Source organism: Kibdelosporangium banguiense (assembly GCF_017876405.1).
In the GTDB taxonomy this organism is placed as follows: domain Bacteria; phylum Actinomycetota; class Actinomycetes; order Mycobacteriales; family Pseudonocardiaceae; genus Kibdelosporangium; species Kibdelosporangium banguiense.
This window is the reverse complement of record NZ_JAGINW010000001.1, coordinates 12113905-12171575: the sequence shown is the minus strand read 5'-3', so window position 1 is coordinate 12171575 and position 57671 is coordinate 12113905. Positions and strand designations below refer to the sequence as shown.

At 66.2% G+C, this 57671-nt stretch carries 42 protein-coding genes, 4 tRNA genes and 1 pseudogene (2 of these 47 only partly in view); 13 read left to right on the top strand and 34 right to left on the bottom strand.

All coding sequences use genetic code 11. From position 1 onward, the window contains the following. Positions 1-2408: the 3' portion of a family 78 glycoside hydrolase catalytic domain gene (locus JOF56_RS54430; RefSeq protein WP_209647318.1), read on the top strand. Its footprint begins 2158 nt before the window's first position; the window shows 2408 of its 4566 coding nt (coding positions 2159-4566); the start codon falls outside the window, past its left edge; its stop codon occupies positions 2406-2408. 56 nt (positions 2409-2464) lie between these two features. Further along, on the top strand, positions 2465-3352 hold the full coding sequence (locus JOF56_RS54425; RefSeq protein ID WP_307855704.1) for a glycosyltransferase family 9 protein: 888 nt from the start codon (positions 2465-2467) through the stop codon (positions 3350-3352). Between the two features lie 5 nt (positions 3353-3357). Here JOF56_RS54425 and JOF56_RS54420 read toward each other — a convergent pair whose 3' ends face one another. Next, positions 3358-3786, bottom strand: a complete 429-nt coding sequence (locus JOF56_RS54420) for a DUF4383 domain-containing protein (protein WP_209647310.1) — start codon at positions 3784-3786, stop codon at positions 3358-3360. Between the two features lie 125 nt (positions 3787-3911). On the opposite strand from JOF56_RS54420, the gene JOF56_RS54415 reads away from it, so the two are divergent. Next, complete coding sequence (locus tag JOF56_RS54415; protein ID WP_209647309.1) at positions 3912-4469, top strand: hemerythrin domain-containing protein; 558 nt, start codon at positions 3912-3914, stop codon at positions 4467-4469. A 7-nt stretch (positions 4470-4476) separates the two neighbouring features. On the opposite strand, the gene JOF56_RS54410 is transcribed toward JOF56_RS54415, so the two are convergent. Beyond that, positions 4477-5172, bottom strand: coding sequence for a methyltransferase domain-containing protein (locus tag JOF56_RS54410; protein WP_209647308.1), 696 nt, complete (start codon positions 5170-5172; stop codon positions 4477-4479). 22 nt (positions 5173-5194) lie between these two features. Then, the gene (locus JOF56_RS54405; RefSeq protein ID WP_209647306.1) at positions 5195-6025 is read right to left on the bottom strand and encodes a glycosyltransferase family A protein; all 831 of its coding nucleotides are present in this window, start codon (positions 6023-6025) and stop codon (positions 5195-5197) included. A 54-nt stretch (positions 6026-6079) separates the two neighbouring features. Between JOF56_RS54405 and JOF56_RS54400 the strand changes: the two genes are divergently transcribed. Continuing rightward, positions 6080-7159, top strand: a complete 1080-nt coding sequence (locus JOF56_RS54400; protein WP_209647304.1) for a glycosyltransferase family 9 protein — start codon at positions 6080-6082, stop codon at positions 7157-7159. On the opposite strand, the gene rfaE2 is transcribed toward JOF56_RS54400, so the two are convergent. The 9 genes from rfaE2 to JOF56_RS61075 all read right to left on the bottom strand — a co-directional run bounded on the left by rfaE2 (position 7151) and on the right by JOF56_RS61075 (position 14084). After that, the gene (rfaE2, locus tag JOF56_RS54395; protein WP_209647302.1) at positions 7151-8599 is read right to left on the bottom strand and encodes a D-glycero-beta-D-manno-heptose 1-phosphate adenylyltransferase; all 1449 of its coding nucleotides are present in this window, start codon (positions 8597-8599) and stop codon (positions 7151-7153) included. The genes JOF56_RS54400 and rfaE2 overlap by 9 nt on opposite strands. Further along, positions 8590-9270, bottom strand: coding sequence for an SDR family oxidoreductase (locus JOF56_RS54390; RefSeq protein ID WP_209647300.1), 681 nt, complete (start codon positions 9268-9270; stop codon positions 8590-8592). Before JOF56_RS54390 ends, rfaE2 begins: the two co-directional genes overlap by 10 nt. Continuing rightward, the gene (locus JOF56_RS54385) at positions 9267-10151 is read right to left on the bottom strand and encodes a bifunctional heptose 7-phosphate kinase/heptose 1-phosphate adenyltransferase (protein ID WP_209647298.1); all 885 of its coding nucleotides are present in this window, start codon (positions 10149-10151) and stop codon (positions 9267-9269) included. The genes JOF56_RS54390 and JOF56_RS54385 overlap by 4 nt, the downstream gene beginning before the upstream one ends. Then, on the bottom strand, positions 10148-10741 hold the full coding sequence (locus tag JOF56_RS54380; RefSeq protein ID WP_209647296.1) for a D-sedoheptulose-7-phosphate isomerase: 594 nt from the start codon (positions 10739-10741) through the stop codon (positions 10148-10150). The genes JOF56_RS54385 and JOF56_RS54380 overlap by 4 nt, the downstream gene beginning before the upstream one ends. Beyond that, positions 10738-11955, bottom strand: a complete 1218-nt coding sequence (locus JOF56_RS54375; protein WP_209647295.1) for a glycosyltransferase — start codon at positions 11953-11955, stop codon at positions 10738-10740. The genes JOF56_RS54380 and JOF56_RS54375 overlap by 4 nt, the downstream gene beginning before the upstream one ends. A 62-nt stretch (positions 11956-12017) precedes the next feature. Continuing rightward, complete coding sequence (locus tag JOF56_RS59915) at positions 12018-12632, bottom strand: HAD-IIIA family hydrolase (protein WP_209647293.1); 615 nt, start codon at positions 12630-12632, stop codon at positions 12018-12020. 173 nt (positions 12633-12805) lie between these two features. Then, a complete protein-coding gene (locus JOF56_RS54365; protein ID WP_209647291.1) occupies positions 12806-13186 on the bottom strand; it encodes a hypothetical protein in 381 nt (126 codons plus the stop codon). A 49-nt stretch (positions 13187-13235) separates the two neighbouring features. Continuing rightward, positions 13236-13880 carry a PAS domain S-box protein gene (locus JOF56_RS54360; RefSeq protein ID WP_372448344.1) on the bottom strand — a complete coding sequence of 215 codons (645 nt, stop codon included), beginning with the start codon at positions 13878-13880 and terminating at the stop codon, positions 13236-13238. 15 nt (positions 13881-13895) lie between these two features. Continuing rightward, a complete protein-coding gene (locus JOF56_RS61075) occupies positions 13896-14084 on the bottom strand; it encodes a hypothetical protein (protein ID WP_372448343.1) in 189 nt (62 codons plus the stop codon). Positions 14085-14249: 165 nt separating this feature from the next. Here JOF56_RS61075 and JOF56_RS54355 point away from each other — a divergent pair, with 165 nt between their 5' ends. From JOF56_RS54355 to JOF56_RS54345, 3 genes are all read left to right on the top strand, one after another. Next, on the top strand, positions 14250-16175 hold the full coding sequence (locus tag JOF56_RS54355; RefSeq protein ID WP_307855703.1) for a SpoIIE family protein phosphatase: 1926 nt from the start codon (positions 14250-14252) through the stop codon (positions 16173-16175). A 429-nt stretch (positions 16176-16604) separates the two neighbouring features. Continuing rightward, positions 16605-21323 (top strand): LamG domain-containing protein, encoded by a 4719-nt coding sequence (locus tag JOF56_RS60600; protein ID WP_209647288.1) that lies wholly within the window; start codon positions 16605-16607, stop codon positions 21321-21323. After that, positions 21320-27136, top strand: a complete 5817-nt coding sequence (locus JOF56_RS54345; RefSeq protein WP_209647286.1) for an RHS repeat-associated core domain-containing protein — start codon at positions 21320-21322, stop codon at positions 27134-27136. The genes JOF56_RS60600 and JOF56_RS54345 overlap by 4 nt, the downstream gene beginning before the upstream one ends. Before the next feature lie 79 nt (positions 27137-27215). On the opposite strand, the gene JOF56_RS54340 is transcribed toward JOF56_RS54345, so the two are convergent. Continuing rightward, complete coding sequence (locus tag JOF56_RS54340; protein WP_209647284.1) at positions 27216-30002, bottom strand: AfsR/SARP family transcriptional regulator; 2787 nt, start codon at positions 30000-30002, stop codon at positions 27216-27218. Positions 30003-30230: 228 nt separating this feature from the next. On the opposite strand from JOF56_RS54340, the gene JOF56_RS60595 reads away from it, so the two are divergent. Further along, complete coding sequence (locus JOF56_RS60595) at positions 30231-30830, top strand: response regulator transcription factor (protein ID WP_209647283.1); 600 nt, start codon at positions 30231-30233, stop codon at positions 30828-30830. A gap of 25 nt (positions 30831-30855) precedes the next feature. Here JOF56_RS60595 and JOF56_RS54330 read toward each other — a convergent pair whose 3' ends face one another. The 8 genes from JOF56_RS54330 to JOF56_RS54295 form a co-directional block, all read right to left on the bottom strand. Further along, a complete protein-coding gene (locus JOF56_RS54330) occupies positions 30856-31617 on the bottom strand; it encodes an SDR family NAD(P)-dependent oxidoreductase (protein WP_209647281.1) in 762 nt (253 codons plus the stop codon). Between the two features lie 49 nt (positions 31618-31666). Further along, positions 31667-31912 (bottom strand): acyl carrier protein, encoded by a 246-nt coding sequence (locus JOF56_RS54325; protein WP_209647280.1) that lies wholly within the window; start codon positions 31910-31912, stop codon positions 31667-31669. A gap of 22 nt (positions 31913-31934) precedes the next feature. After that, on the bottom strand, positions 31935-33182 hold the full coding sequence (locus JOF56_RS54320) for an aminotransferase class I/II-fold pyridoxal phosphate-dependent enzyme (protein ID WP_209647279.1): 1248 nt from the start codon (positions 33180-33182) through the stop codon (positions 31935-31937). Next, positions 33179-35098 carry a condensation domain-containing protein gene (locus JOF56_RS54315; RefSeq protein ID WP_209647277.1) on the bottom strand — a complete coding sequence of 640 codons (1920 nt, stop codon included), beginning with the start codon at positions 35096-35098 and terminating at the stop codon, positions 33179-33181. Before JOF56_RS54315 ends, JOF56_RS54320 begins: the two co-directional genes overlap by 4 nt. Before the next feature lie 60 nt (positions 35099-35158). Next, entirely contained in the window at positions 35159-36253 is a 1095-nt protein-coding gene (locus tag JOF56_RS54310) for a beta-ketoacyl synthase N-terminal-like domain-containing protein (protein ID WP_209647276.1), read from the bottom strand. Further along, positions 36250-38469: a thiamine pyrophosphate-binding protein gene (locus JOF56_RS60590; RefSeq protein WP_307855702.1), complete on the bottom strand. Its 2220-nt coding sequence runs from the start codon at positions 38467-38469 to the stop codon at positions 36250-36252. The genes JOF56_RS54310 and JOF56_RS60590 overlap by 4 nt, the downstream gene beginning before the upstream one ends. Next, a complete protein-coding gene (locus tag JOF56_RS54300) occupies positions 38466-41093 on the bottom strand; it encodes an aldehyde dehydrogenase family protein (protein WP_209647274.1) in 2628 nt (875 codons plus the stop codon). The genes JOF56_RS60590 and JOF56_RS54300 overlap by 4 nt, the downstream gene beginning before the upstream one ends. A gap of 88 nt (positions 41094-41181) precedes the next feature. Next, a complete protein-coding gene (locus tag JOF56_RS54295) occupies positions 41182-42945 on the bottom strand; it encodes an ABC transporter ATP-binding protein (RefSeq protein WP_209647273.1) in 1764 nt (587 codons plus the stop codon). Positions 42946-43305: 360 nt separating this feature from the next. On the opposite strand from JOF56_RS54295, the gene JOF56_RS54290 reads away from it, so the two are divergent. After that, positions 43306-43584, top strand: coding sequence for a hypothetical protein (locus tag JOF56_RS54290; protein ID WP_209647271.1), 279 nt, complete (start codon positions 43306-43308; stop codon positions 43582-43584). Between the two features lie 324 nt (positions 43585-43908). Here the strand turns inward: JOF56_RS54290 and JOF56_RS54285 are convergent, their stop codons facing one another. The 4 genes from JOF56_RS54285 to JOF56_RS54270 form a co-directional block, all read right to left on the bottom strand. Further along, positions 43909-44361, bottom strand: coding sequence for an NUDIX hydrolase (locus JOF56_RS54285; protein WP_209647269.1), 453 nt, complete (start codon positions 44359-44361; stop codon positions 43909-43911). Positions 44362-44504: 143 nt separating this feature from the next. Further along, positions 44505-45656: an acyl-CoA dehydrogenase family protein gene (locus JOF56_RS54280; protein WP_209647267.1), complete on the bottom strand. Its 1152-nt coding sequence runs from the start codon at positions 45654-45656 to the stop codon at positions 44505-44507. 92 nt (positions 45657-45748) lie between these two features. Then, positions 45749-46282, bottom strand: a complete 534-nt coding sequence (gene folE / locus JOF56_RS54275) for a GTP cyclohydrolase I (RefSeq protein ID WP_209647265.1) — start codon at positions 46280-46282, stop codon at positions 45749-45751. A 615-nt stretch (positions 46283-46897) separates the two neighbouring features. Continuing rightward, entirely contained in the window at positions 46898-48130 is a 1233-nt protein-coding gene (locus tag JOF56_RS54270; protein ID WP_209647264.1) for an MFS transporter, read from the bottom strand. 339 nt (positions 48131-48469) lie between these two features. Between JOF56_RS54270 and JOF56_RS54265 the strand changes: the two genes are divergently transcribed. Then, positions 48470-49249 (top strand): MTAP family purine nucleoside phosphorylase, encoded by a 780-nt coding sequence (locus tag JOF56_RS54265; protein ID WP_209647262.1) that lies wholly within the window; start codon positions 48470-48472, stop codon positions 49247-49249. Between the two features lie 36 nt (positions 49250-49285). Here JOF56_RS54265 and JOF56_RS59900 read toward each other — a convergent pair whose 3' ends face one another. After that, on the bottom strand, positions 49286-49420 hold the full coding sequence (locus JOF56_RS59900) for a hypothetical protein (RefSeq protein ID WP_281065612.1): 135 nt from the start codon (positions 49418-49420) through the stop codon (positions 49286-49288). A gap of 592 nt (positions 49421-50012) precedes the next feature. On the opposite strand from JOF56_RS59900, the pseudogene JOF56_RS54260 reads away from it, so the two are divergent. Further along, positions 50013-51517 (top strand): annotated as a pseudogene (locus JOF56_RS54260) (IS1634 family transposase). A 187-nt stretch (positions 51518-51704) separates the two neighbouring features. Here JOF56_RS54260 and JOF56_RS54255 read toward each other — a convergent pair. The 4 genes from JOF56_RS54255 to JOF56_RS54240 form a co-directional block, all read right to left on the bottom strand. Next, positions 51705-51779: transfer RNA gene (locus JOF56_RS54255), tRNA-Val, on the bottom strand. 1 nt (position 51780) lies between these two features. Further along, positions 51781-51852 (bottom strand) — tRNA-Cys (locus JOF56_RS54250). Between the two features lie 45 nt (positions 51853-51897). Further along, a tRNA-Gly gene (locus JOF56_RS54245) sits at positions 51898-51970 on the bottom strand. A 107-nt stretch (positions 51971-52077) separates the two neighbouring features. Then, positions 52078-52503, bottom strand: a complete 426-nt coding sequence (locus JOF56_RS54240; RefSeq protein WP_209647260.1) for an SsgA family sporulation/cell division regulator — start codon at positions 52501-52503, stop codon at positions 52078-52080. Positions 52504-52848: 345 nt separating this feature from the next. On the opposite strand from JOF56_RS54240, the gene JOF56_RS54235 reads away from it, so the two are divergent. Continuing rightward, positions 52849-52920, top strand: a tRNA-Val gene (locus tag JOF56_RS54235). Between the two features lie 117 nt (positions 52921-53037). Here JOF56_RS54235 and JOF56_RS54230 read toward each other — a convergent pair. The 3 genes from JOF56_RS54230 to JOF56_RS54220 all read right to left on the bottom strand — a co-directional run bounded on the left by JOF56_RS54230 (position 53038) and on the right by JOF56_RS54220 (position 55977). Beyond that, the gene (locus JOF56_RS54230) at positions 53038-54378 is read right to left on the bottom strand and encodes a site-specific integrase (protein ID WP_209647258.1); all 1341 of its coding nucleotides are present in this window, start codon (positions 54376-54378) and stop codon (positions 53038-53040) included. Next, a complete protein-coding gene (locus tag JOF56_RS54225) occupies positions 54375-54578 on the bottom strand; it encodes a helix-turn-helix domain-containing protein (RefSeq protein ID WP_209647257.1) in 204 nt (67 codons plus the stop codon). The genes JOF56_RS54230 and JOF56_RS54225 overlap by 4 nt, the downstream gene beginning before the upstream one ends. A gap of 322 nt (positions 54579-54900) precedes the next feature. Further along, positions 54901-55977, bottom strand: a complete 1077-nt coding sequence (locus JOF56_RS54220) for a bifunctional DNA primase/polymerase (RefSeq protein WP_209647255.1) — start codon at positions 55975-55977, stop codon at positions 54901-54903. Between the two features lie 213 nt (positions 55978-56190). On the opposite strand from JOF56_RS54220, the gene JOF56_RS54215 reads away from it, so the two are divergent. Continuing rightward, on the top strand, positions 56191-56628 hold the full coding sequence (locus JOF56_RS54215) for a hypothetical protein (RefSeq protein WP_209647253.1): 438 nt from the start codon (positions 56191-56193) through the stop codon (positions 56626-56628). On the opposite strand, the gene JOF56_RS54210 is transcribed toward JOF56_RS54215, so the two are convergent. Next, positions 56629-57671, bottom strand: the 3' portion of a protein-coding gene (locus JOF56_RS54210) for a hypothetical protein (RefSeq protein ID WP_209647251.1). 559 nt of this gene lie beyond the right edge of the window; the window shows 1043 of its 1602 coding nt (coding positions 560-1602); the start codon falls outside the window, past its right edge; its stop codon occupies positions 56629-56631. It abuts the gene before it with no gap.

Genomic DNA, 57671 nt, shown 5'->3' with positions numbered 1-57671 from the left:
GGCGCGCCTACGGTGACGTCAGCATCCTGCGCGAGAACTACGACGCGATGAAGAAGTTCTTCGCGTTCACCCGCAACAGCGCGGGACCTGATCTGCTCGAACCAGGTCGTACGACGTTCTTCACCAACGACTGGTTGAACCTCAACGACCCCACTGTGCAAGGTGTGATCGGCACGGCCTACTACGCCGAAAACGCCCGCATGATGGCGGAATCGGCGCAAGTCCTCGGGGACGCCGCGGCCGCGAACGACTACAAGGCCCTGTCGGCGGACATTCGCCGGGCCTTCACCCAGGCCTACGTGGCCGCGGACGGCACCGTCGCCGGCAACTCGCAAACCGGTTACGCCATGGCCCTGGCGATGCATCTGGTGTCCGATCAGAGCCTGATCGGCAAGGTGGGGGAGAAGTTCGTGGCCAAGCTGGCCCGGACCGACTTCCACCTCACCACCGGCTTCATCGGCACACCGCTGCTGCTGCCCTCCCTGAGCATCATCGGACGCGACGACCTGGCCTACAAAATGCTGCTGCACAAGGACTATCCGTCCTGGGGCTACGAGGTTGCCAACGGCGCCACGACAATGTGGGAACGCTGGAACTCGATCATGCCCGACGGCAGCTTCGGGCCGGTGGACATGAACTCCTTCAACCACTACGCGTACGGCGCCGTGGGGGACTGGATGTTCCAGAACATCGGCGGTCTGTCGGCGCTCGAACCCGGCTACAAGCGATCCCGGATCGCACCGGCGATCAGCGGCGGCCTGACTGAAGGTTCCGGGCAGTTCGATTCCGTCTACGGCCGCCTGTCCTCGTCGTGGAAGGCGCACGACGGCACCATTGACCTCAACGTGACGGTGCCGGTCAACACCACCGCCGAGGTCCACGTGCCAACCAAGACACGTTGGGCCGTAACCGAAGGCGGTCGACCGGCCGCCACCGCGAGCGGCGTGCGCTTCCTACGCATGGAAGACGGAGCAGCCGTGTTCGAGGTCGGATCAGGCTCCTACAGCTTCGGCATCGCCACCGTCCTCGGCGGCATCGGTGAGGCCACCGACGCGACCAAGCAGCTGTGCAGCCAGCTCGGTCGTCCAGACGCTCTCATAGCACAGTGGTGGACGCTGCAGATGCAGTGGTCTCTCGAAAGTGCCTGGAACGCCTACACAATCGGGAAGAACCAGGCGGCAGCCGCCGAAGTGCACCAGGCGCTGGCACGCGTGGGCGACCTCCGTCGCTGGACAGCCTTTCAGCTGAGCAGGGGAAGGATCACAGCGGCCGAGGCAGCGACCATACAGTCGCTGCTCGACCGCATCGACAAAGAACTGTCACAGGCATCCGGGCTTCTCCTGGGAGCCGTAGCCAAGATCGAGCTACCCACAGCCGAGTGGTTCCCAGGCTCGACGATCCCAGTCACGATCGCGGTGACCAATGGTGGAACCGACAACCTGGCCTCGCTGGCCACCACCCTCGCCGCCCCAGCCGGCTGGGACGTACGCCCTCCTTCGGGCAAGCCGACCCTCGTACGCCCCGGCCAGACTGCCCGGCTCCAGTACGCCGTGCGCGTTCCGACCGACGCCGTCCCCGGAACCGTGCAACTACAAGGCACAGTCCGCTACGACTACCGGGGAAGCACCGCGAGTCTGCCTGTCGCAGCCTCCCCGACAGTCCAGGCGCCAGTGACGGTCGCATCCGTCGCCTTGTCGCCCACGAAGGTCCAGCCCGGTGACGCACTGACTGCGTCGGTCAAGCTCACCAACCGCACAACGGTGCCCTTCAAACAAAAACTCACCATCGAGACTCCGACGGGATGGACCACACCGCCTGCAGTGTCCTACGACATCGCAGCAGGCGCCACTGTGACAGTGCCCGTCAAGATCGACGTGCCACTCACTGTCACCCAGGGCGCCGCCACAATCGCCGCGACCATCGGTGCAATGCCTGAGGAACGCGGCAGTGCAACAGCCACCGTCGAACTGGTCAACCCGCCACCGAACATCGTCGACCACGTGGACCTCGGAGACACGGCATCAGAGACCGCCCACGGGCTCACCGCTTCCCCAAGCTCAGGCGTGAACACCGAGGCCGGCCTCACCCGTCGCTACACCAACAACAGCGCATCCGACGGATGGTTCGAGATCGACCTGAACGTCCCCGCAGGCAAGCCCTTCGTGATCCGGGCGATCGAGACCTACGACTCGGCACAGTTCAAGACCTACGACGTCACGCTCGACGGAAAACCCGCACTGCAACGCCGATTCCAACGAACAGAATCCGGAAACGGAACCGTGACATACCAATTCCTGGTGCAGCCGTCCGCGGACACCGCCGACGGCAAGGTCCGGCTTCGTTTCCAGGACGCGCCAGGCGACTACGACCCATCCATCGCAGACGTCTGGTCAGTCCAGCTGAACTGAGGCCTGTCCATTCATGGTCCAGGGTTATCCCGGGGATTCCCGGGTAGGTCCTGGAGATGAACATCCTGGTGCTCAGAGCGTTGGGACTGGGCGATCTCCTCACCGCCGTTCCGGCATTGCGCGGGTTACGGCGCGCGTACCCCTCGGCGGTGGTGACCTTGGCGGCCCCGGCGTGGTTGTCCGATGTGGTGGATCGGATAGACGCGGTGGACCGGCTGTTGCCGACCGAAGGGCTGGTGCCAGTCGACTGGTCAGGACCCGCGCCCGACCTCGCGGTGAACCTTCACGGCCGCGGGCCGCAAAGCACCGGGCTGCTCCATCAGTTGCGGCCGAAACGCCTTGTCACACATGACACATGGGTCGACGATCAGCATGAAGTGGACCGTTGGTGCCGACTGCTGGAGCTCAACGGCATCCCGGCGGATCCGGCCGATTTTCACCTCGGTACAACCGACCACAGTGGACCTGCCATCGTGCACCCCGGTGCCGGCTACGGCGTGCGGCGTTGGCCACCCGAGCGATTCGCGAAGGTGGTCCGTACACTCGGGCCGGATGTCGTGGTGACCGGGAGCTCGGCCGAGGGCGAGCTGGTCGAGTCTGTGGCCCAAGGCGCGCCAAGCCGAATCGGCGGCGACTTGAGCGGCCTGGTGGAACTCGTCGCCAACGCACGATTGCTGGTTTGCGGCGATACTGGCGTCGCTCACGTCGCGACGGCGTACGGCACGCCCTCGGTGGTGCTTTTCGGCCCGGTCCCACCCGCGTGGTGGGGCCCACGAACCGGGCCGCACACAACGTTGTGGCATGGCCACCACGGCAACGCGTTCACTGACCAGCCCGACCCCGGTTTGGCGCAAATCTCGGTACCTGAAGTGCTCGCAGCCGTCGCGGACCTGCTGACGCCGAACGGCGGTCGCACGAGTGATGTTCCGGCACAAGAGATGTGACAAGCTCAACGCCTGCGGCCCAGTGCGGCTCCCAGGCCGATCATGCCGATCGCCAGGACCAGGTGCAGCCAGTTGTCGGCGTCGTTGACCGGGACGAAGTTGGCGTCACTGGTCATGTCGATCAGCAGTCCGTACAGCCAGAGGATGAGGTAGACGACTCCGCCGCCGATGAGGAACGCGCGGGCGCCGCCGGCTGTGCGTGCCATCGCCACGCCCGCGACCCCGAATGCCAGGTGCACGAGATTGTGCAGGATGGACACATTGAACACGCCGAGCAGCAGTGCGCCGGAGTGATGTCCCGCGAAGGTGAGTGTGTCGTAGTTCGTTGTCAGGCCGGGGATGAAACCGGCGATACCGACCAGCAGGAACACCGCACCCACGATGAGGGCGGCTTTCTGGATGGGCGAGCGTACCGATTGCTGTACCTGGGCCATGACTGCCTCCCTTTGGTGGGTTTGTCCTTGCTGCCCGGCTACCCCTTGGCCGGGAGGAAACTCGGTGCGTACTCATGCGAACGGCGGGTAGCCCACATCGAAGGGAGCCGAGCAGGAGGAGGCCCATGACTGACAGGCGGCAAGACGAGAACGTCATCGCATTGCTGGAGCGCCAGCATGCCGAGATCCGGACGTTGTTCGGGGTCGTGGAAGGCGCGACTGGGGACGAGCGCCGGGACGCCTTTCACGATCTCGTCCGGCTGCTCGCGGTCCACGAGACCGCGGAGGAGGAAATCGTGCACCCCGAGGTCCGGGGGATCGCCGGCGGGGACGTGGTGGTGGAGGCCCGCGTCGGTGAGGAGCATCGCGCGAAGCAGTTGCTCTCGACGTTGTACGACATGGGGCCGGACGCCGAAGGTTTCGACATTCTGTTCATGGAGCTGAAGGCGGATGTGCTGGCACACGCGAATCATGAGGAACAGGACGAGTTCCCATTGCTGCTGGCGGCTCATGATGAGGACAGGTTGCGCTCGATGGCAGGCGCTGTGCGTGCCGCCGAGATGATCGCGCCGACCCGGCCGCACCCTGGCGTGGAGAGTCCTGCGGCGAATCTGCTTCTCGGGCCGCCGCTGGCGATCATGGACCGGGCCAGGGACGCGATCCGGTCGGCCTTCAGAGGGTAGTGCCCGATCAGTCGAAGAACCGGGCGAGGTGCATGTCGCACGGTTCTTCGACGTGCCCGCCGACCGGTTGCAGGTCGGCGAAAACGCTGGCGCCGTCGCACCCGGCGTGCGACGGGTACCAGCGCAGGTCCGAACCGCCGTGGCAGATCCCCTTGATCGTCTGGACATCGATCAGGCGCAGGTGGGTGGGGTCGGCCACGGCGTTGACATGGCGCCACCACGGGGACATCAGGTGGGCGAACCCCTCAGGCCGCAGTACCCGGTGCACGTCGTCCATCAGCGGCAGGAAATCCATCAGGTGTTCCAGCACGTGCACCAGGAACACACGGTCGACGCAGCTGTCGGCGAAGGGCAGCCCACCAGCGGCGTCAGCCACCACGCTCACCCCGTTCGCCGCCCGGATGTCGACGCCGACATTCGACGGGTACTGCTTCTGCTCGCCACAACCGACGTCCAGCACCACTGGTGGCCGGCCACCGACGGTCACCTGGTCCCACACGGCGAACACGCCCGCCAGGCGTCCGATGAGCGATCTCGCGAGCAGAAGGTCCGCGGACTGGTCGACGGCACCGGTCATGTGTGCGACCCCACCATCGAAGCGCACTTCGAGATCCAGCGGGCGTATCCGTTCGTCGTACTGGAACATCTCGCGGACGGACTGTGTCAGGAATTCGTCATGCAGGGCCACCCGGCGTTCGGGCATGGCGCGCCTCGATCCTGCCCGGCTACTCTGCGGGCAAACGCTTGTCTGCGACAATGACATTGTGTGCCTGCACTTGCCGATTGGGCACAGTGGTGGGGGATTCCAGGTGCACGGCCGCGCTGGGCAGGATTCCGGCGCCGCCGTACTGCCGCATCACCCGATGCTGCGCGACCACGTCCTCACCGCAGTGGTCGACGGGAAGCTCGGTCCAGAAGCGGAAACCGCCGGTGGCTTCGAGCGCGGACCGGTCGAACAGGACACAGGCACCGACCCAGGCTATCTTGTAGCTGCGTCGTTCTCCTGGCTGTAGTCGCAGGCGGCGGGCCAGGTGGACGAGGTTCGCCGCGTTGTGCAGGGTCCAGCGGCGCCATTGCGGTGAGCCGGGTGCGATACGTTCTGGTTCCGGCGGTCCGGTCCATTCCTCGTACGGCTCCAGTTCCGCGGGCCGTATATCGTCTGAATAGGACAGTCCCTGGGGTGCGAACCCGACCAGACCGCACCGCAGCTCAAGGATCGCCTCGTGCAACGTCCGCAGGGCGCCGGGCTGAAGCCAGATGTCGTCGTCGAGGAACAGCACGTGGGGCGCCTGAGCTTGGCGCAGCAGGAAATGCCGTTGGTGGGCCAGGCCACGCCGAGGCATGTTGCGCTGTGTCATCACTGGTACTCCGCGCTGCCGCAGAACCCGGATCATCGTGCACACGGCAGGCCCGAGTGGCTGGTCGGACTGGTCGCTGAGGATGACGCGGAATGAAGGGAAGTCCTGGGCGGCCAGCCCGGCAAGGGTGGTGGCCAGCTCGGCGGGGCGGTCCCGGGTGGGGATGAGAACGTCGATGCCCTGGCATTCGTGCGGCATGTCAGCGGTTACCCCGGCCAGGCCGGGGAACACCTGCCATGGAGGTGGAATTCCATGTTCGAGATCGGCCCGGTGGGCAGCCGTCTGCGCAATGTCGCGGAGATCGCGGTGTTGCGAGGTGGTGGGCTGGGTGACCTGATGTTCGCCATGCCTGCGATCCAGTCGCTCGCCGACGCATATCCGGGAGCCCGGATCGTTCTGCTGGGAACCCCGCTGCACGCGCAGCTGCTGCGTGGCCGGCCAGGCCCGGTGGACGAGGTGGCCGAACTCCCGGTGGCCAGGGGTGTGCACGAACCGGCCGGTGCGCGGGAAGATCCAGCTGAGCAGGACCAGTTCTTCGAGCGGCCGTTCGATCTGGCGGTCCAGTTGCACGGAGGGGGCCGATGGTCCAACCCCTTCCTGCGACGCTTCAAGACACGGTGGACAGCCGGGTCCCGGGCACCGGACGCGGTGGAACTGGATCGATGGCTGCCTTATCAGTTGCACCAGCACGAGATGATGCGGGCGCTGGAGGTCGTCGGACTGGTGGGAGCCGTACCGGTCTGCCTGCAACCGCGTCTCGCACTCACTCCTGGTGACCTGGCTGAGGCCGGTGCGGCTTTGGCCGGCCTGCCGCCGCCGATTCTCGCCGTGCACCCGGGGGCGTCGGATCCACGGCGTCGTTGGCCCGCTTCGAAGTTCGCTGAGGTGATGTCCGCTGTGGCCGGGCGGGCGAGCATCGTGGTGGTGGGAACCGGGCCGGAGGCCGAGGTGGCCGAACTGGCGGCGGAGCAGGGGATCGGGGCGCGATCACTGGTGGGCGAACTGAGTATCTCAGGCCTGCTCGGCGTGTTGCGGCAAGCGGCAGTCGTGCTGGCCAATGACAGTGGGCCGGGCCACCTGGCGCGTGCGGTCGGCACGCCGACGGTTTCGATTTACTGGATGGGCAACGTGATCAGCGCGGCCCCGCATGGCCGGGCGCTGCACCGGCTGCACATCTCCTGGACAACCCAGTGCCCGGTGTGCGGCGAGACGTGCACGCGACGGGATGTCCCGCGTTGTGAGCACGATGTGTCCTTTGTGGCCGATGTTCCGGCCACCGATGTCATCGCCGATGTGGTCGAGTTGCTCGGAACGCAAAGGCGCTCAGACTGAACGGATCCGGTCGATGACAGCGGTGGTGGAATGGTCGGAGACGTAGTCGAGAATGCGTACCTGCCCGCCGTATGACTGGACGACCCGGGTTTCGGGGAGCATCTCGGGGGTGTAGTCGCCGCCCTTGGCGTATATGTCCGGCTTCAGCGACAAGATCAGTGAAGCGGGTGTGTCCTCGGCGAACTGGGTGACGTGGTCCACACAGGACAGTCCGGCCAGTACGGCGGCGCGGTCGGCGGCGGTGTTGACGGGGCGGTCGGGTCCTTTCAGACGGCGGACGCTGGCATCGTCGTTGACAGCCACGATCAGTATGTCGCCCAGTTGCCTCGCTTGGTTGAGGTAGGAAACGTGGCCGCGGTGCAGGACGTCGAAACAGCCGTTGGTGAACACGATCCGCCGGCCCGCTGTCCGGTGTTCGGCCACGATCCGCGCGAGCTGCGAGTGTTCGCTGGTGCCGTCGTTGCGGCCGAGGCGTTCCATCAGCTCCCGCTGCGTGCACACTGAGGTCCCGGGCCTGCGCACGACCACGTCGGCAGCGGCCTGGGCCAACGACACCGCCTCCGGGAGTTCGATGCCGCACGCGGCGGCCAGTGACAGCGCGGCGACAAAGGTGTCGCCCGCGCCGGTGCATTGGCTGTCCGGTGCCGGCTGCGCCCATGTGCGATACGTGGGAAGGCCCTGCGCGAGCAACACAGCACCCTCGCGGTCGAGGGTGACCACCACGGCTTCGGCGCCCGTTGCGAAGCGGAGCTCATCGCCATGCGAGTCGAAGAAGTCCGGCCGGTGGTCGTCAACGGCCCTGTCGAGCAGACTGACTGCCTCGGCCGCGTTGGGCGTCACGACATCCGGACGGAGTTCCCGCCACGGCGACAGCGCGTGGCCATCGACCACCAGCAGCGGGATCTCTGCTCGAACGGATCGCAGGACATCGATGATTCGCGGACCCAGCACCCCCATGCCGTAGTCGCCGACAACGAGTGCGTCACATCCTCGCAGTGCCTGCCGGAGCCGCACCTCAAGGTGTTCACTGGCTTCGGGCGGCAACGGACTGTGATCGCCGTCGTCGAGACGAAGCATGAGCTGATCGCCAGCGGTGATCCGGCGCTTGGTCGTTGTGATCCGGCCGGGGACGGACACGACATGGTCGGTGTTCACGCCTGCCGAGCGCAGCTCTTCCCGCAGGGCGTCGCCAGCCGGGTCGGTGCCGAGCGCGGCCACCATGACTGTGTCGGCGCCGAGCGCCGCCAGATTCGCCGCGGTGTTGCCCGCGCCTCCCGGGGCGAACGACTCGGCGGTGATGTCGACCACCGGCACCGGTGCTTCCCGGCACATCCGGTCGCACCGGCCGCTCGTCCAGCTGTCCACCATGACGTCGCCGAGCACCACGATCCTGGCCCTGTGCGCGGCGAGCACGCCCGGCAGGTCCGGATTCACGGCCATGACGGCTCTTGGGACGCGCAGGTGACCAGCTCACGAATCTCACAGCCGACCGGCTGGCTGAGCGCGAACAGGATCATCGCAGCCACGTTCCGCGGCGGGTTGAGCTGGGACATGTCCGCAGGCCTGTACTTTTCGTCCCGGCCGTCGAAGAAGCCGGTCTGCATGCCACCGGGAACCAGCAACGTGACACCGACCCGGCCGGCGGTTTCCGCGGCCAGTGCCCGGGTGAAACCGACGATGCCGAACTTCGAGGCGCAGTAGGCGGTCGCTTCGGGCAACGCTCGCAGACCCAGAGTGGACGCCACTGTGACCACCCGGCCGCGAGACCGTTGCAGACAGGGCAATGCGGCACGGATCACGGCGACTGTGCCGAACAGGTTGACCTGCACGACCCGCTCCCAGTCCGATGTGGACACGTCGGTCAGGGCTCCGCAGCTGTCGATCCCCGCGGCGGTCACCACTCCGTCCAAATCGCCATAGCGTTGCGCGGCCTCGACGGTGGCGGCTTCCGCGGCAGCGCTGTCGGAGAGATCCACCGGCAGGAAGCCGGTAACGGGGGCAGCGGGCGAGGCTTTGTCCAGGACGACGGCTTGGCCGCCGTCGGCCATCACCGCCGAGGCGACCGCGGCGCCGAGGCCGGACGCGCCGCCGGTGATCAGGATCGTGCTCATGGCTGATCTCCTTCTCGAAGAGTCTGTTCGTCGATGGCCGCGGCACCGCCACCGGCCAGAAATCTGCTCGCAGCGTCCACACCGGACCGCACTGCGTCTTCGCTGCCGGCACCTGACATCAGTCGCACCGCGACGGTCGCGGCAAAGCAATCGCCGGCGCCGCAAGGATCGGCGACCAGCGTTCGAGGCGCTGGAATGGTGACCGGGTCGCCTGCGCACTTCAGGAGCGCTCCACGCGAACCCATCGTGATCACAACGGCTTCGGCACGCCAGCGTGCCCGCAACAGCTCGGCTGCCTGACATGGATCGGTCGAATCGCTGGCAGCAGTGGCTTCCGCGGCATTCGGGGTGACCATCCGAGTGCCCCGTACCGGGTCCGGGCCGCGTGGATGGGGGTCCCACACGATCGGCGTGCGGTTCGCGATCTGGCTGAGCAGGTCGCGCAGGCGCTTGTCCTGAGCGATGCCTCTGCCGTAGTCGGAGACGAGTACCGCGTCGGCGATCTGGACGGCGTCCAGCATCTCGTCGGTGACGACCGGATCGCCGTGATCACCACCACGATCGACTCGCACGAGTGACTGGCCGGCCGCCCGCAGCCTGGTCTTGACCGGCGTGGCGGTCCAGCTCGGCCCGGCCACGACTGGCATGTCACCGAGTACCTTGCGCAGCCGGTCTCCGTCGGTGTCGTCGGCGATCGCGGTGACCAGCCTGACGTCCAGCCCGCCGCTCGCGGCTATGGTCGCCGCGAGCCCGGCGCCACCGGGGCGGGCGAGTTCGCTTTCCAGGTCGAGCACGGGCACCGGTGCGTCCGGGCACAACCGGGTGACTGAACCGGTCAGATCGATGTCGAGCAGCGTGTCGCCGACCACGGCCAGACTCATGACGCCCGCCGCTTCACGTCCGAAGTGGACAAAAGGATGCCCGCGGCCTCGAATGCCTCGCACAGCATGTGCACCGCGATCAGCTGGGCCTCCTGCACAGTGCATGTGCTGCCCGGCAATACCAGCGTCTCGTCGGCCAGTTCGGCCAGCGGATTGGGACGGGCCCCGGTCATCGCCCACACACTCATACCTTGGTGAGCGCCTGCCCTGGCCGCGCGCAAGAGGTTCTTACTGCGGCCCGACGTGGACAGCAGCACCAGGATGTCGCGTGGGCGGCCGTGCGCGATGACTTGGCGGGCGAAGACTTCTTCGTATCCGTAGTCGTTGCTGATGGCCGTGACGCTCGAACTCTCCGAGCACAGTGCTATCGCGGAGAACGGACGGCGATCCTGGTCGTAGCGGCCCACCAGCTCAGCGGTCAAGTGCTGGGCCTCAGCGGCGGAACCGCCATTGCCCGCGGTGAGCAACCGGCTTCCGGTGGACAGCCGATCGGCCATCACACGCCCCCAGCGCAGCAACGTACTCGCCTGCCCGCGAAGTACGGACAGCGTCTCGGCCAAGGCGTTGACGTGATCGTGGACCGGATTCACGAGCCCTCCCTCACCAGATCGGCCGATCGCGGAACCGCGACGCAGCTCTCGTAGACACGCGTGGTCTCCAGTGCGATCCGGTCCCACGAGTAGCGGGCGACGACACGATCCCTGCCCGCGATGCCATATGTTTCGTTCATCACCTCGTTGTGAAGCAGCGCCGTCAACGCGTCCGCCAGCGCGACGGGATTGCGTGCGGGAACATGCAACCCGGTGCTGTGATCCACAACAGTGTCGAGCAGACCGCCGACCGCGGCGGCGACAACCGGGACACCGCACGCCATGGCTTCCAGCGGGACGATTCCGAACGGTTCGTACCACGGAACACAGACGACCGCGTCCGCCGACCGCAACAGCCCAGGCATCTTGCGGCGGTCGACTTGTCCCATCAGCCGGACCCGGTCGCCCACCCCCAGCCGTCGTGCCCTTGCCAGCAGGGTTTGTGCTTGCGGGCAGTCGCCGAGCTTGCCCTTCACCGGCCCGCCGGCGATCACGAGTTCGGTGTCCGGCAGGAGTGCGAGCGCGTCGATCGTGGTCTGGAACCCCTTGCGCGGTACCAGCCGGCCCACAGTCACGATCCGGGTCTGGCCGCCGGGTTTCGCGCGGTGCCGGGCCGGTTGGAAACTGTCGATGTCGACACCACACGGCACCACGGAGATCCGGGACCGCGCAATGCCCATCCTGATCAGCTCGTCCTGCTCATCGGCGCACGTGGCGGCGATCCGGGTGGCCTGGCGGCCGATCATCCGCTCGATGGCGAGTCGTTCCGGCGGGCTGCTGTCGGCTTTGCCCTGATAACGCCGCTTCACTGTGCCCAATGCGTGGAATGTCTGGACAACCGGGACATCCAGGTCGCGAGTGGCCAGCAACGAGGTCAGGCCCGACATCCAGAAATGGGAGTGCACGACATCGGCAGGCCGGGCATGCAGGTGAGTCCGGAGGTTTGTGGCGAAGTCGCCCATATGGGGGAGCAGATCGTCCTTCGCCACCTTGTCGGGCGGCCCGGCGTCGATGTGCACCACCCGGTAGCCCTGCCGGGTGATCACTTTCCGCGGCAGGTCCGCGGCGTCGCGCCGGGTGTAGACAGTGACGTCGTGGCCGAGCCGGTTCAACGCCGCGGACAGCTCGGCGACGTGCAGATTCTGGCCGCCGGCGTCGACTTCGCCCAGAGCGGCAAGCGGACTCGCGTGTTCGGAGACCATCGCGATCCTCATGAACTCACCTCCATCATCAGCTCGTCCAAGCGGACTCGCGTGTTCGGAGACCATCGCGATCCTCATGAACTCACCTCCATCATCAGCTCGTCCCAGTCATCGAGGAACTGTGTGAGCCCGTAGTGTGCGAGTGCGTACTCCCGGGCCTGTTTTCCCATCCGGCGAGCCGATTCCGGCTCGCCAGCCAGTTCGTCCACATCGATCGAGACGAGCCCGCAGTCCGTTGGTACGGCACGTAAAGCTTCGGTCGTGGCCAGTGCGACGACCGGCATCGCCAGATGCATCGCCGCGATCAGCGAGAGGCCCAGGGAAGTCCATCGGGTCGTGTGCAGGTAAACCCGTCGTCTCGCCAGATCACCGTGTGGCCGAAGCCGTCCGGCGCAGTCGTCGAGGCCGTGCAGGCCCATTCCGAAGATGTCGAGCGGCACCTTCGCGGCGACGAGCAACTGCTCGACCCGGGCGTTGACCTGGTTGACCTGTCGCGTTGTGATCAGTTTGCGGGCCACACCGGACTGATTGGTGAGGACTCCTGTGCGAATGCCCTTGGCCCGCACCATACCCAGGGCCTGCGCAGTCGTGGGGAACGGCTGCACCCGTTCAGGGTCACCGTTGTAGGGCACGTCTTTGATCAGCGTGCCGTCGCGGTCGAAGAGTACCGCTTTGGTCTGCCGTCCCATGCAGACGGACATTGCCGGAGAAGCAGGAGGTAAACCCGGCCGTCAATACTACTACGCTCCGTGTTCGCTGGGCCGTTGGTGTGGACCCGAATCGAACGGGTAGCCCAGGTGGGAATCGGGAGAACCGGCACAGCGGTCCGTGACCGTCAAGGCGGTCGCGGCTTCGCCACAGATCAATCGAACTCCGCGGCGAGCGTGGTGCGGTCGGCCATCGCCTCGTCGCGGTGCTTGGCCGCTCGTCGCCGATGGTCATGGACATCTCCGATTCCCATTTCGGCCGCTAGGTCGTGCCGCGCCGCGGCGCGCTCGTGGGCATCGATTGCCCGGAGATAACCCTCTTTCGCGCTCTTGCGAGCGTCATCCGCGCGGCGCCGCGCCTCCGTCAACGCTTCCGCGGCGGCTTGGAGAGTCTCCTGAGGTGAGTTCGTCAGGTCTCCACCGACAGCCAGCATGGCGCGACGCTGCTGCAACTGCTGTGCCCGCAGCCGCGCCGATGCTGCCCGGTTGCGGGCTCGGACAGTCGGGTCGTCGATGTCCACGGCCCAATGTCTCACGGCAGTCTGCCTGCCGACAGGTGCGCGAGCCGATGCGTGCGATCCGTGCTCAGTCGGTGTTCTCGATGGGCTCCATGACCAGGATGGCGCCTTCGGTCGTGCCGTTGTCCGGGCGGCGCAGGGCGCCGACCGCGATCCTGATCCTGGTCTGGCGTCCACGACGGTTGACCGCGTCGAGTGTGAGGGTGTCCTCGAAGGCCGGGTCGCTCATGGCGTTGCGGACCGATGCCCTCAGCTCGCTGACCGGCAGGCCGATGTCGAGGTTCAGCAGGTGCTCGCCGGCGGCCTCGTCCCGCCGAAGCCCCCAGAGGTCCTGCGCGCCCCGGTTCCAGACCAGGATCCGCATCTCCAGGTCGAGCACGACCACGCCGGGCCGGACCGGACCGAGGATCGACTCGAGGAAATCCTTGACCTCGTCGAGTTCGGCGCTGCGCTCCCGCAGGGTGTCGTTGATCGCCTGCAGCTCGTCGTTGGTCGACTGCAGTTCCTCGTAGGCCGACTCCAGTTGCCGATTGGTGTGCTCGAGTTCGTCGAGCAGCTTGCGGGCCGCGGTGACGTCGTGGAACACGATGGACACGCCGACCAGCCCGTTGTCGTTGTTGACCAACGGGTTGACGTGGATCTCGAACCACACCGACTCACCGGGGCCGCGCTGCCACTCGACATCCTTGATACGCAGCGCCCGGCGTTCCACCTTGGCCTGCTCGACTTAGGCCCGCAGTTCCACCGGCCGGTGGGAGATCTCCAGGTCGCGCAGTGGCCTGCCGATATCGCGGTGCGACAGGCCGAACACCAGTTCCGCCTGCTGGTTGATCAGCGCGACGATGTCCTCGCCGGTGACCACGACCTGGGCGACCGGGCTGGCCGAGAAGGCGTGCTCGGCCAGGCTTCGTGACACAACAGAACCATCGTATTCACCCGACCGCCGGATGGCCTGAATCCGGGCCCGGAGGTTTAGGTCCGGCAAACCGGGGAACGGTGATAGCACTGCACTGTGGCGTTAATGCCCGCTTGGGCGTGGGGGCAGTGGCGGGATTCGGAACCGATTCGAAAGCGGGCGGTTGTGAACGGTGCCGATGACGAGCACCTGACTGGCGATGCCGAGACCGTGCGCCAGGTGTTCGAGGCGTTTCCGCGCATCATGGTCGCGCTGGAGGGGCCGGATCTGGTGTTCGCGGCGGCCAACCGGTTCTGCCGCCAGTGGGCCGGCAGGCAGCAGCTGGTGGGCCGGCCGGCGCGGGAAGTGTTCCCGGACGTGCTGGGGCAGCGGATCGTCACTCTGATCGATCGCGCGATGAGGACGGGGGAGTCGTTGGCGTTGCGGGACTTCCGTCACCAGATCGCCGACGCGCGGACAGGCACACGGACGGAGTTGGTCAGCGACATCGACACGGTGTTCTTCTACTGGCCGGACGGGTCGGTGCGCGGCATCATTCTCGACATCACCACCGCCCAGCAGCGGCTGGCTGACGCCGACGACCGTCGTGCCCAGGCAAACGATGCCATCGAGCAACTGCAGCGGGAGTTGTTGCCGGCGGGGGTCCCGGTACTGCCGCGAGTGCAGCTCGCGGCGAGCTGTCTGTTCGCAGGCACCTCTGGCGGGGACTGGTACGACGCGTTCCCTCTGGACGACGGGCGGGTCGCGCTGGTCGTCGGCGACGTCGTCGGGCACGGAGTGACCGCGACGGCCACGATGGGGCAGTTGCGTGTACTCGTGCGTGATCGCCTCTCGGAGGCCGGCGACTTGCTCGCCGCTGTCGCTGCGGCTGACGCGATGACCAACTGGACCCCGGCCGCACGCGCCGCAACGCTGTGCGCCGTCGTGCTTGATCCGCCTACCAGCTCGCTGCGGTACTGCACGGCCGGGCATCCGCCGCCGTTACTGCTGCCCAGCGGCGGCGGATATCGCTACTTGACGCCGACCGGCGGCGGTCCACTCGGCACCGGCACGCACCGCGCCCTCGCTGAGTCCCGCGTCGAGGAGAGGGACATGCTGTTGCTCTATACCGACGGCATCCTCGAACGCCCCGGCCGCAGCCTGGCCGAGAGCACCGTCGAACTGGCACAGGTCGCCGCGGACATCGCAGCCGCTTTCCAAGACACCACCGTGCCCGTGCAACAACTGACGAGCCAGACCGTCGAACTGCTCACCGGGGTCACCCGGCACACCGACGACATCACCCTGCTCGCCGCCCAGCTGACCACCGTGCCGGCCGGCGCCGACATCGAGATCCCCGCGGACACCAAGGCCCTGGACGACTTCCGTGCCCAGTTCGGTCAGTGGTTGCGCGAGATCCACGCCCCCGACATCGCGATCGACAAGCTCCAGCACGCCGTCGGGGAACTGGTCACCAACGCCATCGAGCATCCACACCTCGACTCACCCGACGCCCACACCGTGCGTGTGTACGCCCACCTCGACGACCACGGCGCCGTCCGGATCCAGGTCGCCGACGACGGCCGTTGGCGGGAACCCATGCCGTCACCCGACCGCGGTCTCGGCCTTCCTCTTGCCGCAAAACTCGTGGACACATTCGTAGTCGAGCATGGCGCCACCGGGACCACCGCGCACGCAGACCTGCGCCTGACCCGTCCCGCGCAACTGATCGCCGCGCCAGCCTGGGCCCCAGCGGCCGACGCACCCCACGAGGCCGACCCGTTCCTCGTCCTGGATCAGCCGTTCGCGTCCACCCCGGCCATCCGCGTCGACGGTCCAGTCGACGCCACCACCGCCCCAGCACTGGACAGGGCACTGGGCACCGCCACCGCCGCGGGAACCCGATCCCTCTCCGTGGACCTGACCGGCGTGAGCCACCTGGCCAGCGCAGGCGTTGCCGTCCTGCACCACCACTACGCGACCGCCGCCGCCAACCACACCGACCTGAGATTGCACTCCCCAGCCGGCAGCCCAGCGGCCCTGATCATGACCCTGGTCGACCTGCCCTACGACACACACGACCTGCCCGCCGGACCCACCAAGGACGCCTGAGCGCAGGGCCGTCGCATGTCAACGCGTTTCATTCGAACTGCAGCCGGTCGTCACGCCCGCCGGGCCCGGCCCCCGTCATCTCACGCCGCTGATCGCGGACTCATGCCCAGCTAAGTCCACTTTGGACGTTAGGTGAGGGCCTGAACCGTGGGCAGTGCCATCACCGCCGCACGCCGTGCCGCATCTCTCTGCTGACGCTGCTGAGCCCAGTCTTCGTTCACCAGTGCATTCGATCATGCCGCTGTTTGCCTGGTGCACTGGATTTCTCGGTCGGCGGAGGTGATTCTCGCCAGAACCGCACAGGTGGCATGGTCTTCCCGCAGTAGTCGAGGTAGGTCCGCGGCCGGTTGCGCACCGCCTGAGCCCGCGGATGTGGGCGTATCGGGTGATGACAGATTCTTGATGCATGGGGTCGCCCAGACTGCGGGCGTGCGTAACTCTGGTAGATGGATCGCGTCGTTGGTCTTGGTGGTGGCGGTTGCCACGGTGGGGGCTCCTGGGAATGGGGTGCCACAGAGTCCGCCGCAGACAGGTGAGACGCCTCGGCTTGTGCAGGCGTCGGACGAGATGACCGCGATGTTCGCCGCGCGGCGGCAGGGATCGCGGGTGGAAGTGGTGGCGGAGCGGACCGAGACACGGACTGTGTTCGCCAATCCGGACGGCACCCACACAGCGGAGATCTCAGCCGTGCCGACCCGGGTGAAGCGCGGCGATGAGTGGAGGCCGATCGACACCTCTCTGGAAGCCGGGCCCGGCGGGTCGATCGTGCCCAAGGCGGCTCTTGGCGACGTGGTGCTGTCCGGCGGTGGGGCCGACACGCCGTTGATCCGGATGCGTTCGGGGAACGCCGAACTGGCTCTGCGCTGGCCGGATGCGTTGCCGGCGCCGATGGTCACTGGCAATTCGGCGGCCTATCGCGAGGTCCTGCCCGGCGTCGATCTGGTGATGCGTGCCGAACTGCGGGGCTACCAGCAGTTGCTGGTGGTCAAGACACCTGAGGCAGCGCGGAACCCCGCGCTGGTGCGTATGGGGATGCCGGTCGAGACGCGGGATTTGCGCCTGACCGCCGACGAGTCAGGCTCGCTGCGCGCGGTCGACGCCGGCGGGCTGCCAGTGTTCGAGTCGCCGCCGTCGATGATGTGGGACTCCAGCAGTACGGGAGCGTCCCGCTCGGCTGCGGTCGGGGTCGAGGTCGCCGGCAACGTCCTGACTTTGGTGCCGGACCAGAAGTTCCTCGCCGACCCGGCGACCGTGTACCCGGTGATGATCGACCCGACCACCCAGCCGGCCGGGACGATGGCCTGGTCGAATCCGGTGTCCGGCAATCCGGGCACGGCCTACTGGAACAGGAGCGCGGCTCCTGACACTCCCGGGTGGGCTCAGGTCGGGCAGTGCTACCGGGAGGTGCCCGACAGGTGCCTCGGAATGGGCGAGGCACAGGCGTACTTCCGGTTCTCCACGGGCTTTCTGCAGGACAAGGAACTCGTCGCCGCGACGTTCTTCACCAAGGTCATGCACAGCCCGGCCTCCGCAACGCACACCCATCAGTTGCACGTGGTCCATCACAACCAGGGCATATCGCCTTCGACCACCTGGAACAGCAGGCCGCCCACCACGAAGTGGACCGATTTCGACGCGCCTGCAGCGCGAACGGGGATCGGCTCGGTGGAACTCAACGTCAAAGGCGCGCTCAACGGTCTCGGCGACACCACCTTCAGCCTGAGAGCCGCCGATCCCAACCTTCAGGTGGCCTGGCGCAAGTACGACCCGCCACAGACCTGGATCCAGGTGACGTGGAACCGTGCGCCCAACACGCCGACGAACCTGCACACTGATCCGCCGCTCCCGCAGGCCTGCCGCTGGTGTGAGGGCAAGCCGTTCATCGGCGACGCCGGCATCAGGTTCATCGCGACCCTGTCGGATCCCGACAACGATCGGATCTACCCGAAGTGGTGGACCAAGATCGGCGGTGGCGGCCCCACGCTGGAAACGGGTGACTTCGCCGACTCCGGTGTCCCGCGCGGCAAGGATCTCGATCTGACCGGCCTGCACGACATGGAGGTCGAGTGGGCGGTGCAGGCCCATGACGGGGTCGCCGAGTCCGCGCCGTCGGGAATGGGACCGTTCGTGGTGGACCGTGTCGCTCCCGGCGTCAGGCCGACGATCAGCAGTGCTCTGTATAAAAAGGACAGCTGGCAGGGCGGTGCCGGTGTTCCCGGGGAGTTCACGTTCGGCGCCAACGGTGTCGACGACATCGACCATTACCTTTACGGCTTGCAGGATCCGCCGTCCACGGAGGTCAGCGCCAACGCCCTTGGCGGCGAGGCGACCGTGACGGTCTGGCCGCCGGGTGACGGTCCTCGAGACCTCTACGTCCAGAGCGTCGACCGTGCCGGCCATCGAAGCCAGACCGAGGTGTACCACTTCTACGTCCGCGGTGGCAATGGTCCGCTTGCACACTGGTCGTTGGAGGGCAAGCCGAACGACGGCGCGTTCCTCGGCAACCGGCATGGCACGTTGAACGGCAATGCAAGCTACAGCACGGGTGCGGTCGGTACCGCCGTCAAACTGGACGGCAACGCCGGCAGCACGATTTCGTTGCCGAAGGCGTTTCCCGCCGACTCCAGTTTCTCGGTGTCCGCCTGGGTGCGCCCGGATGAGGCGGGGTCCAGGAGCATGACGCCGCTCAGTCAGGACGGTGAGAACACCAGCGCCTGGTGGCTGGACTACAGCAGCGACTTGAAGGCGTGGTCGTTCCTGGTGAGCGGGTACAACCGTGGTGAATCGAACCTCCAGGTGTATCGGGCGGTGAACCAGAACGCCGGGCCTGCTGTAGGCGAGTGGACGCACCTGACCGGTGTTTTCGATCGGCAGGCCAACGAGATTCGGCTGTATGTCAACGGTTTCCTGGCTTCCGAGGTCGCAGTCGTGCCGAACTTCACTCCACAACGGACTACTGGAGCGATTTTCGCAGGACGCGTGCAGTGGAACGGCGGGATCGGTAACGAATGGCTCGGCTCGATCGACGAGATCCAGGCATATGACCGGGCGCTCTCGGACACCGAGGTGGGCGCACTGGTCAGTCGGGACAACGTCCGAACTGGACACTGGAAGCTCGACGACGAGCCGATGGTCGGCGAAGCGCCCAACAAGACGGCCCGCAACGCCGTGATCGACGGTGCGGACGGCACGCTGAGCAGAGGCGCCACGCTGGTTGCCAATGGCTCACTCGGCGGGGCAGTCCAGCTGGATGGCCTGGAAGGTCATGTGACCACTGGAAAACCCGTCGTGCGTACCGATCGGAGCTTTACCGTGTCGGCATGGGTGACACCGAAAGCGTTCCCTTCGTCCGGAGGGTCGATGACCGCGGTCAGCCAGGACGGCACTGCCAACAGCGGGTTCTACCTGCAATACAACGGCTCTGGTAGCTACCTCTTCATGAAGGCGGGCACGGACAGAACCGACAATACGCAGTGGGTCGGGGCCGGTGGCGGCGCGAAGCCGGAGGTCGGCAAGCCAGCGCATCTGACCGGTGTGTACGACGCGTCCACTATGGAGCTGTCGCTCTATGTCAACGGGCAGCGCGGGGGAACGGTGAAGGCTGCTCAGCCCGCGTGGAACGCGACGGGACCGCTCGTCATCGGACGCGCGAAGCTGGTCGGCAGCACGGCCGACTTCTGGAACGGGCAGATCGACGATGTCCGTACATTCAACCGCGTGCTCACAGCCGAGGAGATCCAGGCGCTGGTCTCCCAGTCGGACGTGCCTGCCGCGTCGTGGACGCTCGACGGCAACACCAACGACAGCTCGCCGGGCAACAAGCACGGGACCGTGGTCGGTAGTGCCGAGTGGATTCCCGGTCAGGCCAAGGACCCCGATGACAACGACAAAGCCGTGAAGCTCAAAGGATCCAGCGCCATCAGTGCGCCCAGCACCATCAGCACAACGGAAAGCTACTCGGTGGCAGCATGGGTGAAGCTCGACGATCCGGCCAACTGCTACTGCTCGGTCGTGTCCCAGGACGCCCAGTTCAGCCACGCGCTCAGCATCGGCGTCACACAGGGTGTCGATCCGCTGAACTCCCAACGCAAAATCGGACGGTGGGTGCTGTTCGGGACTGCTGGTGACCGGGAGAAGGACAATCCAGTGGGCGAATGGATCATCTGGGGTGAGGTTCAGCCCGGAATGTGGGCGCATGTCGCGGCTGTGCACAACAAGCAACTGCAACGTCTTGAGCTGTATGTCAACGGCGTGATGATCGCGCAACGCACATTCACCAACCCCATCCACTCCGCCGGCGCGTTGCAGATCGGGCGCGCCATGTGGTGGCAAAACCCCAGCTCCAACAGATACAGCAACTACCTCGCTGGAGCGATCGACGATGTGAAGGTCTACCCGCGGGCGCTGTTCGGCGACGAGATCCGGGTCATGGCCGGTCGTGATCTGTCCCTTGTGCACAACTGGCAGCTGAACGAGGACAGCGGGGCCGGTACGCCGGATTCTGTCGGCAACCGAAGCGGCACGCTGACCGGCAATGCGACCATCCAGCCGGGCCGAGCCGGCAATGCGGTCAAGTTGAACGGCACGAACAGCGTTGTGTCGACCACCGGAGTGGATCTGCGCACGGACCAGAACTTCACCGTCTCGGCGTGGGTGAACCTCGCACAACCCGAGCCGTGCGCTGATGTGTGCACCAGGAGCGCGGTCAGCCTCGACGGTGGTCAGGGGCGCCCGTCAAGCAAGTTCCGCCTGGGGCACCGAAACGACCAGGACCAGGCTCGCGGGCGGGGCAAGTGGATTTTCGAGATGCCGGAGGAGAACGGCACCCCGACGCGCGCGGCGATCTCGGTCCGCCAGGGTCAGTTCGACAAATGGGTGCTGCTCGTCGGTGCCTACGACGCGCTGACCGGGAAGATCGAGTTGTACGTCTACGACGTGCCGGGCGCTGAACCCGATCACGAGTCCGGCCGGCTGGAAAGGCCATGGCACGCCACCGGCGGTCTGCAGATCGGCCGAGGCAGGGCAGCCGGCGCGGCCGGTGAGTACTGGCGGGGTGCGGTCGACGACGTCCGGCTCTACACCGGCAGCCTCAACGCAGACCGGCTGACCGCCCTGTACAAGTCCTACCCGGTGGTGACGGGCTCATGAGATCGCGTTGGACTGTTCGCGGACTGGTCGTCACGCTCGTCGCCACGTTGGTGCCCGCAGTGGCCGCCCCCCATGCGGTCGCCGCGACCGGGCCATCGGTGCCGCTGCCGAACGTCGTGCCGGTGCCGGTGCAACCGGAAACGCGTAAGCCTCGTGAGGAGGATCAAGCCACCCGGCGGGCACGTACCAACAACCAGCCTGAGGTCGTCGCCCCGGCGGGTTCGGGGTCGCCGACGGCGACATCGCTGTCGCCGTCGGCGTCCTGGGAGGTCGCGGCGCACACCGGGGACTTCACGTGGTCGTACCCGCTTCGAGTGCCGCCCGCACCCGGCGGGCTGGAGCCGGCGCTCGCACTGTCCTACCGGTCGTCCTCCGTGGATGGTCACACCAGTGCGACCAACAACCAACCGTCCTGGATCGGTGATGGCTGGGACATGTGGCCCGGTTTCATCGAGCGGACCTACGGCACGTGCTCCGAGGACGACTCCAAGACCGACGACCTGTGCTGGCGCAGCGACAACGCCACTGCCTCGTATGCCGGCGGCAGCGGGATGATCATCTGCTGTGACGCCGACGGCAAGTGGCGGGCCAAGACCGACAACGGGTCGCGGATCGAGCGGTTCACCGGACTGTCCAATGGGGACAACGACGGTGAGCACTGGCGGATCACCACGGTCGACGGCACCCAGTACTGGTTCGGGTCGCAGCAGGACGCCAAGTCGACGTGGACCGTGCCGGTATTCGGTGATGACGCGGGGGAGCCGTGCCATCAGAGCTCGTTCGACTCCTCGCACTGTGTGCAGGCCTGGCGATGGAACCTTGACAAGATCGTCGACCGCAACGGCAACGTGATCCGTTATTTCTACACCACTGAGTCCAATTCGTACGGGTTCAACAAGAAGGACGCCGCGGTGTCCTACATCCGCGGTGGCACGTTGGATCACATCGACTACGGCCTCAACGAAGCCGTAGCGGGCCAGGCGACAGGCAAGGTGGAGTTCGCCGTTGCCAATCGGTGCGTCGCACAGAGCGACTGTGTTTTCGAGCAACGAGGCAACTGGCCGGACACCCCGCTGAAACTGCGGTGCGAATCGGCGACGTGTACCGAACATGGCCCATCGTTCTGGTCAACGAAACGGTTGGACAGTGTCACCACAAAGGTGTGGCGTGGCTCGTCGTACGAACCGGTCGACAAGTGGACGCTCGAGCAGTTGTTCCCCGGCACCGGAGATCTCGGTGCCGAGCAGAAGGAAAGCGCTGTCCTGTGGCTGAAGGGCATCAGGCACGCCGGCCTTGTCGGTGGTTCGCTGGAACTTCCGCCGGTCACATTCGAAGGGACGTTGCTACCCAACCGGGTTGACGGCGACAAGGACGGTTTCGCTCCGCTGAGCCGATACCGGATCAGCGGGGTGATCTCCGAGGCCGGAGGGGTCACGTCGGTCAACTACGCGGAGCCGGACTGCAAGGCCGGTCAGGCGATGCCGGCCAACCCGGAGACCAACACCATGCGGTGTTTCCCGGTGCGATGGGGACCACCAGGCCACGAGCCGCGCATCGACTACTTCCACAAGCACGTTGTCGCCTCGGTGATGCAGACCGACATGCTTGCCGGCGGCACAGAGCAGATCACTCGGTACGAGTACCTGGACGGCGCGGCATGGCACTGGGACATGTCGGAGTTCGCCAAGGACGACAAGAAGACCTGGAACGACTTCCGCGGGTTCGGCCGGGTCCGCACCAGGACGGGAGCCGATACAGATCCTGGCCACAGCGGTAGAACCATGTCCGAGCAAAGGTTCTATCGTGGCATGGACGGCGACAAGCTCCCCGGCAACGGTCGGCGTTCGGCGTCGGTGACCGACTCGGCGGGAGAATCGCGTACCGACTCGGACTGGTTGCAGGGCTTCGGTTTCCAGGCCACGGCATATGTGCGTGAGGATTCGGCTGATGCGCCGGTGGTGAGCAGAACGATCACCCATCCGGTGTGGCAGGGGCCCAAGGCGTCTCGCGGGGAATTCCATGCCTATTTCGTGGGAACAGGCAGGGCACGGGACTATATCGCGCTCAAGTCCGGTGGCTGGCGGACCACGGAGACCATCACTTCGTACGACGACCGTGGCCTGCCTCTGAAAGTCGACGACCTCGGTGACCTCGCCACCGGCTCAGATGATCTCTGCACCACAACGACGTACGCCCGCGACGAGGGCATGTGGCACTTGGATCGGCCGGGGCGTGCGGAAACGGTCGCTGTCAGCTGCGGCGCTACGCCGCGGTTCCCTGAACACGCCATAGCCGGCAGCCGATTCACCTATGACGGCAAGGGAAACCTGATCAAGACCGAGATCGCCAAGGAGCGTCCGGCGGCCGGGCCTGTTTATGCTGTTGCAGGCACTGCTGGATATGACGTGCACGGCCGAATCACCGCGTCCACCGACGCGCTCGGCAACACCATGCGGGCCGCATTCGCCCCGGCGACCGGCGGGCCCGTCACCGGCACGACTGTCACAAGCCCGTCCACGCCGACACTTCCTTCTGGGCTGGTCACCACGACCACAGTCGAGCCCGCGTTCGGCACGCCGATCAAGGTGGTCGATCCCAACGGGCGGATCACCGAGACCGCCTTCGATGCGTTGGGGCGCACGAGCGAGGCATGGCTGCCCAACCGCCCCCGGGTGCGCAACCCTCAGGGCAGCATCAAGTTCTCCTACTTGGTCCGCCGGGACGCTGCCACAGTGATCACGACCACCAGGATCGGCCCGAACGGCTTGTACACCAGCAGCAACGCGCTGTTCGACGGGTTGCTGCGGCCGCGCCAGGCGCAGGTTCCCGCGGTCGGAATGCGTGAGGTGAACGGCGTTGAGGTGCCGTTCGACGAGGGCCGGCTGATCACCGACACCCGCTATGACTCCCACGGTAGGGCCTACAAGACAACACAGCCGTATTTCAACAACGCGCCAGTGGACACCGACCTGTGGTTCGCGTCCGACACCGAGGTACCCGGCCTCACCCGGACGAAGTTCGACGGCGCCGGTCGTGCTGAGGAATCTGTCTACCAGGCCGGGGCGGTCGACAAGTGGAAGTCCACCACCAAGTACGACGGCGATCGCGTGCATACCACCCCACCGGTCGGTGGCACGACGACAACCACGATCACCGACGCCCGTGGCCAGACCGCAGAACTGCGCCAATATCACGGGCGATCCCCTGAGGGCGCTTACGACTCCACCCGTTATCGCTACACCCCTGCGGGGGAACTGTCCGAGGTGACCGGCCCCGACGGTGCTGTTTGGACTTACGGCTACGACCTGCGTGGCCGCAAGATCACCACGACCGATCCGGATTCCGGGACCACGACTACCGGTTACGACGAAATGGGCCGGGTGACGTCCACTCGGGACTCACTTGGCCAGGTCCTTGCCACTGCCTACGACGCTCTCGGGCGTAAGACTGCTCTGCATGAGGATTCGTTGACCGGTAAGAAGCTGGCCCAGTGGAACTTCGACACCGCCGGCTCGGGCAAGGGCTTGCCCGCTTCGTCGGTGCGTTTTGTGGACGGTCACGCCTACACCTCAGAGGTCAGCGAATACACGGCGCTGAACAAACCGCTGTACACCTCGGTCACTGTGCCCGCGGTCGAGGGAAAGCTCGCTGGCACGTACGAGACGGAGTTGACCTACGGCGAGGACGGCAGCCTCAGCAGCGAGACATACCCCGCCGTTCCGGCCGCCAACGTGTTCGCCCAGACCGTCAATCACGAAATGGACAACTGGGGGCGCCCGACAGCGACCCGGACCGGCGCGGGTCGTCAGTTGGTTGCCGAGACCCACTACACGCGTTACGGCGAGGTGAACCGGATAGAACAGGGCGTCACCGGCAACCGTGCGTGGCAGTCGTTCTACTACGACACCAACACCCGCAGGCTCAATCGTTCCATAGTGGACGCCGAAGTCCCCAAGCCGATGCAGTCGGATGTTCACTACACGTACGACGAGGCCGGAGGTATCACCTCGATCGCCGACTTGACGGCCGAGTCACCAGTGGACGTCCAGTGCTTCCGCCAGGATCACTTGCGACGTTTGACTGAGGCCTGGACCGCGGCAGCACGCGACTGGTCAGTGGAACGCGGCTGTGCCGGTACGCCGACCGTCGCCGACGGCCCGGCTCCTTACTGGAACTCCTACACCCATGGTCCGGGCGGAAACCGTCTTTCGGAGACCCAACGGACTGCCACCACTTCGACTACACGCCAGTATGAGTATCCCGCACCCGATCAGCCTCAGCCGCACACCTTGCGGGCGGTCAACAACACCGAGACATACGGCTACAACGCCGTTGGCCAGACAACGAGCCGAGTCAAACCGGGCGCCAACCAGACCCTGACCTGGGACCGCGAGGGCCATGTGTCCTCGGTGACCGACAACGGCAAGACAACGTCATTCGTCTACACCGCCGACGGCGCCCGGTTGCTTCGCAAGGACCCCAACGGGACCACGCTTTACCTTGACAAGCAGGAGATCCGGCTCGCCACCGGCACCTCCACGCCGACCGTCACCCGCTACTACACCCATGGTGCCGGGACTGTGGCCATGCATGACGGCAGCTCCATGAGCTGGCTGGCCGGCGACCACCAGGGCACTTCCCAGATCGTCATGAACCCGACCACATTGGCCGTCACAAAACGGCGCCAACTGCCTTACGGCTCTCCTCGCGGTGCCGAGGCCACTTGGCCCGACGAGCGTGGTTTCGTTGGCGGCGCCAAGGATTCGTCCACAGGGCTGACCCACATCGGCGCCCGTGAGTACGACCCGGCCATGGGTCGATTCATCTCCGTCGACCCCATCATGGATCCGGCCGACCCGCAGCAGATGCACGGGTACGCCTACGCCAACAACAGTCCCATCACCTTCAGCGACCCAACAGGGCTCAGAATCGCTGGGTGTGAGGAATGGGGCCTCAACTGCCGTACAGGCGAGGTGATTCACCCGCCGAACGTAACTAACCCGGACACTCCCAACCCGCACTACTGCGATGGTTGCAACCGCGGACAAGGCTGGCCTACCACAAAAGGCAATTACCCGTCGAAGGTGGGCTCCAAGGGCAGGCCGGCACTCGACTTGTCGAAGATGGCAAAAGCGCCGCCGTTACTCCGGGATCTGAAACGACAATTCTATGAGGACAACGGCGAATGGTACCCGCTTGCCGGGCAGGAGCAGCTACTCGATCCGATACCCGGATATGTCCCGCCGGAGGACCTGAGCGAAACCGCACGCTGGATCATAGCCGGCGCAGCCGTCGGTGCTGTCGTGTGCGCCCTCTCAGTCGTGTGCGGCGCGGTCGTCGTAGGCCTGCTTGAGGCTTCCGGACCTGAGGCTGCTCTCGCGACAGGCGTGGGCGCCGGTGCCGCCACCATCAAGGGTACTTCCAGTGTTGTCCGCGGTTTGTCCGGGAAGTCGACACTTCTGTCGACGGCCCGCAACGAAGCCGTTTTCTGGACTCGAGAGATGGGCGGCGAGCACGTTGCTGCGGAATGGGCCGCCAAGAACGGCGGTACTACCCTGGAGATGGCGATGGCCAGGGACGGCATCAGGCTCGGCTCGAGCCGCGACCCGGCCAATGTGAAGGCGTGGGAGGAAGCCTCAGAGGAATTCGCCAGAAACGCCGGCGGCCGGGTCAGAGTGCTGCGGGTCGATTCCGTCCGACCGGAATCGGTGTGGTTAAGAGAGTACGACGTATTGGTCAAAAACCCGAACGTTACCTCAATAGTCTCCATCAACCCCCGAACCGGCGCGGAAACCGTGCTGTTCACCCGATAAAGGTTGGCCATAGATGGCGCCGCCTGTTCGGTGAGATGAACAGGCGGCGTTGGTCGTCCAGGTGGCGCAATGAGTTCTGCTACTCGCGCGCAGTCTCAGCGTGGCCGAGGGCGGCGCGGATCTCTGGTACGCGGCGGTCGTTGAGTTCGGCCAGCGTGGCGAGTGCGGTGTACCAGATGGAGCGTGCGATCGCTGGATGGCCGGCGTCGGCCAGTGTGGCGGCGAGGCCGGCCAGCAGGATTGCGCCCCAACGGGAGTTGCCTGCGGTGGGGTTGATGGCGATGGCGCGCCGGAAGGCGCGGACGGCCTTGGGGAAGTCGCGTAGCTGCGAGTGGACCTGACCGAGGTGATACCAGCTCAGCCCCTCGACCTCGCTGTCCTGCGCGTCGCGGAGGGTGGCGATGGCTCGCTGGTAGCAGTCGACGGCCCGCTCGAGATCCCCGGCCGCCCGGTGCGCCTGGCCGAGGTTGTCCAGATTGAACGCGACGCCACGGACATTGCCGGCCGCCTCGCACCGGCGCAGCGCTTCGGTCGCGTAGCGGTGCGTGGCGTCGGCGTTGCCGAGCTGGCCGTGGACCATGGCCAGGATCCCCATCGAAATCGTCTCGCCCGGCCGGTGGGCCAAGGCTTGGAAGCAGACCAGCGCCTGCTCGTTGTGTGCCTGCACCGAGTCGAAGTTCGCCAGGTCGAACTGAATGCGGCCCAGGTTGTAGTGCAGGTAGGCCACGCCCATGGCGTCGCCGGCCGCGTCGGCCGCGGCGAGCACGGACGTAAGGATTTCGTTGCAGTCATCAACGGGAATGGCGCGGTGCAGGAACGTGGTCATCGAACACGCGATGCGCCACGCGTGTCCGGTGAAGCCGTGCCGCGTCGCCCAGGCGACGACCGCGCGCAAGCAGTCGAACTCCTGCTCGAACCAGGTCGTTGCCGCTGCGACCGAACACAAGTCAAGGGGTGGCTGGGTCAGTTCGTACGGGCCGACAAACGTCCGGTCGCGGTGCGGCAGCAGCGCGATGTCGCCGCTGGTCGTGGCATGCAGGTACCAGTCGAGCACCCGGCGCACCGCGTCGGGATCTCCCGGCGCGGCCAACTCGGCGGCATACAGGCGGATCAGGTCGTGTGGCTCATAGCGGTCCGGCCGGCGCTGCTCGACCAGGTTGGCGGACACGAGCTGTTCGAGGAGCTTCCTGGTCAGGGGGACCGGCACGCCGGCCAGCGCCGCGGCGGCCCGTACGTCGATATCGGTGCCCGGGTGCAGCCCCAGCATCCGGAACATCGTGGCGGCCTCCGGGCGCAGCGCGCGGTATGACCAGGACAACGCGGCGCGCAGGCCGGAATCCGGGGCGTCCTCCCAGGCATCCAAGGTGCCCAGCCGCGCCTGCTGATCCTCCAGCTCGGCGACGACCTGGGCCAGCGAACCGGCGCGGTGAGCCCGTTCGGCCACGACGGCCAGCGCGAGCGGCAACCGGCCGCACAGCTCGGCGAGCGCGCCGGCGGCCGCGGGCTCCGCGTCGATCCAGCCGTCACCGAGTGTCGAGGCCAGCAGCTCGACGGAATGCCGTGCCGGCATCGGTTTCAGCGTCAGCCTGGTGGCACCGTCCCGAATGGACAGACTGCGCAGCTGGTTGCGGCTGGTCACCACGACCAGCCCGGTGCCGCCGGGCAGCAGCGGGCGAACCTGCTCGGTGTCGCGGGCGTTGTCCAGCACCAACATCGCCTTGCGGTCGGACAATGTGCTGCGCAGCAACGCGGATCTTTCGTCCAAACCAGACGGAATGCGTGCGCTTTGCACACCGAGTGCGCGCAGCAACGTCTCCGCGGCTGCCTCCGGGAGTAGCGGTTGTGTCTGGCCATAGCCGCGCAGGTTGAGATAAAGCTGTCCGCCGGGATAGCTCTTGGCCAGCTGGTGCGCCCAGTGCACGGCCAGCGTTGTCTTGCCGACGCCTGGCGCACCGTCGATCGAGATGATGGTCGGCGCCGCGGCGGAACTGGCCTGCAGGCGGCCGAGCGTGGCCAGCTCCTCCTCGCGCCCGGTGAACCTGGGGATGTCGTGCGGAAGCTGGCGCACGACCTGTACGGCGGGCACATTCTTGGGTTCGCTGCCCTCAAGCAGGATCTCCCGCTGCACTGTGACGAGCGCTTGCCCCGGCTCGATGCCCAGCTCCTCACGAAGGAACGTGCGGGCCTGCTGGTAGGTGTCCAGCGCTTCGCTGCGCCGACCGGCCCGGTGCAGGGCGATGATCTGCTGCCGCCAGAACTGCTCGTGGGTCGGGTGACCGTGGATCAGGTCCCGCAGCTCGGCGATGAGCGGTTCCGGCTGCCCCGAGGCCAGGTCCAGCTCGATCCGGCGACCGGTTGCTGCCAGCCATTGCTCGACCAGCCTGGGTTTGACCTCCTGGTCCAGCCAGGCCGAGTACAGATCGGCGAACGGCTCGCCGCGCCACAGGCCGAGGGCGGCACGCAGCAACAGCAGTTCCTCGTCGCCTGGCTTGGCCAGCGCCACCCGGTCGAGCATGTCCCGGAACCGGTGGATGTCCACTGCCTCCCGCGGCAGGTCCAGTTGGTAGCCGATGCTCGGCTGGGTGCGGATGATTCCGGGGCCGAGCAGCCGGCGCAGCCGCCCGACGTAGAGGTGCACTGACCGCCGCGGTTGCTGCGGTGGTTGCTCCGGCCACAGCTGCTCGATCAGCGTGTCCACGCCGACTGTCTGGCCGGCCGACAGACCTAGCGAGGTCAGCATGACCCGCAGCCGAACTCCGGGAACCGCCACCGTGGTCTCGCCCGCCCGCAGTTCCCACGGGCCGAGCAGTCTGATCTCGTACCGCACCTCGATCCCCCCGGCACCCAGATTAGTCGACAGCGTCATAACCGTGCAGTGCCTCGACTTGCCTTTTCGGGCCAGCATTACTGCCGCTGATGTGCACCGTAGGTACCGACTGGCTTTCGGCCGCGCCGACGCCCGCATAGCATGGCCTGGCGTGCGTCACGCCCCCTTTCCCTTGGAGCAAAGGAACATCGCTTGACGAACGGGTCGTGCACAAGACGGAACGAACCTCAGCTTGATGATCACGACAGGACCGGACAGCCCACCGCTGTGATCCCTTCACCGGGGATGTGCGGGGTCGCGCTGGCCAGGCTCGACTCCCGGGTACGTGTCGTCGAGGCGAACTCGTGGTTTTACAAGTACTTCGAAGGTTCGCCGGAGGGCGTGTGCGGTCGCGGCTTCTACGACTTCGTCGCGCTGGGCGCCCGCCCGAAGCTGCGCCGGCAGTTCGCCGCCCTGTTCGACAGGCGGCAGTCCGAGTTCACCGAACGGATCGCGACGGCCCGATCGGTGAATCCGGCCGACGAGGTCCAAGTGGTCGGCACCGCGGTGTACGGCGACACCGGCCAGGTCGACTCGGTGGTGGTGACGATGCAGGCCAATCGGCTGCCGGTCCGCGACGAGGTGAACCTGTTGACCGAGATGGAGTCGAAGGTTCTCGAAGGCGTGGCCGCCGGTCTGTCCACCGACAAGCTCGCGCCCGCGTTGAATCTGAGCCGGGGCGGTGTCGAGTACCACGTGACCCGGTTGCTGCGCAAGCTCAAGGCGGGCAACCGGACCAGTCTGGTTGCCCGCGCGTTCGCCGAGGGGATCCTGATGGTGGGGTCCTGGCCGCCGCGAGTGGGGCCCTGCGCGGTCACAGCAGGGTGACCCATCAGCATCGCCGGCGGGGTCACTATGCGATATGCGTGCCCCCATCGACCGTCAGGGTGGTGCCGGTGACGTAGGACGCCGCGTCGGAGACGAGGAAGAGCAACGCCGCGGCGAGCTCCTCGGGCTGCCCGACGCGGCCTGAGAGCACCCGCGGCATCATCGCCTCGAGGTAGCCCTCGGCGTAGCCTTCGGTCATCGCGGAGGTGAAAAGGCCCGGCGCGAGGGCGTTCACGCGGATGCCCTTGCCCGGGGTCCACTGCTGGGCGAGATCGCGGGTGAGCCCGAGCAGCCCAGCCTTCGACGCCGAGTAGGCCGCCTGCGGCAGACCACCCGTGACCAGCGCGAGGATGCTCGAGACATTGACGATGGCGCTGCCGGGAAGCATCACCGCGCCTGCGGCCTGGGCCATCCAGTAGGAGCCGTTGAGATTGATGTCGATGACCTCGCGGAACTGCTGCGGTGTCTCCTCGGTCGCGGGTTGTTCACTGCTGATCCCGGCGTTGTTGACAAGAATGTCCACTCGTCCGAATGCGTGCATGGCCGCGTCTACCAGCGCACGGCAGTCCTCCGGCTTGGCAATGTCGGTACGCACAGTGACGGCCCGGCGGCCGAGTTTCTCGACGGCCGTGCGCGTGGCCTGCAGCTTCTCGACGCGCCGTGCCCCGAGCACGACATCGGCGCCGGCCTCGGCCAGCGCGACGGCGAAGGCGACACCCAGCCCGGAGGAGGCGCCGGTGACCACGGCGACGCGACCGTCGAGCCGGAAGCGATCGAGAACACTCATGGCCGGGGAACCATTCTGCGCACGGCACATCTCCCGAAGTGAGTCTTGTTCACCTGCGGTCGGCGATGTAGCTCACCGCGTCGCCGATGGTTCTCAGCTCCGCGATCTTCTCGTCGGGGATCTTCACCGCGAACATGTCCTCGACCTGCATAGTGATCTCGACCATCGACAGGGAGTCGACGTCGAGATCGTCGGTGAAGGACTTCTCGACGGTCACCTCGGCGGAGTCGATGTCGGTGACCTCTTGGACAATCGTGGCAAGGGCGTCGAGGATGTCGGTGTTGTTGTTCACCATGAGGTTTCTCCTTGTCGGAACGTCAGAGCCCGAGGCGCTGCCGGTAGGTGAGCAGGGTGCGCAGGAAGCCGTCCATCTGCTCCTCGGTGTGGCCGGCGTGCGGGAACAAGCGCAGTAGCGCCTGGTTACGTGCGACGGCCGGGTAGGAGAAGACAGGGACGAGATAGCCGTCCTCGACGAACCACTCCCGCATCTGCAGGGCGGCGGCGTCGTTCCCGATCGGTACCGAGAGCATGTACGACTCGGTCGGCGTCGTCGGCGTGTCGATCTCGTGCATCTGACGGCGAAGGCGGGCGGCATGCGCCAGGTAGTCGTCGACGATCTCCGGCTTGCCGGCGAGGGCGTTGATGGTGCGCTCGGCGGCGTAGGCGGTGGGCGGCTGGATGGCAGCGGTGAACATCGAGGTGCCGGAGAGCAGTTCGAAGGCGTCGATGGCCGCCGTGGGCCCGGCGATCGCGCCGCCTTCCAGACCGATGGCTTTCGACAGCGACACCATGACGAAGTCGGCCCGCTCCCGGATCGCGGCCGCCTCCTTGGCATACGGCCGGTGCTCAGGCCCGTAGACCATGAAGCCGTTCGCGTCGTCGATCATGCTGATGGCGCCGTGACGGTCGCACTCGTCGAGAATCTCCACGATCGGCCCCATGGTGCCGTCGGCCGAATAGATGCTCTCGGCGATCACCACGATCTTGCGGGCCCTGATCCGGTCCAGGATGCGTGCCAGGTCGGCGACATCGTTGTGCCGGAACGCGTGCACGTTGCGGCCGTAGTCAAGCCCCTCGACACCCTTCCAGATACTCCAGTGGACGTCCCGGTCGACGACGAAGACGGTGTCGCGGTTACGCACCTCGATCCCGTCGTCGAACTGCGCGGAACTGCTCATGGCGTGGACGAACCCGATGTTGGCCAGCAGCCCCGTGGCGAAGCTGATGGCTCGCTCTTTGCCGGTGTGCCGGGCGATCGTCTCCTCCAGCACCTGGTGCGGGCGGCAGATGCCCTGGGTCATCCTCGATCCGCTGGTGCTCAGGCCGTGGGTGAGCGCGCCCTCGGCGAAATGACGCCGTACCGGGACGTGGCGCTCCAGATCGAGAAAACTGATACTGGCGAAGTTCACCAGCTCGCGGCCGTTGCGCACGATGGTCGGCCCGATGGGACCGTCCACCACCGGTGGGCGGTATGCCGTTTCGTGAGTGTTCGCCTCAACGAAAGCGGCGAAGGCCCACGGGGCCAGGCGGTCCGCAGACGACGCGGTGGTGTGGGACACGGTCATGGTGAGGTTTCTCCTCCACGTTGGGCGCGGGGCGCAAAGGGCTCCAGGGCTGCGGCGAGGTGGCCGAGCGAGGCCGTGCCGGCCAGCTCGTCCGGCGCGATCCCGGTGAAGCCGGACTGGTGCAGCAGCGCCAGCAGACGAGGGATGGCGACCAGGGTGACTCCGTGGTCGGCGAGGCACCGGTTCATGTCCACGGCATCAGGAATGCCGAAGGAGCCGGCCGGCGGATCGCCGGGTCCGGCAGCGGCCACAGCGGTGGCCAGAGCCCGTTCGGCGTCCGTCGCGGGCATGCGCGACGGGACCCGGGGGGTTCCCGTGCCGCCGGGTTCGAAGTCGGTTGGAGACAGGACGTAGCGGCCGGGTGCCAGGATGCCCGGCACTTCGCCGAGGTGGTCCAGGACGTGGTGGTGCAAGTCGCCGGGGGTGACATCGTGGGCGACACGGGCATGCGCGACGAGGTGCGGTTCGTCGCCTTCCCCGCCGGGTGCCACCGTCACATCGAGCACTCCGGGATGGCCGCGTAACACGTCTTCGACCTTGGTCAAGCACGCCCATCCCTGCGGGGCGCGCCACCATCCGGAGGCGGCCGGTGTGAGCGAACGTGTTGGAACCGGGCACTCGGCACCGTCGGCGAGCGCGCGCAGGAGATCACACAAACGGGCGGGCAACGCCATGGCCTGCCCGGCGTCGAGCAGGTGATCCCCGACGGTGACATCGAGGGTGACGACCCCCGCGTCGCGGCTGAAGTCGACGTAGAGCGTTTCGCAGGGCTCGTCGGGCGCGCTGCTGATCCAGGTGACGACCCCGTCCGGCGGTGTGTTCTGTGCTGGGACCAGGTAGTCGCGTGGCCACGAGTAGCAGTTGTATTCGATGGTGGGTACGGCCACGACACCGCGGCGGCGGTCCATACGGGCCTGGGCGGCGACCAGCTCCGCAGGGTCGTACTGACCGTGCCGGTAGGCCGCGGCGGAGGCCGAAGCGACCGAGGCGACCACCTCGCCGAACGCTGCGCCAGGGCGGAGATCGATCTGTACCGGAACCGTCAGGGCCCGGACGCCGATGCTGTTGCGTAGAGCGGCCCGGGCTCGGTTGGAGACCACCACTGACGCGAGGAATCGGTGTTCACCGGTTCGGGTGACGACGTCGTGGGCCAGCGCCGCGAGCACAACGACCTCCGGGCTGACCCGATAACGCCGGGCGACGCGGTCGAGGTCGTCGTACGCGCCCACCGAGCGGTGCTGGAGGCGGTGGCGGCCATTGCCGTTGTCGGTCCCGCCGAACGGGGCCAGCACGCCGGTCGGGTTGCTTGCGAGGCGGATGAGCCACTCACGCTCCGCCGCGCGGGCGCGTTCCGGGTGCTGGGCGGAGATTGTGTCGAGCGGGTGTATGGACGGCTCCGCCGGTGCGTCATCGCCGTGCAGTTGATCGTGCAGCTGGTTGATCAGTACCGCCAGCCCCCAGCCGTCGATCACGACGTGGTGGGCGGCCACCAGCACCGCATACGGCTTTCCTGTCTCGAGCAGGACCCTGGCGCGCCAGGGTGGATTTCGCTCGGGATCGATTGGGCAGGCAGCAAGCGCTGCTGTGGCTGCCTCCAGGGTGCCGGCATCGGCGGCGGGCACGTCGACGTAGTCGACCGGCGGCGGGGCCCAGTCCGCGCGGTGGACGTGTTGTATCGGGCGGAGCGGATCGACAGTGGTGCGCAGCGCCTCGTGGCGGGCGGTGAGGGACGCGAGCGCCGCGTGGATGTCGGCGACGGTGGCCGGGGGCGGGACGTGGCAATGGTCGGCGAGCGGCGTCGGGTTCACCCGCCGTGGTGAGGGAATGGTGCGTTCGAACCAGTGCCACTGCTGGACCCAGGTCAGCGGCCCGCTACGCGTGGCGATGGCGGGGCTCGGTTCCGGAAGATGATTCACGGCCGGGACCTCATACTTCTCGGACTCGGTGATGTGCCATGTTTCGTCCTCGGATCGATGTCAGCTGCCGGTGGACAGCACGACCGTGCTGTTGTTGCTGCCGAACCCGAAGCTGGTCGCTGCCGCGACCAGCCGCCCGGTGGCAGATATGCGGCCAGGCGACAGCCGCAGCCGCTTGGTGGGTTCGGGATCGGTCAGTCCGGCGGTCGGTGGGACGACGCTGGTGCGCAGGGTCATCACCGTCGAGGCGATGGCGGGAAATCCCGATGTGTGCAGCAGGTGCCCGATGGCCCCTTTGTGCGAGCCCACCGGTAGATCCTGGTGGCCGAGTTCGGCGGCGACGGCTTCCAGGGCAACCAGTTCCGCGTTGTCGCCCTGAGGTGTGCCAGTGGCGTGGGCGTGTACATAGTCCAGTTGGTCGGTCGCCGCGTCGGCGAGGGCGGACTCGACGCAGTCCCGGATCAGGTCCGGATCGGACGCCGCGGGTTTCCCGGTACCGACCTTGCAACAGGTGCCCGCTACCACGAGATCGGCCATCGCGCCCCGTGCGGCGGCGTGTTCGCGGCTCTCCAGCACGACCGCTCCGCCGCCCTCACCGATCGTGATGCCCGACCGGCGGCGGTCGAAGGGACGCGCGACTTCGTCGCTGATCGCCCGGACTGCTCGCATGCTGGCGTACTCGTACCGGTTGAGGGCTGTTCCGCCGGCGACGATCACGACGTCGGCCACAGCCGCGGCGATCATGTCGACGGCGAGCCCGATCCCGAACAAAGCCGAGGCGCAGGCATGCGTCACCAGCACGACATCGTCCGATATGGACGGTCCGACGAATTCCGTCCAGCCGGTACCGAACTCGGCGGCGTGGCCGGGAGCCTGGCCGGTGCGGACGAGTCGCGCGTCGGCCGGGACGTCTGGTAGTCCGGCATCTGCAAGCGCCTCCGCCATAGCGGCTTCGAGATACGCCTGTTTGCGCGGTGTTCCCGCGACCACGTCCGCGGGCACCTCACCCACGGCCTCGCCCTCATGCGACTCGGCGGTGAACCGCTTCGGAGGCGCAAGCGCGCTGTGGCCCGCGCACGACGCGGTCCAGAACGTGTCAACGCCTCGGCCGAACGCGGTGACGAGTCCGAGACCGGTGATCACTGCGTCACTCATGTTCCCATCTCCGTGCGGGCCAGTACGTCCAAGAGCGTTCCTGGCAGGGTTTTCCCTGCCGTGACCGGTGGTCGTGGCAGGGACGGCGAGGTCAGCGCCAGCGTCACCACGGTGCACCCAGGGTCTTTCATCGCTGTCTCGTCCAAGGGCGTCACCTCGCACACCAGCACCGGGCCACGTGCGGCGAACCGTTGCGCCATAGCCAGTATCCGTTCCGTGCTCAGTGCGGCGAGCAGGTGGCAGCGACCGTGCCAACCGCTGTCGATCGCGAACTTCCGGACCAGCTCGGACGTTTCCAGTCCGGTGGAGTCGAACGGCCGCGTCTGGCGATCGGGGTTGTCACAGTGGGCCGCGAAGCGGCGAGCCGCCCATTTGCTGTACGCGTCGGCGATGACCAGCAAGGGAATCGTCGGCGCGGTGTCCGCGGGCAGCGTGGCGAGGGCAGCGGTCAACGTTCCGCTGACAGCCGCGGCGGTCGACTTGTACTCGCCGGCAGTCAGCCCGTCGATGTGCTCCAGCTGTGCCGTCGCGCCTACTGTCAGTGTGGAACCCGTTGCCACGTTGGGGAAATCGCCGTCGATATCGTCAATCCCCGGTGGCGTGTCGGTCAGGTGGACATCAACGAAGACGGTGGCTACCTCACCCCGGGCACACGCGTTCCATGCTTCTCGCAATGCGGGTTCGAGATCGCCCTTCGCGGTGACCCGCGGTCCGTCCGGTGGTGGATCGGCCGCGAAGGGGAACCGAGCCGGGTCGAGGCCCTGGTTGGCGAGTTGTGCGTGCAGCCAGCCGTAACCGCCGTTGTGGAGAACGACATACAGGACGCCCGGGGCGTACCGTCGCACGGTGCCGAGGTCGGAGCGGAACATGTTGAAGGCGCCGTCACCCACCAAGGCGACCACAGGACGGTCGGGCGCGGCGAGCCGGACGCCTGCCGCGGCGGCGGCGCCGAAGCCCAGCGTCGTCTGCTCGGACGGGACCACGCTGCCGCCCTGCTCCCCGCAGACGTAGTAGGGCGAGAAGTACGACCACATGTCCTGCAGGCCGTTCTCCTGGACCAGCACCCTGTCAGCCGGTGTTGTCGCGTCGATCGCGGCAAGGACCTCGGCGACGTGCACCTGGTCCTCCGCTCGCATACGGGCCAGTTCGGACGCCGTCGTCGCGGTGGCGGTGTCGCGGCAACGCGCGATGGTCGCTTGCCAGGACTCCGAGGGCGAGTGTTCGGCGAGTTGCTGTGCCCAGGCCGCCAGAGTCGCGGTGCCGTCGCCGACCACCCGGTGTCCGCCGTACTCTGTGGACAGTTCAAGCGGATCGGCGTTGATCTGGACGACCGGGACGCCGGAGCCGATCCGGTCCGGCCAGCCCATGGTGGCCGTTTCCTCCAGCCTGCTGCCGACCGCGATCACCAGATCGGTTTCCCGCCACAGGTCCTGCGTGCCCGGCGGAGTGTAGAGCCCGGCCAGGCCGCAGAACAGTGCGTGCCGCTCGGACACGACCCCCCGGCCGGAAGCCGTGCAGTAGATGGCCGCGCCCAGTGTTTCGGCGAACCGTTCCAGCACGCGGCCGCCGTTTCGATGCCGCATTCCACCGCCCAGCAACAGAATCGGCTGCCTACTCGCCAGAACCGCCGCCCGGGCCTGCCCTGCGAGTGGTGCGGCGGCCGCCGTCCGCAGCACCGCCGAATGCGGGGACCAAGGCCGGTCGAGTTCGACGGGCAGCGACGCGAGATGGTCCGGCAACTCCAGGTACACCGGCCCCGGCACGCCTGAGGTGGCCGCGAGGAAAGCCTTCTCCAGTGCCGGGCCGACCCGGCTGGGATCATCGACCCGATGCGCCCACTTCACCACCGGTGTCACCATCGAAACCTGGTCCAGTTCCTGAAACGCTCCGCTGCCACGCCGATCGGCCGCAGTGCCACCGGCCAGTACCACGACCGGAGCACAGCCGCTGCGTGCTTCGACCAGCCCGGTGATCATGTTGGCCGCGGCGGGTCCCTTACCCACCACACAAACCGACGGTCCACCGGATTGCAGGGCATATCCCGCGGCCATGAACACGGCGTTGCGCTGATCCCGGCACAGCACCATGCGGATGTCCGTGTCCCGCATCGCCCTCAGCACGGCCAAGTCGTCGCCGGGCAGTCCGAACACTGTGGACAGACCCGTGTGCCGCAGGTATTCGACGACGGCGTGCCAGGCGCCGGGGAACGTGGTCACGATGCTGCCTCCTTTGCCTTCCGGAGGTGATCGGCGACGGCATGGGAGACCAGCAACGGTTCCGCGATCCGTGTGCTGCCATATGCCACATAGTTGGCGACGATGCCGTAGCCGCCGAACGGTGCGTTGCCGTTGTCGATGTCCAGCAGCGTCCGGTTCACGCACATCATGTGCCGCTTGGCGAGGAACTCGATGGTCTGCGGATCCGGCCCGTAGACCATGGCCGCCATTGCCCGGTCACTGAGGTAGGGCGTGCGCAGGAACGCGCCCAGTTCGTCCTGATCGGCGTAGACGACGACGTTGAAGATGGGGGAGAACAACTCGTCGAGTTCGATCCGCACGTCACAGGGGCGCACCAGCACGGTCGGTTCCAGATGCCGCTCGCGCAAGTCCAAGCGTCCACCATGGACAATGTGGTCCCGGTTCGTGTGGAGGTATTCCGTCGCGACCCGTAACGCGCTGTCGTAGAACAGCGGGCCGTAGTCGGCATCGCGGTCGCGGTAGGGGCCGTACCTCAGGGCGCCGAGCCGTCCGGCGAGCAGCTCGACAAATCTTTCCGCAACACTCGCGGCCACCAGGAACACGTCCGGGCCGAAGCAGTCCTGACCGCAGTTGAGCATCCTGGTCCGGACGGCGTCCTCGACGGCGAGATCCACATCCGCGCCGGGAGTCACGATGAACGGGTTGACCCCTTGACCGAAGAACAGCATGAGCTGCCCGGGCCGCAGCGTTGACCGGATCTGCTCGGCGTTGGGATAGGAGCCGGTGAAGACGAGCACGTCCGCGTCCGCCGCCGGTCCCTCGACGAACTTGCGCTGGGAGAGCCGGCTGATTTCGATCGGCAGGCCGTGGACGGGGGCCAGTAGTTCGTGCAGCCGCCGGGTCGTCTCGGCGACCTTCGCCGACGGGCGGAACACCACCCGCTCGGTGTAGAGCAGGGGGACCAGCAGATACAGCACATACGAATAGCACAACACGTTCGATGACATGAACACCGCCAACCGCGACACCCGCTCCGGCCGGTGCGCGGCGACCTCGTCGAGGGCACCCGCCAAGGTTGCGAGCGCGCCGGCGAGTTCGGTGCTGGCCGTCTGGTACGGCGAGACCTCGCATAGGATTTCCAGCACCGGATCCGGATTGGCCCGGATGAACTGAGCGACCGCGTGCAGTGCCTCGGCCCGATCCGGGAACGGTACCGAGGGCTGTACCTCGACCCGCGCGGAAACCAGCTCGCGGATGCGCGTCGAGTCCGGCTTTCCGTTGTTGTTCACCGGGAATTCCGGCACAACGACAACCCGGTTGGGAAGTTCGTACGCGGGCATGGTGGCTTGGAACCTGGCGCGCCAGTAGCCACTGTCCCTGCCATCCGGGTCGGCGACGACGAACACGAGCTGGCAGCCCCGGTCGGCGTCGTCCACCGGCACCACTTCGACCGGCGCGCCGGATTCCGCCGCCTTGCGGGCCAGCGCCTCCGGGTAGAGGGTATAGCCCATCCGGTGCACGGCATTCCGCCTGCCGAGAACGAACAGGTGACCGGCGGCGTCCTGGTAGCCGATGTCGTCAGTCCGATATGGACCTTGCGCCAGCGGTGTGACCGTGCCGTCGGCGGCGAGATAGCCATGCGTCACGTCAGGCGAATCCACCAGGATGTGGCCCACCTCGCCGGGCATCGCGTCTGCGCCGTCCTCGTTACGGACCATGATCCGCACGCCGTCCAGTGGGAGTCCACAACCAGCCGGGTCGGCCGCGGTCGCCAGCGCGATGTTGCCTGTCTCGGTGCTGCCGTACCCGTCGAGCAGCGGGCGGCCGGTCACCGCATGGAAGCGGTCAGCGAGACCGCGATCCAGCGGACTGCCGCCGACACACCACATCCGCACCCCGCGCAGCTCCGGCAACAGTTGTGGGCGTTGTTTCAACAGGTTGAGCACGGTCCGATAAGTCATCGGCGTGGCGTCGACGACGGTCGCGCCGAACCTCGCGGCGAGTTCCACGGCGTGGTCGATCCGCCGGTACGGTGCGACGAGCAGGCGACATCCCGACTGCCACCATGACAACACCAGCGACAGCCCGTACTGATGGGAGAACGGCAGCAACGGCATCAGCACGTCATCGGTCTTGTATGCCATCCGCTGTTGTGTCCGCGCAATGTTGTCCAGAAAGGACCCGCCGGAGCGGACGACCCCCTTGGACGGCCCGGTGGAACCGGACGACCAGGTGATCAGTCCGTCCGCCTTGGCGGACCACGCGGCCATCGACAACCTCCCGGCACCGGGTGCCAGCCGAGTCCCGCCTGCGACGATCTCGTCGAACGACAGCCGCCGAGGGCCGGCCACGGTGGTGTCGTCCGAGTCGGTGATCATCCACTGGACTCGGGCAAGCGCGGTGGTGCGTTGGATTTCGCTTGGGGTCTGGCGGTGGTCGGTGAGCACGATCGACGTGCCGAGGTGCACCAGGGCCAGCAGGACGAGAACATATTCCACGGAGTTGTCACCCAGCACAGTGACTCGATCGCTCGGCCGGACCCCGTACTGACGCAATGCCGCCACTATGCCGGCGACGGCCGACTCGACCTCTCCGCGGGACAGTTCCGCGGTGCTCGACGGCCCAGCCAGTACGGCTGTCATCGGATCTCCTCGACGAGCGTGGGCATTTCCCGCGCAATACAGTCCATTAGGGACAGCCGGCGCGACGTATACCGGATGTGCATTCGGATCACCTCGGATGTCCGCTGTGGTTGGCCGTTGTGGTGGACGCGGCCAGTTCGCGGTAGTCGGGATCGGCGAGTAGTTCGTCGTGCCTGCCGCGGGCGTGCACGAGACCGGCCCGCAGCATGACCACCTGGTCTGCTTCGTGGGCGAGCGGCATCCGGTGGGTGACCGCGATGATGACGCGGTCACGGGACTCTCGTGTCAAAGACCGCACCAGGTGCCGTTCGTTGATCGGGTCAAGCTGGGACGTCGCCTCGTCCAGCAGCAGGACTTCACTGTCCCGGGCCAGCGCCCTGGCCACGGCGAGCCGTTGCCGCTGACCGCCGGAGATCCGCAGACCTCGCTCACCGACCTCGGTGGCCAGCCCGTCCGGCAGCGTCGCGATCCAGTCGGCCAGCCCGACCGCTTCCAGGATCCGGCCGAGCCTGTGCTCGTCCACGCCGTCGGCGCCGTAGGTCGCCGCCTCGTGGATCGTGGCGCCGAGCAGTGGAGCTTCTTGCTGCACATAGGAAATTCGCCTGCGCAGGTCGGACAGGTCCAGTTCGCGGATGTCCACGCCGTCGAGCAGGATGCGGCCTCTGTCCGGTTCGGCGAACCGCTCGAGAAGGCTCAGCAGCGTCGTCTTGCCCGCACCGGACGGGCCGACGAGCACCGTCACTCCCGGACGCGCCTCGATCGACACTCCGCGCAGTACTTTCCGCTCGCCGTAGTCGAACGACACACGGTCCACTTTGACCGAGCGGGTCTCGGCGGAAGGCGTGCCCGCGGGCGCGGCGAGGGGGCGTAGTGTCTCGGATTCCTGGGGCATCGACAGCAGCCCGGTGATCCGGCGCAGTGCCGCCAGCCCTTCCGACAGCCGGCTCGCCGAGCTGGTCAACGCTTCGACAGGCTCCTGGATGTAGACGACGTACAGCAGGATCGCCACCAGGTCGCCGACCCCCACCGCGCCGGTGCTGACCCGCAGTACACCGATCGCGAGGATCATCAGGAACGTGAAGTCGACGGCCGCGTACGCAACAGTGTCGGCCAACGCACTGGTCCGCGCGGCCCGGACATTGGCCCGGTACGCGGATTCGGCGTGCCGGTCGAACGACTCGATCTCTGCCCGCTCGGTCCGCGCCGCCTTGACCGTACGGAACGCGAACAGAATCCTTTGCACGACACCGACCATCGCGCCCACATGTTCCTGCGCGTGCTCGGTATCCACTGCGACCTTGCGGAACACACGCGCTTCGGCGAACGCGATGACGGCCAGCAACACAAGCACCAACGCGCCGAGGAACAGATCGATCGACAGCACAAGAACGATGCCGGCGACCACCGTGAGCGGTACGACGATCAGGTCGACGAGAGCCTTGACAGTGGTTTGCTGAACCAGAGTGGTGTCCCCGCCGACACGAGACAGCACATCACCGGTGGGGCTCGCCTCGACAGCGGATACCGGCGCGCCCACGATCCGCCGTGCCATCGCCTCGCGCAGACCGCGCACGAACCGTTCGCTGAGCTTGCCCCGCTGGTAAAAGCCGAAATAGTTGAAGCACAGCCCGAGCAGCGCGACCCCGCCGAGCATTGCGATCGGCCCGGTCAGGCTGCTGTGTTCCGTCACGCCGTCGACTACCTGGCGTGCGGCCAACGGCTGGATCAACGCTGCCGCCCGCGCACCCAGTTCGAGCACGAGCACGACAGCCAGCGACCCCCGATAAGGCGACAGCCAGCGGCGAAGGGACAACACGGACATCAACGGACCTGGTGGCGCGTCAAGCTCCATCTTTCTCCTAGAATCGGCCGCGAGTCGCGACTGTCCGATTAGGTCCCGACGAAAGTTCGGTGCGGAAAGAAAAGTTGTTGCTACTCAAGGATTAGCCAGTTACCTGGGATGGCGTCAACTCGATTCGTGATTCCGCCGCCAAATGTGGCAGTTCTGCTACTAGCAGATCTTTCAGGGCAGATGGCACGGAACGTCACGGCGGAATCCGAACCAAGCCTGGCAGGAGCAGCCGTCCATAGAGGACATGTCCTGGCGTGGGTCGGTATGATCGGCCCTTTTTGGCGTGACCCCAGTGGCTCCCGGGCAGCGGGATGATGCCCTGTCCACTGCTTCGGAGTGCATCCTCCATATAGGACATGGATGCGCAGCTGGAACGCAGACCTGATCTGTGACCGCGATGCGAAGTTCGGTACCGCTTCCGACGCGGTCCTCGCTTCCATCGACATCGAGACCGTGCTTACCGCACCACAGGCCGGGACCGGGAATGTGAAAGAGCGCGACGATCAGCGGGCAGCCCAGAGCCGCCCTTTCTCTGCGGATACGCTGCGTGAGCAGCTACGCGTCGGCGCTTCTCGAGCGCGCCAGTTGACCGCGGCAGTTCGTGCCCTGGACAGAGCCGCGGTCGAGATCAACCCATAACCGCACCCGGCTGATGAGTCATCGGGCTGGGGCTGCCAAGCCTTTGGCAGCCCCAGCAGTAGTTGCACAGGTACGGATTTTCCTGGCACGGCACAGGTTTTCCGGATCACTCGCGAGCGCACCGAACGCTCGACCGGGAAAAGGAACCCCACACCTGGGTCGGGGTCACCAGCCTGCCCGCCCCACTAGCCACCCCGCCCAGCTCGCGGCCCTGCGACGCGGGCACTGGAAGGCACCAGGAGCCCGGGCACAGTCAAGACGACGATCACGCGACCCATGGCAAGACACAAGCAGAACAACCCGGCCCGCACAACACATCGGCCCTCAGCCAAGGTGCCGTCGGTAGCGCTCGACCAGCATTGTCACCGCCGGAGTCAACTCAACACCGGCCAGCGAGGACGGCGTCAGCCACACGGGCTCGGTACCCTCGTCATTGATGGCGACGTCCGTGTGCTCGTCAACCTCGGTGATGAACACATGCCAGCGGTGTATGTCGGCCCCTCGACGGCACGAGTCGCCGACCAAGTCGACGTCGCCGAGCCCGTCGAGGGCGCGCCCGCTGAGGCCGGTCTCCTCACTTAGTTCTCGCTCTGCGGCCGCGGCCGGTGTCTCGTCGACCTCGATGTGTCCTGCGGGCACGGTGAGCCCGAACGGGAACTTCGTTCTGCGGAACAGCAGGTACTCGCCACCTGGGTTACGGACGAAAATTCCCGCGGTCTCGTGCCAGTACTCCCCATCAGCGGCGATCCACCAGCGCAGGGCAGGGTCGATGATCACCGCTCGGGGCCGTGTTGCCCGGCATGCCTGACATTCGTAGCGCCCGCCGCCGACCGGGCGAACCTGTTCGCTGTCACATTCGATGCAGGAGATCCGGGGCGCTATGCGGTCAGAATCCAGCCGTACCATCGCTGACGTCTTTCCTACAGGAATGCTGTCTCGGCGGGCAGATCGAGCAGAACCCGGCCGTGCAGCTCCAGCGCTGAATCCACGTTGAGCGCGGCGTGAAGGCTCATCGCCAGGGCGTCCCGGGTCAGGCGCTGTACCGGCACATCGCGGCGAATCGATGATGCGCCCGAGGCCGACTGGACGAGGTCCACGGCCTCGCGCGCGAGCATTGTGCTGTAGGCGGCGAGAGCCCGGGCTTCGGCGCGTTCGGTGATGCTGTGTGCCTTGCGTCGCATCGCGTGCTCGTGCACCCCGGTCGCGAGGCGGTCGGACAGGGCGATGGCCGCGATAATCTTCATGCGAACTTCGCTCAGTTGCCGATGTGTGATCGACGCGTCCCGTTGCGAGCCGTAGCGGGTGAAGGTGATTCCGCGTCCGTTGACGTGCTGGCTGAAGAAATTCTCCGCTGCCAGCGCGAGCCCGATGGCCGGGCCGGCGTTGAGTGCGGACAACAACGGGTACAGCTCGTAGTGGTAGAAGTCCTCATCGTTGCTCGGGTGGGTCGCCAGCCGTGCCCAGCTCGTGTCCGGGTAGGGGAGGACCCGGTGTCGTGGCACGCGCAACGCCGTGGCGGTCACGCTGTTGCTGCCGGTGCCTTGCAGGCCGCTGGTGTGCCAGTCGTCGTGCACCGTCAGGTCATGGCGCGGTACGAGGACCAGGACGTGCCGTTCGCCCAGTTGCGCGCCGAGCACATCCCAGTCGGCATGCCGGATACCGGAGTTGAACCGCCATGTTCCGGCGAGCGTGTAGTGGTCGCCGTCGTCGGTCAGCGTGCCGGTGGGGCTGGACACGATGCTGGTGCGTGTCGTGGGGTCGTCGAAAACCTCCGACGCCGCCTCGTCGGGGAACAAGCTCACCGCCCATGCGCCGGTGAAGTAGATGGCTGTGCACCAGGCCGCGGAGCCACACCCGGAGGCGATCTCGGTGAGCGCGTGGACCTGTTCGTCCAATGGCGACTGGAGTCCGCCGAAACGCACGGGTATCGGCATGCCGAACACGCCGGTCGCGGTCAGCGCGTCGACGACCTCCGGCGCGATCATGCGGTCTTGTTCGGTCTTCGCCGCGTGGTCTTTGAGCACGGGCAGGACCTGATGCACAGCGGTGATGACGGGGCCTGTGGAACTCATACCTCACTCCTCGGCTTGTCGTGCCGGCACAACAGAAGACCCGGGGCGATGGCGCAACGGCGCCATCGCCACTCTCTCGATCCGGGTTTTGGTCAGCTTGTGGCAGCGAACCTGTCCAGTAGCGTCTCGTCACCCATCACATAGGTCGTATCGGTGATCACGGTGTGGTCGGACGGTCCGCGGCTGCACATGCACATGTGCCTGCCGGTCGACGTCACCCGGACGGCGCGCGCGCCACCGGACACGACGATCTCTTCCGCGATCTCCTTCACCAGGTGCTCTTGGATCTGGAATCGCCTGCTGTAGGCGGTGACGAGCCGGGGGAACTTCCCAAGGCCGAGAATGCGGTCGCCTGGCACATAGTCGATGTGCACCTTGCCGAAGAACGGCAGGAAATGGTGCGCGCAGATCGAGAAGTAGTTGATGTCGTGCACCCGAACGACGCCGTTGTGCTCGCCCGGCACGTCGACCGTGGTCTTGAGGATCGTGCTGGCGTCGATCTCGTACCCGCTCAGCAGCTCCTTGTAGGCGCGAACGATGCGGTCCTCGCATTCCGGCTCGCCGTACCAGGCCAGAGCTCGCTTGTCCTGGATGACGTTCTCTTCAAGCCACTCCGCGATAGTCATCTTCCATACTCCGATCAAGATCGTTTATGAGTTTGTCCACCGTGGTGCCGGATATCGCCCGAATGTTCCCCCGATCATGTGGTAATGGCGGTCGGCAGTAGCGCGCGCGAAAGCCTCATTTTGGATGCCCCGGCAATGTGCGAACGGGGTTAAGCGGCCTGGACGGATTGGTTGGCGTCTGCCGATATTCGGCGACCGCCTACATCGTTCTTGGCCGAGACCTGAATCGGTGGTTTCCGGTGCGACTGCCGTGAACGGCGGTCGCACCGTTGAACTTCACCGTGGTTCGGTTGGGCGCGCCCTGGTTCGTTCCCTGACGCTTACGTCTGATCTTTTGAAGAGCATGCGAAATCCCCCTTGACTCGCAACCAGCTTCGATACAACCCCAGTGACGGACCCTTGTCGACGATAGCGAACAGAGAGCACTTTCCCAAGTCTTGGCCGAAGAAATGTCACCATTTCAGGAGAGGCTGAAGTCCGTCGAGTTCGAACCATGCAGGACCGGCGGCCGCGCCCGAAACGGTGAGTCGCACTGGCACCCAGGGCGAAGATCTCGCCGTAGGCCGACGTGCCATGTCTGAAACGTATTCCCTGTGAACGGAACACAATCGGGCATCAAGTGGTGTAGCCGGCTACCAAGTCCCGCTCCATCCCCAGCCAGCCGCCACGGCGCCGGTCCAGGAAAACCAGTGCCACAGCCAGAATCAGCGCCAGAGCCGCGACGATCGGTGCGACGGCGAACGCGCCCGCGCTGCCGTGCCGATCCGCCAGCCATCCTGCGGCGGCCCGGCCGGCGGCCGTGCCAAGCGGGCCGCCGGCGCAGAGAATCGTCATGGCGACCGCTGCCTTGGCCGGTGGCGCGATGCGTTCGGTCAGGGCGTACAGGCAGATCATGTACGGCGCCACGGTCAGGCTCGCCACCGCGACCGAAACAGGCAGCGAGAACAATGTTCCGCCGGCGAACAGGGTGAGTGTGCCGAGCAGCAACGATCCGGAGAACACCAGGTACCGCCGGCGAAGCGTGAACCGTGCGGGCAGCCAGGCACACGCGGCACCTGCCAGCGCGCTGCCGATGCCGAACTCGGCGTAGATCAGTCCAGTGGCTGCCGGCTGCCCGGTGCTTTCGGAGTACGCGGCGACGCCGGTCTGCAGTGCGCCGAATATCGCGCCCATCGCGGCCATCGCGAGAACCATCGCGGCGAGCGGCAACCGCGGCAACCGCGTGTGCTTTCCAGTGGTGTCAGCCTGGCGCGGCCCGCGCGGACTGGAGTGCAGGAGCGAGAACGGCAGGGTGGCGCCTGCCAGCAACGCGATCGTCGCCAGCATCGGCACGATCGGCCCTAGCGGGGTGGTGATCGGCGTGAGCAGCCCGACGATGGCCGGTCCGAGCACGAAGCCCGTCTCGTCGGCGGCGGATTCGTACGACAGCGCGGTCGGTAAGAGATCAGGCTTTCCACGGCTGTGCAACAGATGTGACCAATGTACTCGCACCAGCGGCCCGACTTGTGGCTGAGTGAGGCCTGCCAGCACCGCTGCCCCCAGCATGGCGGTCCTGCCCGCCTGCGTGGCTGCCATGAGGCCGACTAGCGCGAGGATGTTGGCGATCGAGGTGACCACCCCGATCAGGCGGTGTCCGCAACGGTCGGCCAGTGCGCCCACGATCGGGCCACCGGCGGCAATCGCGATGAACTGGGCCGCACCGGCGGCACCCGCGAAAGTGAAACTGCCGGTCGCCCCCTGCACCATGATCAGTGCGGCCAGTGGCGAGCACGCGTACGGCAGTCTGGCGAGCAGACCCAGCGGAAAGAAGGCTGGACTGACCACTTGCACAAGGGCGCGGTAGGACATCGGGGTCTCCATCGAATATGTGGCTCGAACCAGCCTGGGTATGTCCTCAATCGACCGTACCGCATCCTTGACGCGTAGTTGACTCGCGTGTAACGTCGGCAACGCAAGCAATTCTCGTATAGCAGCGAGAGCGGTTTGCCACCTGGGGCCTCACACATTGACTGATCACGGCGATACCTACCTGCCCGCATTTCCGTCGGCGGCAGTGGTCGGCTAGTGAATTCTATTTGCGCCACCATCATCGAAATAGTGCAATTTCTCAGCAGCATGCGTCCGACAAGTGATCGGCGCTGATTCTCATGCGCGCATGACCAAGAATGGAGAGGCCGAATGCCGCAGTTGGCCATCATCGGCAGCCAGGACGTCGACGCGAGCGAGTGGCTCGACGAGGCGGAGCGTGTCGAGCTCCCCACTGGAGACAAGACCGTGCCCGCGACGCTGGGCAGGCTGAACGGGCATGAGCTGATCGTGCTGCCCCGCAACCATTCGGGCCGGCCGTTGGCACCGCATGCGATCGACTATCGGGGCAATATGGAGGCCCTGGTCAGGGCGGGCGTGCGGAAGGTGCTGACCACGGCGATGGTCGCCTCGCTCCGGCTCGCGATCCCCAAGGACACCATGCTGCTCGTCGACCAGTTCATCGAATTCACCAAGGACCGGCAGTTCACCTACTTCGACGACGACAACTTCGGTTTCGCCGACATGACCGAGCCCTACTGCCCGGTGCTGCGCGAGCAGCTGGGAAGGGCGGCCGCGAACGTCGACATCGATATCGTTCCGAACGCCTGTTACGTGGGCGTGGCGGGCCCGCGCCTCGAAACACGCGCGGAGATACGGATGTTCGCTCTGCTGGGCGCCGATATCATTGGCCACACCGGTACGACCGATGCCGTGATGGCTCGCGAGGCGGGGTTGTGTTTTGCCAGTGTCGCCGGTGTGATCACGCTTGGCGCCGGTTTGATCGACCAGGAGATGCTCGTGGACAACTGGCACGATTCGCGACGCGGGCATGCGGCCCGTTTTCGGCAGATCGTCACCGAGCTGACCCGTACGCTCGAACCGGACGACGACACCCGTACCGGCTGCCGGTGCGCCATCTCCGCGCCGATCGAGAAGTAGCGCTGCGTCTGTCCAAAACAGACATACGCACTGGCGTCATCCTCGAATGCCGAGTGCGGTGGCGAGATTGGCGGCGGTAGTCCGGAACGCGGGCAGGTCGTGGCGTTCGCATTCGGCCAGTGCTCGCGGCCCTTGGCAGGCTCCTGCGTCGGTGAGGTCGGCGAGCAGCACCAGGGTGTCGATCCTGATGTCGGGCCGGCGCTAGCGGCAGGGCATGATCACTTGGTGTTGCGCCATCAGATTGCACTGCTGCAACAGCAACTCGGCAGCACGAGGGTACGGTTCAGCCAGACTGACAGGGCGTTCTCGCCGCGCTTCTCTACCGGCTACCACGCCAGACCTTGCACAAGCTCCGCCTGCTTGTACGACCGGACACCATCTTGCGGCTGGCACCGAGACCTGCTTCGCCGACGCCACGCCAGGGTGTCCCGACCGAACCGCCCCGGCTGGCCCCGCACCATCCGATCCATCCGAATCCTGGTTCTGCGCCTTGCGAAGGAGAATCCGAACGGGGGCTATCGGCGCATCTACGGCCAGATCACCCGTCTCGACATCCGCCGACGCACACGACTCGGCGGCATCCTCAATGAGTACCACCACGCCGCTTGACCAGCACGGATGACATTTGCGGCAAGCGCAGGGACGGTATGACCTGACTTGGGCCACGATTCTGGCCTGTGCGGTAGTGCGCTTCGCTGACCTGCCGGTTCATGGTGGGGGTGTGCGGAATCTGTGCACTAATTCTGGGCCCTAAGGTGGCTCGGTGGCGTACGTCCGGACCGTGAAGACCGCCTCAGGGGCGCGTGCGGTGCAGATCGTGCACTCCTCGCGCAAAGGCTCACGGGACATCGAGCACATCGGGTCGGCCCACGACGAGGTCGAGTTGGAGTTGCTCAAGACCGTGGCTCGTCAGCGGCTCGCGGCCGGTCAGGGCGAGTTCGACCTGGGGCTGGACGCGCCGCCGGAGGCGGGCGGCCCGTTGCCGATCACGGCCTCGCGGATGGGGCACCTGTGGGACGCCCTGGTAGCGGCGTACGACCGGCTCGGGTTCACCGACGCGGCCGAGGGGGACGAGGTATTCCGGCAGTTGGTGCTGGCGCGGATCATCGAGCCGACCAGCAAGCTGGACTCGCTGCGGGTCCTGGAGGAGGCCGGCATCGCGCCGGTGTCCTATCGAACCCTGAAGCGGCGCCTGCCCGCATACGCGACCGAGGCGTGGCGGGAGCGGCTGGCATCCCTGTGCGCTCATCATGTCGGCCTGGGACCGGCGAGCTTGCTGCTCTACGACGTGACAACTTTGTACTTCGAAACCGATACTGGTGACGGGTTCCGCGAGTCCGGGTTCTCCAAGGAACGCCGCCTGGAACCCCAGATCACCATCGGGCTGCTGACCAACGCGGCCGGGTTCCCGTTGATGGTCAATGCGTTCGAGGGCAACAAGGCCGAGACCACCACGATGCTGCCCACGATCAAGGCGTTCATGGCCGCCCACCGTCTGTCCGATGTGGTCATCGTCGCTGACGCGGGGATGATCTCCGAGAACAACATGAAGGACATCGAGGCCGCTGGCCTGTCGTTCATCCTCGGCATGCGCATCCCCGACGTTCCCTACGTCGTCGCGGACTGGCGCACGGCTCACCCGGACACCGAGATCACCGACGGGCAGGTGTTCATCCAGCCGTGGCCGGCCGGACCGAAAGACAACCGCAAAGACCAGATGCGGTACTACCAGTACAAGCACGACCGGGCCCGCAGGACGCTCAAGGGCATCGACGAGCAGGTCCGCAAAGCCGAGCAAGCCGTGGCCGGTAAGACCGCGGTCAAACGTAACCGGTTCGTCAAGCTCACCGACGCCACCAAGACCGTCAACCGCGACCTGGAGGCCAAAGCCCGCGCGCTGGCCGGGATCAAGGGCTACGTCACCAACATCGCCGACCCCACACCTGAGAAGGCCATCGCGGCCTATCACCAATTGTTCCAGATCGAGAAGAGCTTCCGGATGGCCAAATCCGACCTGGCCGCCCGACCGATCTTCCACCGCACCAAAGACTCGATCGAGGCACACCTGACGATCGTGTTCGCCGCCCTGGCCGTCTCCCGCTGGATCGAGGACACCACCGGCTGGTCGGGAGGTTCGTCAAGACCGTCCGCCGCTACCGCACCATCCAGATCCAAGCCGGCGACCACCTCATCACGGCAGCCGACCCGTTACCCCACGACGTCCACCAGATCCTCGAAGCGATCAAGACCCAAGCCGCTACGCACTAAATTGGCCCAACTCGGGTCCTCAATGAGTACCACCACGCCGCTTGACCAGCACGGATGACATTTGCGGCAAGCGCAGGGACGGTATGACGGGCGGCCGTCGCCATCTCATCGCCATTTGATCACCGAAACGAACAAAAGCCCTCTTCCTCGCGAGGAGGAAAAGGGCTTGTCACCTGCACAGATGTGCTGGTGGGCGATACTGGGATTGAACCAGTGACCTCTACCGTGTCAAGGTAGCGCTCTCCCACTGAGCTAATCGCCCGAGGCGCAGGCGGGAATCGAACCCGCGTACAGGGCTTTGCAGGCCCTTGCCTAAGCCACTCGGCCACTGCGCCAGTTCTCTGACGAAAACTGGAGTCCGACCCGAGGGGCCGACGCCGAGCGGACGACGGGACTCGAACCCGCGACCCTCACCTTGGCAAGGTGATGCGCTACCAGCTGCGCTACGTCCGCCTGTTGCCCCAGCTTCGCGGGATTTTCATCCCGTCTCGGTGGTGCGAGGAGAACTTTATCCGACGCCCGAAGGGGGATGAACAGGGGGGTGGTTTACGAGTGTTTGCTCAGGTCAGGTCGTTGGAGATCAAGTGCGTGAGGGCCTCGTCGACGTTGACCCAGGTGTGCTCGTTGCCGGGCACGACCACGTCGTATGTCCGGTCCAGGAAGTCGGCGAGCTCCTGGGCGGACGCCTCGAAGACGGCATGGCCTGAGGGGGAGCTCAGCTCGATGACCACGACTTCGGGATCGTCGGCGGCGGGCCGGATTCGCACGTCACCGTCACCCGCTTCGGCGATGAGGCCGTCGGCCAGCAGGTCGCGCGCGAAGACCCACTCCACCCAGCCTGCGCGGCCGGTGCGGAACGCCGCGACGACCGCGTACGGGTCGCGGGTGTCATAGCGCAGCTCGACCTTCACCGGCACGGCCGGCGTGCGTGGCGCAAGCAGGTCGAAGACCGCTGTTGAGCGGAGCGTCACGTGATCGTTGCGCATCGTCGCTACCCTTCTTCTCCCTTCCCAGTCATTGAACGACTGAGTCCCAGTCCTGTGACGCCACAGCAGTGCCTGTTGATCGCATTTCGGTCGATCTTCACCCGTATGGGCGGCCTAGTTCGACAGGTCGCGATCGTTCGACTCCGCTCTGTAGTCGCCTGGTGGACCTACGGGTACATACTGCTGGGTTCGGCCTGAACTTGGTAGCGCCAATGCGTGAATCTTCCGCGTGAGGTTCGTCCCCGTCAGGCCCCTCGACTGGAACATTCCCAGGTCAAGGCGAAGAAGGGGGGTGCTCGAAACCGCTCGGCGTGATCCTGTACTCTTTCATCTCGTTGGCACAGAGGGTGATTAGCTCAGCGGGAGAGCGCTCCGTTCACACCGGAGAGGTCACTGGTTCGATCCCAGTATCGCCCACAGTCTCGTCAGGGCCGCAACCTGCAGGGTTGCGGCCCTGACGCTCGTTATGGGCACCTTAGCCTGCAGTACGTCGGCCGTGACGTAGCTGAAGTGGTAGCTATCACGGCCTCTGGATCAGCCGCCGACTTCCTTCGGATCGGGCGGCAGAAATAGACCACTGATGTCTTCCGCTGCCTGCCGGTCAAGGCCGGGGATGTCCGCCGTATACAGATCGAGCGTGAACGCGACTGTGGAGTGGCCAAGCCGCGAACTCACGATCTTCGGATGCACGCCGGACCGTAGGGCGACCGTCGCATAGGTGTGCCGCACATCGTGCAGTTTGATCAGTGGCACACCAGCGCGGTCAACCAAGCTGTTGAACATCTCCGTGATGGTGTCGGGATAGATCGGCCGTCCATCCTCCCAGCAGAACACCAGGCCGTGATCCTGATAAGCCTGGCCCCACTCCTTCCTGTTGGAGTCGAGGTGGGCAAGGTGTTCACGGAGGACAGCGACTGTGAACTTGTCCAGCGACAGAAGTCGACGGCTGCCGATGGTCTTGCCGTCGCCGTCCTCAACCGAGCCGCCAGCGACTACGCGTGTCGACGCCATGCGCAGCGAGGCAGCGGTCAAATCGAGGGCGTCCACCCTCAACCCGCACAGCTCGGAGCGGCGCATCCCAGTCGTCGCCACCAGTACCCACAACGCGTAGAACCGGTCACCTCGTGCGATTTCCAGGAAGCGGGTCATCTGGGCCGGCGTCCACGTCCGATGCGGCTTTTTGAGCACTGTTGGCGGCTTCACTCCCACAGTGGGGTTAGCGCCGAGGTACCGCCACACCATCGCGGTAGTGAAGGCAGACCCCAGCATGATGTGCACAGTCTTGACTGTTTTCGGCGCGATGCCGGCCAGGGCTGCCGCCTGTGGTACTCGCCCTACCTCGTAGCGGCGGATCGCCTTGCGTGCGCCCGCATAGGTGATGCCGACCTTTTCAGCAAGCTCCGTCGCCGATACCTCTTGGTGGGTCTTCCAGATCTGATACATCTCCCAGTTCGTGTCCCGTTTCCTCCGTCCACTTGAGAGCAGCTGCTGGTAGAGAGCTGCCACTACAGGAGGTTTGATGTCCTGCAGCTGACGTTGACCGATCCAGGGCAAGACGTAAGCTCGCGCGTGGGCCTCATAGTTCGCTGCCGTCGTCGCTTCAGTCGACGTGCGCACGTATCGAAACCACTCTTCGAAGAACTGGGTGACCGTCCTGCGCGCTGGCTGAACATGCTTTCCTGCCGGGATTGCCGACCGCGCTTCACGCATCGCCTCCCAGGCGTCGTCCTCGGTCTCAAACCCGCTCCTCGTGATGGGCTTGTTCTTGCCAGTCAATGGGTCTGGATCGCCATAGAACTTGTAAGCCCACTTGTTGCCGCGCTGGAAGACGCTGCCCGGATCGCCTCGCCGACTGTTCTTCTTCTGTCGACTCATGCAGCCGCCTCGCCGTCCGGCGGCAGCATGTCGGCCAGTTTCGCGCGGACAACATAGACACGGCGTCCGAACCTCTTGACCGGCAGTTCCCCGGCTGCGGCGTACCGATAGGCGGAAGCTCGCTTAAGGCCCAGAATCTTGGCTGCCTCCTCCACTGAGATGAGTGCTGGCAACGGCGGGATCTTGTCGGGCGTGCTCATCCCGAGGTCTCCGTTCTGATCGGTGCATAAGGCACGCCAGCGAAGGTGCACGTAGGAAGCTGGCGTCTTGGTCGCGCTGGGACGGTGGTGGCGAGGTGTCACGGCCCCCTGCACCTCCTCCGGTTACAGCCGTCCTGACCATGGCTGTAACCGGAGGAGGAGTTAGGGGCGGTTTTGATCCGCAAACCCGCAAAGTAGGCTCTGACCTGGGTAAATACCTTGCGGGTTTGTCTGGGAGGTTGCGGGTTCAAACCCGCAAACCCGCGGGTTTGCGGGTTTTACTGGACTGTCCACAACGTAAACCCGCATGAGTTACACCAGGTCAGACATCGTTTCGCGGGTTTGCGGGTTTGCGGGTTTGATTTCGAGGGACTTCGTGCAGGTATCGCGGTTTGGTCATGCCTGCGGCGAGGCCGGGTTCGATGCTGGCGGTGATCCTGGTGGCGTCAGCGGCTCGGCCTGCTTGGGTAAGGGCGTGTCGTACGTCTTGGATGGTGAGGTAGCCGGCGGCGACGTAGCCGCCGAGTTTGTAAGCGGCTTTGTTCAGGGCGGCTTTGCGGCCGTCTTGCAGTCCGGTGATGTGTCGGCATTCGTTGATCAAGGCGGCGCGTGCGATCCGCTGGGCCCGCGATGGTGAGGCGCCAGCAGTACCGCCGACCCTCCTACCCGTGGCGGGGCAGGGTGGCCAGGGTTGGCCGCGATTGCAGTCTGCGGTGGGGGTGGTGAGGTGTAGCCACCAGATCAACCAGTCCGGCAATGGCATCGGCGGCTGGTCTCGGACGATCCGGTACGTGCCGTGTGGGGTGACGGAGCCAGGCGCGAGTACGTAGCCCCCGTGGGCGCGTATGTCGATCTGCCACCCCAGTCCGGTGACGTGTCCATCGGGGTGCACAGTGCCGCGCGAGGACCGGATGACCGTGTCTGGTGGTGCGGTGAACCAGACGTGCAGTCCGCCGCTGGGAGTGCGGGTGATGCGGGTGTCGAGCCGGTTGACCCCGCTTCGCTGGCGCATGACCTGGGCGAACAGGTCTACACCGCTGGTGGCCGTGAGGGGTCCGAGACCCATGGACGGCGGGAGCAGGGTCGGGGGAATGTGAGCGGCTTTGGTGTCCAGGTCGATCACCAGATATCCGGACGGCCACGGGGAAATCCCGATGTTCGCGTTTGGCCATCGCCACCACCACTGGTCGGTGACGGTCGGGTCGTTCGTAGCGGCCCGGAACCCGTGACAGGGGTCGGTCGGCCAACATGGGCATGTCTGGTCGGGACTACGACAGGGCGCGGTCTGGGGATGACACCGGTCGCAGTTGGCCAGGGTGGTTTTGTTCCGGGGCCGCAGAGGGAAGATGTGTAAGTTCTGAGCAGTCAGGCCACGTGCGAGATCTTTCTTGTCCAGCATAATGTTTTCCCCTCTTTCACACTGACCGACAGATGCATGGACTGGCGGCTGGCTACGCCACGCCCCCCTGCCCCGCCACGGGTAGGAGGGTCGGCGGTACTGCCGGCGCCTCGCCGTCGCAGGATCACCCGATCGTGAAACCCGCGCGATACTCGAATAGCTCAGGTTGTCGTTCCGGACCGCTTTGTTGATCTTGTAGCTAGAATTGGGTTCATGCTGGAGACCACACGCGGGGCATTGGAGACTTACGACGGTCTTGTCCGTCGGTACCGGGGGCGGCTTGAGGACGACCTTGAGTTGTGCTGGGACAGCGATACGTTGGCCGCGGGGGATGGCGGCATGGACATCCGGTGGCTGTGTGACCAAAGTTTGGTCATTGAGTCGATGCCAGCAGAGGCGTGTATCGCGCTGACTAATTACGACCGTCTTGTGCGTATTCGTGGCTACGTTGCCTTGCCGAACGATCGGGTGATCTACACCCACGGCCCAGATCAGATGCGGATGGACTGGGATGCCGATGTGGTGGTGTTCGAGCCCGTCACCGACGTCGATGAGGTCGAGACCGTGTCGTTCGCCGACCTGTGCCAGCCCTGGCCTGGCGTGCCTTACGCCACCCGTCCCCCGGTAGGCCAGCGCCCGCGCGTGACGTGATCACTGAGGCTGGGCTTGTCGTTCGACCCAGTAGACGTTGGCTCCGAGGTGGGTATCCGGGGCGCTGCGCAGCACGATGTCACCGCGCCAGCGGTCGGTTTGGCCGGTCAGCCGTCGGCCGAGCGACTTCACGCTCAACAGCTTGCCGCTGTTGGTGGTGGGGAACAGGCCGTTCCACGGGTCGTCGCGGTGGCCGTCGGGTTCGGCGCTTCGGCGGACGTCGTTAGCGGACAACTGGGTGTCGCCGTGCAGGGTGTGCCAGCGCATGAGGAACGCGCGGGCTTCGGCGGCGTCGTCGTCCAGGCCGCGGTTGCTGTCGGCGTTGGCCAGGAACCCGGGGATGCCGTGGTGTTGCAGGAACCCACCAAGTTGTTTGGCCCATTTGGTGAACTGCCGCATTTCCGGCACGTTGTGGGCGAGCGGCGCGCCGTGCGCGGTCCAGTCCAGGATCAGGATGAGCACGTTCCGCAGCACGATGGCGCGGTTGGCCGGGTCCAGGATCCAGGTGTCCAGGTTGGGGATGGTGAACCCGGTACGGGCTTCCGGCCGGGGACAGTCGGGGTCCAGGCGTGACCACACCGAGCGGGAGGCGATGTCGCCGCCGGTGCGGAGGTTGTTGCCGGTGGCCAGCCAGACGCGGTCGTTGGGGTAGGTGGCGGCGGAGTTGGTGCCCAGCCGGCGGTCGGTCCAGGTGTGGTCGGTCATCAGCCGGGCCAGGGTGGCGGAGTTGATGACGGTGCCTTCTTCGAGGTTGTCGAACACGACGGCGCCGACCTGGTCGGCCAGCACGGCGGTGATGGTCTTGCGCAGTTCGTCTTCACTGTCGGTCCAGGTCAGTACGCGCTGGCCGACCATCAGCCCGACACAGCTGGTGAGGATGGTTTTGCCGCTACCGGGCATCGAGGCGTCGATGATGCCGAACGGGACCAGGGTACGGATGAACGGCCGGATGATCGGCGTGATCAGCAACGCGATGTAGTTGGCCCGGTCGGCGTCCGATCGCCAGGGGAAGTCGGCCAGGAACGAGTTGAGCAGGAATCCGC

What these genes read in the sequence shown, in the direction of transcription:
- JOF56_RS54340 (WP_209647284.1), bottom strand. Translation starts at nt 30,002, where the DNA reads ATGACGCTGTCGACTAATCTGGGTGCCGGGGGGATCGAGGTGCGGTAC.
- JOF56_RS54410 (WP_209647308.1), bottom strand. Translation starts at nt 5,172, where the DNA reads ATGCCCGAACGCCGGGTGGCCCTGCATGACGAATTCCTGACACAGTCC.
- JOF56_RS54385 (WP_209647298.1), bottom strand. Translation starts at nt 10,151, where the DNA reads ATGAGTCTGGCCGTGGTCGGCGACACGCTGCTCGACATCGATCTGACC.
- JOF56_RS54325 (WP_209647280.1), bottom strand. Translation starts at nt 31,912, where the DNA reads ATGGTGAACAACAACACCGACATCCTCGACGCCCTTGCCACGATTGTC.
- JOF56_RS54290 (WP_209647271.1), top strand. Translation starts at nt 43,306, where the DNA reads ATGCGCAGCTGGAACGCAGACCTGATCTGTGACCGCGATGCGAAGTTC.
- JOF56_RS54240 (WP_209647260.1), bottom strand. Translation starts at nt 52,503, where the DNA reads ATGCGCAACGATCACGTGACGCTCCGCTCAACAGCGGTCTTCGACCTG.
- JOF56_RS54220 (WP_209647255.1), bottom strand. Translation starts at nt 55,977, where the DNA reads ATGCTGGACAAGAAAGATCTCGCACGTGGCCTGACTGCTCAGAACTTA.
- JOF56_RS54400 (WP_209647304.1), top strand. Translation starts at nt 6,080, where the DNA reads ATGTTCGAGATCGGCCCGGTGGGCAGCCGTCTGCGCAATGTCGCGGAG.
- JOF56_RS54415 (WP_209647309.1), top strand. Translation starts at nt 3,912, where the DNA reads ATGACTGACAGGCGGCAAGACGAGAACGTCATCGCATTGCTGGAGCGC.
- JOF56_RS54330 (WP_209647281.1), bottom strand. Translation starts at nt 31,617, where the DNA reads ATGAGTGTTCTCGATCGCTTCCGGCTCGACGGTCGCGTCGCCGTGGTC.
- JOF56_RS54280 (WP_209647267.1), bottom strand. Translation starts at nt 45,656, where the DNA reads ATGAGTTCCACAGGCCCCGTCATCACCGCTGTGCATCAGGTCCTGCCC.
- JOF56_RS54345 (WP_209647286.1), top strand. Translation starts at nt 21,320, where the DNA reads ATGAGATCGCGTTGGACTGTTCGCGGACTGGTCGTCACGCTCGTCGCC.
- JOF56_RS54230 (WP_209647258.1), bottom strand. Translation starts at nt 54,378, where the DNA reads ATGAGTCGACAGAAGAAGAACAGTCGGCGAGGCGATCCGGGCAGCGTC.
- JOF56_RS54225 (WP_209647257.1), bottom strand. Translation starts at nt 54,578, where the DNA reads ATGAGCACGCCCGACAAGATCCCGCCGTTGCCAGCACTCATCTCAGTG.
- JOF56_RS59915 (WP_209647293.1), bottom strand. Translation starts at nt 12,632, where the DNA reads ATGGGACGGCAGACCAAAGCGGTACTCTTCGACCGCGACGGCACGCTG.
- JOF56_RS54270 (WP_209647264.1), bottom strand. Translation starts at nt 48,130, where the DNA reads ATGTCCTACCGCGCCCTTGTGCAAGTGGTCAGTCCAGCCTTCTTTCCG.
- JOF56_RS54375 (WP_209647295.1), bottom strand. Translation starts at nt 11,955, where the DNA reads ATGAGGATCGCGATGGTCTCCGAACACGCGAGTCCGCTTGCCGCTCTG.
- rfaE2 (WP_209647302.1), bottom strand. Translation starts at nt 8,599, where the DNA reads ATGGCCGTGAATCCGGACCTGCCGGGCGTGCTCGCCGCGCACAGGGCC.
- folE (WP_209647265.1), bottom strand. Translation starts at nt 46,282, where the DNA reads ATGACTATCGCGGAGTGGCTTGAAGAGAACGTCATCCAGGACAAGCGA.
- JOF56_RS54420 (WP_209647310.1), bottom strand. Translation starts at nt 3,786, where the DNA reads ATGGCCCAGGTACAGCAATCGGTACGCTCGCCCATCCAGAAAGCCGCC.
- JOF56_RS54320 (WP_209647279.1), bottom strand. Translation starts at nt 33,182, where the DNA reads ATGACCGTGTCCCACACCACCGCGTCGTCTGCGGACCGCCTGGCCCCG.
- JOF56_RS54310 (WP_209647276.1), bottom strand. Translation starts at nt 36,253, where the DNA reads ATGAGTGACGCAGTGATCACCGGTCTCGGACTCGTCACCGCGTTCGGC.
- JOF56_RS54295 (WP_209647273.1), bottom strand. Translation starts at nt 42,945, where the DNA reads ATGGAGCTTGACGCGCCACCAGGTCCGTTGATGTCCGTGTTGTCCCTT.
- JOF56_RS54300 (WP_209647274.1), bottom strand. Translation starts at nt 41,093, where the DNA reads ATGACAGCCGTACTGGCTGGGCCGTCGAGCACCGCGGAACTGTCCCGC.
- JOF56_RS54215 (WP_209647253.1), top strand. Translation starts at nt 56,191, where the DNA reads ATGCTGGAGACCACACGCGGGGCATTGGAGACTTACGACGGTCTTGTC.
- JOF56_RS54425 (WP_307855704.1), top strand. Translation starts at nt 2,465, where the DNA reads ATGAACATCCTGGTGCTCAGAGCGTTGGGACTGGGCGATCTCCTCACC.
- JOF56_RS54405 (WP_209647306.1), bottom strand. Translation starts at nt 6,025, where the DNA reads ATGCCGCACGAATGCCAGGGCATCGACGTTCTCATCCCCACCCGGGAC.
- JOF56_RS54390 (WP_209647300.1), bottom strand. Translation starts at nt 9,270, where the DNA reads ATGAGCACGATCCTGATCACCGGCGGCGCGTCCGGCCTCGGCGCCGCG.